This is a genomic window from Ruegeria sp. BF7 (genome assembly GCF_056538605.1).
Genome location: NZ_JBQFTM010000013.1, coordinates 1 through 53,036, shown reverse-complemented (window position 1 = coordinate 53,036; position 53,036 = coordinate 1). Strand labels below are relative to the sequence as shown.

Annotated in this window: 66 protein-coding genes and 1 tRNA gene; 35 read left to right on the top strand and 32 right to left on the bottom strand. The window is 58.4% G+C overall.

The window, feature by feature from the left end; all coding sequences use genetic code 11:
- Positions 1-198: 198 nt before the first annotated feature.
- The 5 genes from ACR0IK_RS19615 to ACR0IK_RS19595 all read right to left on the bottom strand — a co-directional run bounded on the left by ACR0IK_RS19615 (position 199) and on the right by ACR0IK_RS19595 (position 2,769).
- A complete protein-coding gene (locus tag ACR0IK_RS19615) occupies positions 199-759 on the bottom strand; it encodes a F0F1 ATP synthase subunit B (RefSeq protein WP_480642863.1) in 561 nt (186 codons plus the stop codon).
- Between the two features lie 5 nt (positions 760-764).
- Positions 765-1,316: a F0F1 ATP synthase subunit B' gene (locus tag ACR0IK_RS19610; protein ID WP_480642862.1), complete on the bottom strand. Its 552-nt coding sequence runs from the start codon at positions 1,314-1,316 to the stop codon at positions 765-767.
- 86 nt (positions 1,317-1,402) lie between these two features.
- Positions 1,403-1,627 carry a F0F1 ATP synthase subunit C gene (locus ACR0IK_RS19605; protein WP_005981269.1) on the bottom strand — a complete coding sequence of 75 codons (225 nt, stop codon included), beginning with the start codon at positions 1,625-1,627 and terminating at the stop codon, positions 1,403-1,405.
- Positions 1,628-1,675: 48 nt separating this feature from the next.
- Complete coding sequence (locus tag ACR0IK_RS19600; RefSeq protein WP_480642861.1) at positions 1,676-2,434, bottom strand: F0F1 ATP synthase subunit A; 759 nt, start codon at positions 2,432-2,434, stop codon at positions 1,676-1,678.
- Between the two features lie 2 nt (positions 2,435-2,436).
- Positions 2,437-2,769: an AtpZ/AtpI family protein gene (locus tag ACR0IK_RS19595; protein WP_480594529.1), complete on the bottom strand. Its 333-nt coding sequence runs from the start codon at positions 2,767-2,769 to the stop codon at positions 2,437-2,439.
- Positions 2,770-3,000: 231 nt separating this feature from the next.
- On the opposite strand from ACR0IK_RS19595, the gene ACR0IK_RS19590 reads away from it, so the two are divergent.
- On the top strand, positions 3,001-3,336 hold the full coding sequence (locus ACR0IK_RS19590; protein WP_480642859.1) for an ArsR/SmtB family transcription factor: 336 nt from the start codon (positions 3,001-3,003) through the stop codon (positions 3,334-3,336).
- Between the two features lie 6 nt (positions 3,337-3,342).
- Here the strand turns inward: ACR0IK_RS19590 and ACR0IK_RS19585 are convergent, their stop codons facing one another.
- The 4 genes from ACR0IK_RS19585 to ACR0IK_RS19570 form a co-directional block, all read right to left on the bottom strand.
- Positions 3,343-3,756: a universal stress protein gene (locus ACR0IK_RS19585; protein ID WP_480594527.1), complete on the bottom strand. Its 414-nt coding sequence runs from the start codon at positions 3,754-3,756 to the stop codon at positions 3,343-3,345.
- Positions 3,757-3,846: 90 nt separating this feature from the next.
- On the bottom strand, positions 3,847-4,131 hold the full coding sequence (locus ACR0IK_RS19580; protein ID WP_480642857.1) for a hypothetical protein: 285 nt from the start codon (positions 4,129-4,131) through the stop codon (positions 3,847-3,849).
- 58 nt (positions 4,132-4,189) lie between these two features.
- Positions 4,190-5,071 (bottom strand): DMT family transporter, encoded by an 882-nt coding sequence (locus ACR0IK_RS19575; protein ID WP_480642914.1) that lies wholly within the window; start codon positions 5,069-5,071, stop codon positions 4,190-4,192.
- Positions 5,072-5,097: 26 nt separating this feature from the next.
- A complete protein-coding gene (locus ACR0IK_RS19570) occupies positions 5,098-5,976 on the bottom strand; it encodes a LysR family transcriptional regulator (protein WP_480642856.1) in 879 nt (292 codons plus the stop codon).
- Between the two features lie 120 nt (positions 5,977-6,096).
- On the opposite strand from ACR0IK_RS19570, the gene ACR0IK_RS19565 reads away from it, so the two are divergent.
- The gene (locus ACR0IK_RS19565; protein WP_480642855.1) at positions 6,097-6,678 is read left to right on the top strand and encodes an FMN-dependent NADH-azoreductase; all 582 of its coding nucleotides are present in this window, start codon (positions 6,097-6,099) and stop codon (positions 6,676-6,678) included.
- 71 nt (positions 6,679-6,749) lie between these two features.
- A complete protein-coding gene (locus tag ACR0IK_RS19560) occupies positions 6,750-7,490 on the top strand; it encodes an aspartate/glutamate racemase family protein (protein ID WP_480642854.1) in 741 nt (246 codons plus the stop codon).
- Here the strand turns inward: ACR0IK_RS19560 and ACR0IK_RS19555 are convergent, their stop codons facing one another.
- Positions 7,491-8,021, bottom strand: a complete 531-nt coding sequence (locus tag ACR0IK_RS19555; protein WP_480642852.1) for a prolyl-tRNA synthetase associated domain-containing protein — start codon at positions 8,019-8,021, stop codon at positions 7,491-7,493.
- An 88-nt stretch (positions 8,022-8,109) separates the two neighbouring features.
- Between ACR0IK_RS19555 and ACR0IK_RS19550 the strand changes: the two genes are divergently transcribed.
- The 10 genes from ACR0IK_RS19550 to trmD all read left to right on the top strand — a co-directional run bounded on the left by ACR0IK_RS19550 (position 8,110) and on the right by trmD (position 14,516).
- A complete protein-coding gene (locus ACR0IK_RS19550) occupies positions 8,110-8,628 on the top strand; it encodes a hypothetical protein (RefSeq protein WP_480642851.1) in 519 nt (172 codons plus the stop codon).
- A 161-nt stretch (positions 8,629-8,789) separates the two neighbouring features.
- Positions 8,790-10,298, top strand: coding sequence for a signal recognition particle protein (gene ffh, locus ACR0IK_RS19545; protein ID WP_480642850.1), 1,509 nt, complete (start codon positions 8,790-8,792; stop codon positions 10,296-10,298).
- A gap of 2 nt (positions 10,299-10,300) precedes the next feature.
- Complete coding sequence (locus ACR0IK_RS19540; protein ID WP_480642849.1) at positions 10,301-10,855, top strand: GNAT family N-acetyltransferase; 555 nt, start codon at positions 10,301-10,303, stop codon at positions 10,853-10,855.
- 34 nt (positions 10,856-10,889) lie between these two features.
- A complete protein-coding gene (locus ACR0IK_RS19535; protein ID WP_480594517.1) occupies positions 10,890-11,186 on the top strand; it encodes a chorismate mutase in 297 nt (98 codons plus the stop codon).
- Positions 11,187-11,228: 42 nt separating this feature from the next.
- Positions 11,229-11,609, top strand: coding sequence for a 30S ribosomal protein S16 (rpsP, locus tag ACR0IK_RS19530; RefSeq protein ID WP_480594516.1), 381 nt, complete (start codon positions 11,229-11,231; stop codon positions 11,607-11,609).
- Between the two features lie 12 nt (positions 11,610-11,621).
- Positions 11,622-12,257: a 5,6-dimethylbenzimidazole synthase gene (bluB, locus tag ACR0IK_RS19525; protein ID WP_480642847.1), complete on the top strand. Its 636-nt coding sequence runs from the start codon at positions 11,622-11,624 to the stop codon at positions 12,255-12,257.
- 4 nt (positions 12,258-12,261) lie between these two features.
- A complete protein-coding gene (locus ACR0IK_RS19520) occupies positions 12,262-12,411 on the top strand; it encodes a hypothetical protein (RefSeq protein ID WP_480642845.1) in 150 nt (49 codons plus the stop codon).
- Positions 12,404-12,907, top strand: a complete 504-nt coding sequence (rimM, locus tag ACR0IK_RS19515; RefSeq protein WP_480642844.1) for a ribosome maturation factor RimM — start codon at positions 12,404-12,406, stop codon at positions 12,905-12,907. Before ACR0IK_RS19520 ends, rimM begins: the two co-directional genes overlap by 8 nt.
- Positions 12,907-13,722: a hypothetical protein gene (locus ACR0IK_RS19510; protein ID WP_480642842.1), complete on the top strand. Its 816-nt coding sequence runs from the start codon at positions 12,907-12,909 to the stop codon at positions 13,720-13,722. Before rimM ends, ACR0IK_RS19510 begins: the two co-directional genes overlap by 1 nt.
- Complete coding sequence (gene trmD, locus ACR0IK_RS19505) at positions 13,719-14,516, top strand: tRNA (guanosine(37)-N1)-methyltransferase TrmD (protein ID WP_480642841.1); 798 nt, start codon at positions 13,719-13,721, stop codon at positions 14,514-14,516. Before ACR0IK_RS19510 ends, trmD begins: the two co-directional genes overlap by 4 nt.
- Here trmD and ACR0IK_RS19500 read toward each other — a convergent pair.
- Complete coding sequence (locus tag ACR0IK_RS19500) at positions 14,513-15,313, bottom strand: glycoside hydrolase family 25 protein (protein WP_480642840.1); 801 nt, start codon at positions 15,311-15,313, stop codon at positions 14,513-14,515. The genes trmD and ACR0IK_RS19500 overlap by 4 nt on opposite strands.
- Positions 15,314-15,693: 380 nt before the next feature.
- Between ACR0IK_RS19500 and rplS the strand changes: the two genes are divergently transcribed.
- A complete protein-coding gene (gene rplS, locus ACR0IK_RS19495) occupies positions 15,694-16,077 on the top strand; it encodes a 50S ribosomal protein L19 (RefSeq protein ID WP_170328369.1) in 384 nt (127 codons plus the stop codon).
- An 11-nt stretch (positions 16,078-16,088) separates the two neighbouring features.
- Complete coding sequence (gene rpmE / locus ACR0IK_RS19490) at positions 16,089-16,310, top strand: 50S ribosomal protein L31 (RefSeq protein ID WP_170428949.1); 222 nt, start codon at positions 16,089-16,091, stop codon at positions 16,308-16,310.
- A gap of 91 nt (positions 16,311-16,401) precedes the next feature.
- Here rpmE and ACR0IK_RS19485 read toward each other — a convergent pair whose 3' ends face one another.
- Positions 16,402-16,962 carry a hypothetical protein gene (locus ACR0IK_RS19485; protein ID WP_480642837.1) on the bottom strand — a complete coding sequence of 187 codons (561 nt, stop codon included), beginning with the start codon at positions 16,960-16,962 and terminating at the stop codon, positions 16,402-16,404.
- Between the two features lie 301 nt (positions 16,963-17,263).
- Between ACR0IK_RS19485 and ACR0IK_RS19480 the strand changes: the two genes are divergently transcribed.
- The gene (locus tag ACR0IK_RS19480) at positions 17,264-17,491 is read left to right on the top strand and encodes a hypothetical protein (protein ID WP_480594509.1); all 228 of its coding nucleotides are present in this window, start codon (positions 17,264-17,266) and stop codon (positions 17,489-17,491) included.
- A gap of 10 nt (positions 17,492-17,501) precedes the next feature.
- Here ACR0IK_RS19480 and ACR0IK_RS19475 read toward each other — a convergent pair whose 3' ends face one another.
- Positions 17,502-19,097: an MFS transporter gene (locus ACR0IK_RS19475; protein WP_480642836.1), complete on the bottom strand. Its 1,596-nt coding sequence runs from the start codon at positions 19,095-19,097 to the stop codon at positions 17,502-17,504.
- A gap of 80 nt (positions 19,098-19,177) precedes the next feature.
- A complete protein-coding gene (locus ACR0IK_RS19470) occupies positions 19,178-20,065 on the bottom strand; it encodes an AEC family transporter (protein WP_480642835.1) in 888 nt (295 codons plus the stop codon).
- Positions 20,066-20,272: 207 nt separating this feature from the next.
- Between ACR0IK_RS19470 and ACR0IK_RS19465 the strand changes: the two genes are divergently transcribed.
- Entirely contained in the window at positions 20,273-21,082 is an 810-nt protein-coding gene (locus ACR0IK_RS19465; RefSeq protein ID WP_480594506.1) for a division plane positioning ATPase MipZ, read from the top strand.
- A 166-nt stretch (positions 21,083-21,248) separates the two neighbouring features.
- Positions 21,249-22,067 (top strand): DUF2189 domain-containing protein, encoded by an 819-nt coding sequence (locus ACR0IK_RS19460; protein WP_480642834.1) that lies wholly within the window; start codon positions 21,249-21,251, stop codon positions 22,065-22,067.
- A gap of 75 nt (positions 22,068-22,142) precedes the next feature.
- On the opposite strand, the gene ACR0IK_RS19455 is transcribed toward ACR0IK_RS19460, so the two are convergent.
- The 3 genes from ACR0IK_RS19455 to ACR0IK_RS19445 all read right to left on the bottom strand — a co-directional run bounded on the left by ACR0IK_RS19455 (position 22,143) and on the right by ACR0IK_RS19445 (position 24,366).
- Positions 22,143-22,553, bottom strand: coding sequence for a hypothetical protein (locus tag ACR0IK_RS19455; RefSeq protein ID WP_480642833.1), 411 nt, complete (start codon positions 22,551-22,553; stop codon positions 22,143-22,145).
- Positions 22,554-22,610: 57 nt separating this feature from the next.
- Positions 22,611-23,849: an adenylate/guanylate cyclase domain-containing protein gene (locus ACR0IK_RS19450; RefSeq protein WP_480642832.1), complete on the bottom strand. Its 1,239-nt coding sequence runs from the start codon at positions 23,847-23,849 to the stop codon at positions 22,611-22,613.
- A gap of 64 nt (positions 23,850-23,913) precedes the next feature.
- Entirely contained in the window at positions 23,914-24,366 is a 453-nt protein-coding gene (locus tag ACR0IK_RS19445; RefSeq protein WP_480642830.1) for a MarR family winged helix-turn-helix transcriptional regulator, read from the bottom strand.
- Positions 24,367-24,423: 57 nt separating this feature from the next.
- Here ACR0IK_RS19445 and hmgA point away from each other — a divergent pair, with 57 nt between their 5' ends.
- The 6 genes from hmgA to ACR0IK_RS19415 all read left to right on the top strand — a co-directional run bounded on the left by hmgA (position 24,424) and on the right by ACR0IK_RS19415 (position 30,314).
- Positions 24,424-25,779, top strand: a complete 1,356-nt coding sequence (gene hmgA, locus ACR0IK_RS19440; RefSeq protein WP_480642828.1) for a homogentisate 1,2-dioxygenase — start codon at positions 24,424-24,426, stop codon at positions 25,777-25,779.
- 243 nt (positions 25,780-26,022) lie between these two features.
- Positions 26,023-27,279, top strand: a complete 1,257-nt coding sequence (fahA, locus tag ACR0IK_RS19435; RefSeq protein ID WP_480642827.1) for a fumarylacetoacetase — start codon at positions 26,023-26,025, stop codon at positions 27,277-27,279.
- A 155-nt stretch (positions 27,280-27,434) separates the two neighbouring features.
- On the top strand, positions 27,435-29,045 hold the full coding sequence (locus tag ACR0IK_RS19430; protein WP_480642826.1) for an FAD-dependent oxidoreductase: 1,611 nt from the start codon (positions 27,435-27,437) through the stop codon (positions 29,043-29,045).
- A 5-nt stretch (positions 29,046-29,050) separates the two neighbouring features.
- On the top strand, positions 29,051-29,248 hold the full coding sequence (locus tag ACR0IK_RS19425) for a DUF2783 domain-containing protein (protein ID WP_480642824.1): 198 nt from the start codon (positions 29,051-29,053) through the stop codon (positions 29,246-29,248).
- Between the two features lie 4 nt (positions 29,249-29,252).
- Positions 29,253-29,885 (top strand): maleylacetoacetate isomerase, encoded by a 633-nt coding sequence (gene maiA / locus ACR0IK_RS19420; protein WP_480642822.1) that lies wholly within the window; start codon positions 29,253-29,255, stop codon positions 29,883-29,885.
- Positions 29,886-29,972: 87 nt separating this feature from the next.
- A complete protein-coding gene (locus ACR0IK_RS19415; RefSeq protein ID WP_480594497.1) occupies positions 29,973-30,314 on the top strand; it encodes a DOPA 4,5-dioxygenase family protein in 342 nt (113 codons plus the stop codon).
- Here ACR0IK_RS19415 and ACR0IK_RS19410 read toward each other — a convergent pair.
- Entirely contained in the window at positions 30,311-31,939 is a 1,629-nt protein-coding gene (locus tag ACR0IK_RS19410) for an acyl-CoA synthetase (protein WP_480642819.1), read from the bottom strand. The two genes, ACR0IK_RS19415 and ACR0IK_RS19410, sit on opposite strands and share 4 nt — an antisense overlap.
- Positions 31,940-32,162: 223 nt before the next feature.
- Between ACR0IK_RS19410 and ACR0IK_RS19405 the strand changes: the two genes are divergently transcribed.
- Together ACR0IK_RS19405 and ACR0IK_RS19400 are read left to right on the top strand one after the other, a co-directional pair.
- Positions 32,163-33,554 carry an aminotransferase family protein gene (locus ACR0IK_RS19405; RefSeq protein WP_480642818.1) on the top strand — a complete coding sequence of 464 codons (1,392 nt, stop codon included), beginning with the start codon at positions 32,163-32,165 and terminating at the stop codon, positions 33,552-33,554.
- A 222-nt stretch (positions 33,555-33,776) separates the two neighbouring features.
- Positions 33,777-34,595 (top strand): hypothetical protein, encoded by an 819-nt coding sequence (locus ACR0IK_RS19400; protein ID WP_480642817.1) that lies wholly within the window; start codon positions 33,777-33,779, stop codon positions 34,593-34,595.
- Positions 34,596-34,602: 7 nt separating this feature from the next.
- Here ACR0IK_RS19400 and rplT read toward each other — a convergent pair whose 3' ends face one another.
- The 4 genes from rplT to ACR0IK_RS19380 form a co-directional block, all read right to left on the bottom strand.
- Positions 34,603-34,968 (bottom strand): 50S ribosomal protein L20, encoded by a 366-nt coding sequence (rplT, locus tag ACR0IK_RS19395; RefSeq protein WP_008756009.1) that lies wholly within the window; start codon positions 34,966-34,968, stop codon positions 34,603-34,605.
- Between the two features lie 14 nt (positions 34,969-34,982).
- Positions 34,983-35,183: a 50S ribosomal protein L35 gene (gene rpmI, locus ACR0IK_RS19390; protein WP_010443552.1), complete on the bottom strand. Its 201-nt coding sequence runs from the start codon at positions 35,181-35,183 to the stop codon at positions 34,983-34,985.
- 182 nt (positions 35,184-35,365) lie between these two features.
- Positions 35,366-36,916, bottom strand: a complete 1,551-nt coding sequence (locus ACR0IK_RS19385) for an alanine/glycine:cation symporter family protein (RefSeq protein WP_480594492.1) — start codon at positions 36,914-36,916, stop codon at positions 35,366-35,368.
- A 14-nt stretch (positions 36,917-36,930) separates the two neighbouring features.
- Complete coding sequence (locus tag ACR0IK_RS19380) at positions 36,931-37,368, bottom strand: universal stress protein (RefSeq protein ID WP_480594491.1); 438 nt, start codon at positions 37,366-37,368, stop codon at positions 36,931-36,933.
- A 199-nt stretch (positions 37,369-37,567) separates the two neighbouring features.
- Between ACR0IK_RS19380 and ACR0IK_RS19375 the strand changes: the two genes are divergently transcribed.
- On the top strand, positions 37,568-38,011 hold the full coding sequence (locus ACR0IK_RS19375) for an Lrp/AsnC ligand binding domain-containing protein (protein ID WP_480642816.1): 444 nt from the start codon (positions 37,568-37,570) through the stop codon (positions 38,009-38,011).
- Between the two features lie 48 nt (positions 38,012-38,059).
- Here the strand turns inward: ACR0IK_RS19375 and pyk are convergent, their stop codons facing one another.
- Entirely contained in the window at positions 38,060-39,505 is a 1,446-nt protein-coding gene (pyk, locus tag ACR0IK_RS19370) for a pyruvate kinase (protein WP_480642815.1), read from the bottom strand.
- A 130-nt stretch (positions 39,506-39,635) separates the two neighbouring features.
- Here pyk and ACR0IK_RS19365 point away from each other — a divergent pair, with 130 nt between their 5' ends.
- The 3 genes from ACR0IK_RS19365 (at position 39,636) to ACR0IK_RS19355 (ending at position 41,058) form a co-directional block, all read left to right on the top strand.
- Complete coding sequence (locus ACR0IK_RS19365; RefSeq protein ID WP_480594488.1) at positions 39,636-40,373, top strand: N-formylglutamate amidohydrolase; 738 nt, start codon at positions 39,636-39,638, stop codon at positions 40,371-40,373.
- A 59-nt stretch (positions 40,374-40,432) separates the two neighbouring features.
- Positions 40,433-40,672 carry a DUF6868 family protein gene (locus tag ACR0IK_RS19360; protein WP_480642814.1) on the top strand — a complete coding sequence of 80 codons (240 nt, stop codon included), beginning with the start codon at positions 40,433-40,435 and terminating at the stop codon, positions 40,670-40,672.
- Positions 40,673-40,743: 71 nt separating this feature from the next.
- Complete coding sequence (locus ACR0IK_RS19355; RefSeq protein ID WP_480642812.1) at positions 40,744-41,058, top strand: DUF1244 domain-containing protein; 315 nt, start codon at positions 40,744-40,746, stop codon at positions 41,056-41,058.
- 43 nt (positions 41,059-41,101) lie between these two features.
- On the opposite strand, the gene ACR0IK_RS19350 is transcribed toward ACR0IK_RS19355, so the two are convergent.
- The 3 genes from ACR0IK_RS19350 to dgcN form a co-directional block, all read right to left on the bottom strand.
- Positions 41,102-41,962, bottom strand: a complete 861-nt coding sequence (locus tag ACR0IK_RS19350; protein WP_480594485.1) for a D-amino-acid transaminase — start codon at positions 41,960-41,962, stop codon at positions 41,102-41,104.
- A gap of 11 nt (positions 41,963-41,973) precedes the next feature.
- Positions 41,974-42,939, bottom strand: coding sequence for an N-acetyl-D-Glu racemase DgcA (gene dgcA / locus ACR0IK_RS19345; RefSeq protein WP_480594484.1), 966 nt, complete (start codon positions 42,937-42,939; stop codon positions 41,974-41,976).
- Between the two features lie 70 nt (positions 42,940-43,009).
- On the bottom strand, positions 43,010-44,011 hold the full coding sequence (dgcN, locus tag ACR0IK_RS19340; protein ID WP_480594483.1) for an N-acetyltransferase DgcN: 1,002 nt from the start codon (positions 44,009-44,011) through the stop codon (positions 43,010-43,012).
- Between the two features lie 294 nt (positions 44,012-44,305).
- Between dgcN and ACR0IK_RS19335 the strand changes: the two genes are divergently transcribed.
- Positions 44,306-45,268, top strand: a complete 963-nt coding sequence (locus tag ACR0IK_RS19335; protein ID WP_480594482.1) for an L-malyl-CoA/beta-methylmalyl-CoA lyase — start codon at positions 44,306-44,308, stop codon at positions 45,266-45,268.
- A gap of 41 nt (positions 45,269-45,309) precedes the next feature.
- Here ACR0IK_RS19335 and ACR0IK_RS19330 read toward each other — a convergent pair whose 3' ends face one another.
- Both ACR0IK_RS19330 and ACR0IK_RS19325 read right to left on the bottom strand, forming a co-directional pair.
- The gene (locus ACR0IK_RS19330) at positions 45,310-45,897 is read right to left on the bottom strand and encodes a PA14 domain-containing protein (protein ID WP_480642809.1); all 588 of its coding nucleotides are present in this window, start codon (positions 45,895-45,897) and stop codon (positions 45,310-45,312) included.
- A gap of 119 nt (positions 45,898-46,016) precedes the next feature.
- Positions 46,017-46,469, bottom strand: a complete 453-nt coding sequence (locus tag ACR0IK_RS19325; RefSeq protein ID WP_480597155.1) for an Lrp/AsnC family transcriptional regulator — start codon at positions 46,467-46,469, stop codon at positions 46,017-46,019.
- Between the two features lie 73 nt (positions 46,470-46,542).
- Between ACR0IK_RS19325 and ACR0IK_RS19320 the strand changes: the two genes are divergently transcribed.
- Positions 46,543-47,139, top strand: a complete 597-nt coding sequence (locus tag ACR0IK_RS19320) for a LysE family translocator (protein ID WP_480597158.1) — start codon at positions 46,543-46,545, stop codon at positions 47,137-47,139.
- 1 nt (position 47,140) lies between these two features.
- Here the strand turns inward: ACR0IK_RS19320 and ACR0IK_RS19315 are convergent, their stop codons facing one another.
- Complete coding sequence (locus ACR0IK_RS19315) at positions 47,141-47,974, bottom strand: AraC family transcriptional regulator (RefSeq protein WP_480642807.1); 834 nt, start codon at positions 47,972-47,974, stop codon at positions 47,141-47,143.
- A 121-nt stretch (positions 47,975-48,095) separates the two neighbouring features.
- Here ACR0IK_RS19315 and ACR0IK_RS19310 point away from each other — a divergent pair, with 121 nt between their 5' ends.
- Positions 48,096-49,058 (top strand): acetyl-CoA carboxylase carboxyltransferase subunit alpha, encoded by a 963-nt coding sequence (locus ACR0IK_RS19310; RefSeq protein ID WP_480597164.1) that lies wholly within the window; start codon positions 48,096-48,098, stop codon positions 49,056-49,058.
- On the opposite strand, the gene ACR0IK_RS19305 is transcribed toward ACR0IK_RS19310, so the two are convergent.
- The 3 genes from ACR0IK_RS19305 to ACR0IK_RS19295 all read right to left on the bottom strand — a co-directional run bounded on the left by ACR0IK_RS19305 (position 49,055) and on the right by ACR0IK_RS19295 (position 51,668).
- Positions 49,055-50,182 (bottom strand): lytic murein transglycosylase, encoded by a 1,128-nt coding sequence (locus ACR0IK_RS19305; protein WP_480642806.1) that lies wholly within the window; start codon positions 50,180-50,182, stop codon positions 49,055-49,057. The genes ACR0IK_RS19310 and ACR0IK_RS19305 overlap by 4 nt on opposite strands.
- A gap of 111 nt (positions 50,183-50,293) precedes the next feature.
- Positions 50,294-50,941 carry a GntR family transcriptional regulator gene (locus ACR0IK_RS19300; protein ID WP_480597171.1) on the bottom strand — a complete coding sequence of 216 codons (648 nt, stop codon included), beginning with the start codon at positions 50,939-50,941 and terminating at the stop codon, positions 50,294-50,296.
- Positions 50,942-50,972: 31 nt separating this feature from the next.
- Positions 50,973-51,668 (bottom strand): M48 family metallopeptidase, encoded by a 696-nt coding sequence (locus ACR0IK_RS19295; protein WP_480597174.1) that lies wholly within the window; start codon positions 51,666-51,668, stop codon positions 50,973-50,975.
- 100 nt (positions 51,669-51,768) lie between these two features.
- Between ACR0IK_RS19295 and ACR0IK_RS19290 the strand changes: the two genes are divergently transcribed.
- Both ACR0IK_RS19290 and ACR0IK_RS19285 read left to right on the top strand, forming a co-directional pair.
- A complete protein-coding gene (locus tag ACR0IK_RS19290; RefSeq protein WP_480597177.1) occupies positions 51,769-52,095 on the top strand; it encodes a TIGR02300 family protein in 327 nt (108 codons plus the stop codon).
- A 142-nt stretch (positions 52,096-52,237) separates the two neighbouring features.
- Positions 52,238-52,313 (top strand) — tRNA-Ala (locus ACR0IK_RS19285).
- The last annotated feature ends 723 nt before the right edge of the window (positions 52,314-53,036 follow it).

The following is a 53,036-nucleotide window of genomic DNA, read 5'->3' as shown; positions in this document are numbered from 1 at the left end:
TTTTTGGTTGAGATCGGGATAACCGTGCTGGCTGTAGTCGTGTTTTTCTCTGGCAGCGACAGGTCGGCGCGCGCAGACTAAGGCCAGCTTTGCTATGGCGGCGCAACCCGAGTGTCGCTCCGGACCAGAAGGCTGTTCCAAAAATGGCAAACCCGGCAGAAAACTACCGGGTCGCTCAAAGTTCATACTGGGCAAAGCTTAGTGCAGCTTTTCACCTACATCGGCAATCGCCGCGTCGATCAGCTTGTTCGCCTGTGTCGCCGTCATCTGCTTGGCCAGAACCGCGTTTGCTGCAGAAACAGCGACGGTGATGGCCTGATCGCGGACTTCCTTCACAGCCGACGCTTCCGCCGATGCGATCTGGTCCTGCGCAGCTGCCAGACGACGTGCTATGGATCTTTCCAGATCGGCCTTGGCCTGTTCCGCAGCCAGAGCGGCGTCGTCTTTCGCAGCCGCCACGATGGCATCCGCCTGCGTCTGCACTTCGCGCTGCTTGCGCTCGTACGAGGCCAGCAGGCTGCGCGCTTCTTCGTGCAAGGCGCGAGCTTCCTCCAGTTCGGACTTGATGCCCGCGGCACGGTTGTCCAGCGCACCACCGATCAGGCCCGGTACCTTGAAGTAGAACAGGACCGCGATGAAAACGATGAAGCCCAGAAGGACCACAAAGTCAGTGTTGCCAAGCGAGAAGAACGGGCCGCTTGCGGCAAATGCCGGGCTGGCTGCGCCGACGGTCAGGATAAGGGCAAGAGTGTTCCGCATGTCACTTATCCTTTCGTCTGCGCGTCTACGGCACTGTTGATGGCTTTGGCATCCGCCTCGCCGCCCAGTGCGGTGACCAGTTCAGCCGCCGTGTCCTTGGCAACCACTTGAATGCTTTCCAGCGCACCGGCACGGATTTCGGCAATTGCCTTTTCCGATTCAGCCGCCTTTGCAGCGATTTCCGCGTCCGCCTTGGCAATCGCGTCATCCAGACCAGCCTGGATTTCAGCGCGGGCTTCCGCTGCGATACGCTGTGCCTCAGAACGGGCATCGGCCAGCGCCTTGTTATAGGCCTCTTCGGCCTCGACCGCCTTGGCCTTCAGATCTTCGGCCGCAGCCAGGTCATTTGTAATGGTCCCCTGACGTTCAGCCAGGATTGCCGCGATGCGGGGCAAGGCCACGCGAGACAGGACCAGAAAGATGACGACCAGCGTGATGACCAGCCAGAAAATCTGGTTGGGGAACCAATCGAAGCAGAGCTGCGGCATCCCGATGGCAGAGCCATGCGTGTCGACGCACGCGCCTACTACTTCTTCGCTAATGGGTTCAGTCGCCATGATGTCCTCCGTCGGAACGTTGTCTTTACAACAGGTGGGCCGCTATGGCTTGGACCCACCTGCGCGTAAGGATCAGGTTCCGCAGATTAGACGGCGAACATCAGCAGCAGCGAGACCAGGAATGCGAAGATCCCCAGGGCTTCTGCGAATGCGATACCGATGAACAGGGTCGCGGTCTGCGAAGCAGCCGCCGAAGGGTTGCGCAGAGCGCCGGCCAGGAAGTTGCCTGCAACGTTGCCCACCCCGATTGCGGCTGCGCCGGAACCGATTGCTGCCAGGCCTGCGCCGATGTGTGCGAGATCGCCTTCCATGATGTATCTCCTTACGAATTGGAAGTTTCGATGTTGGGGTATCGGACCTTAGTGCGAAGGATGCAGCGCATCTTTCAGATAAACACAGGTCAGAATGGTGAATACGTAGGCCTGGATAAAGGCCACCAGGACCTCGAGGCCATACATTGCGGTGATTGCCAGAACGGACACGGGCGAGATCACGGCGACCGCGGCGAAGCCTGCGAAAACCTTGATAACCGCGTGGCCAGCCATGACGTTACCAGCAAGACGAATGGAGTGGCTGACCGGACGTACGAAGTACGAGATCAGCTCAATGATCGCCAGGATCGGGCGCAGCGCCAGCGGCGCGCTGGAGACCCAGAACAGGCCCAGGAATGCAGCACCGTTCTTGACGAAACCCAGAATGGTCACGGTCAGGAACACAGCCAGCGCCAGCGGAATGGTGACCGCGAAGTGCGACGTGGTGGTGAATGAGGTCGGGATCAGGCCCAGGAAGTTCGCGCTGACGATGAACATGAACAGGGTCATGACATAGGGGAAGAACTTGACGCCTTCCTTGCCGCAGATGTCTTCCAGCATCTTGTAGATGAAGCCGTATGTCAGTTCCGCGATCGACTGCATCCGGCTAGGCACAATCGCGCGCTTGGACGTGGGCAGAACCAGCAGAGCAGCGACAGCCAATACTGCTAAGAACAGCCACAGGGTCACGTTGGTGACCGTGAACATGCCGACCGCTCCGTCGCCAAACAGCGGCTTAACGATGAACTGGTCCATCGGGTGGAATACCAGGCTGCTGCCTTCTGCTGCGGTGGTCTCGCTTGCCACGTTCAGTCCCTCTCGTCCTTCTCGGCCGCGTTTGCAGCCGTTTGTTTCTCTTGGACCTCTTTCGCGCTGCGGAGCATAACCTTCACGCCCGCGACAAGGCCCAGCAATGTGAACAGCACCAGAAAGATCGGGATTGTCCCGAGCAGGCTGTCCAGCCCGTATCCGATGCCAAATCCGATCCCCAGACCGGATACCATTTCGATGACCATCCGCCAGGCAAGCTCGCCGCCCGAGACGTCAGCGTCCGCGCGAGGTTTGGGCTCTTTCGCCTTTTTCGCCGCCTCGATCTTGGCCTCCAGCTGCGCCATACGCTGCTTTTGGTCGTCATCGGTCACGGGCGTTTTCCTCGCTCAGTCTTGGGCACGGTGCTAAGGGGCGAAGGGCGCAGAGTCAACGACGTTGAGCGCCCCAATTGCCGCAGCTTAGCATATTGTTTTAAATTGATTTTTCATCTGGCGCTGCGCAAGTCAAAACCGCCTGACCCTTTCTGTCCCGTTCAAATGCATTGAATCCGCATATTCAACCAAATGGTTGACCAAACCCGGGCACTGTGGTTCAGCGGAGGCATGTCCAAAGATCTCGACACCGTATTCGCGGCCCTTGCCGACCCCACGCGCCGCGCCATTCTGGCGATGCTGCTTGAGGATGACATGGCCGTCACCGATGTGGCCGAACCGTTCGAGATGTCGCTTGCGGCGATCTCAAAACATCTGGTCATCCTGACCAAGGCAGGGCTGATCAGTCAGGAAAAGCGCGGACGGGTGAAATGGTGCAAGCTGGAACCCGACGCCCTGCGTGTGGCGTCTGTCTGGATGCAAGGGTTCGGGCAGTTCGAACCGGTCAATCTGGATGCATTCGAGCGGTTTCTGGAAACCGAGCTGCCCGCAGTCGAAGAGCCCTAGCCGAACCTAACGCACCACAAAGACTGAAACCTTGGCGTGATTGGCCAGATATCCGGCATGACTTGAAAAGATATAGTCCGTGATCCGCGGCGCGTGGGTGCCCGCGACAATCAGGTCGGCACCGATTTCCTCGGCAGCCCGAGCCAAATCACCATCGACCTCAGCCGCGACATCGACGGAATGGATATTTCGACATGCGACTTCCGTTCCACTGTTCTTGGCAAGCTGGTCAGCGAAAGCGCGCAGGTCTTCGTTGATCTTTGCGTCCGTCTGAACCGGATCACCAGGCTGAGTTCCCGTTACGCTGACAACTGTAATCTTGGCGCCCTGCCATTTGGCAACCTCAGCTGCAACATCGGCAGCTTTGCGGACCTCTGGCGGAAGATGCAGGTCAACAGGGAACATGATGTGAGTGTACATGGCGAATTCCTCCTCAGCCCAAAGCATAAGGATATTCGCATGTATCGGCCTTGATCTGCCTCAACGGCAGGGCGGAGCACCTGATTCGGCCTACCCTTCCTGAATGTATTCCACGCCGGTAATAACTCCGAACGGGTCCGCCCGACAGAGCCACGGTGCCTGGGCGCCGACCACGGACACCGTCGTTACGGAGCCTGTAGGATCGTTCTGGGTTGAAATCGCAGAAACGCCTTCGGGTCTCACCCCGGTTTCAGCCGAGACAAGCGCCTCGCAACTGCCGCGCAGATCGGCCTCTGAATCCGTGTTGCCGGGTTCGGGCGGAGTACAGGCAGCCAATCCTGCCACCGCGATCAAGAAGAATGCTGATTTCGTCATCTTGTGCCTGCGTACCACCTTTGTCCGACGCCGGCATTATTTTGCGGGAAAGCAAGCTTCATTCGGACACCGGGTTCGTTATGCGGCGCTGTTCTTCGGTTTTCAGCAGCAGCACAAGCGCGACGATGGTCAGGATTGCCCCAACAACAACCAGCAGCGGAGGCGGCTGCTGACCCAGAGCGATTTCCCACAGGATCACCCAGCTGGGCGTCAGATAGGTATAAGCCATCACTTTGGCCGAGGGCAGCCGCAATGTAGCGAACTGGACCAGGACAAAGCTGGCCGCGGTGGCAAATATCGAGACATAAAGCAGACCAAGCCAGACGATCAGCGGCAGGTTGGTCCAATCGGTCGCCCGAATGTCAGACCAGCCATAGAGCGTCAGCAAAACGCAGCCCGCCACGAGAGTGCCAAAGGTGAACACCACCGCCGGTTCGCCCTGGTTCAACTTGCGCACCATCGGCGTGTAAACCGCATGCGCCGCGCAGCCCCAGAAATAGATAATCTCGCCGCCTCCGATCTGGAATGCGGTGAAAGCCTGCCAATCCGCCCGGAAAATAACCCAAAGCGCACCCATCGCGCCCACCGTAAGGGCCAAGGCCATCCGGGGCGTCGTGACCTGCCGCAAAAACACCCACCCTGCCATGGCCGACATCACCGGGGTCAGCGTGAACACGGCTGCGGCACTGACCGGGGGCGCTGTCTTTAGACCGTAGAACATCAGGACAAAGTAAGTGGCAAACAACCCGCCCAGCACCAGATAGCGCCACGGAGACTGTGTTGCACTACGCGGCAAGCCGGTGGTCATCATTGCCGCAACACCAATCACGACGGAGGCGATCAGAAACCGCGCCGCCGTGATCGCCTCGGGTGCGATCTGATTGGCGATCAGCGCGCCCAGTGAAAAGCTACCCGCCACCAAGGTTGAAAACACAAGCATGGCCAGATGGGCCTGCGCCTGAGGGCTCACGCCAGCCAGCCTTTGGATTGCTCTTTCAAATATGTCAGAAAACTCTGAACCTTGGTTGTGCGGTGCAGGTCCACATGAGTGACCAGCCACAGGTTCCCGAACCATTCCGAAAGCGGGTCGACCACTTCGATCAGATTGGGGTCACGGGCCGCTTCCCAGCGAGCCATGAAGCCGATCCCGGCACCGGACAAAACCGCCTCGCGGATGCAGAAGTTGTTGGTACAGCGAAAGGTGATGTTCTCTGCAGGTACTGTCGCGCGCAACCACCGGGAAAACGGCGCGCGGCTGTTTTCGTCGTCGGTACTGACGAATTGATAGTTGCTGAAATCCTCGACGCTCGAGGGCGTCCCATGGCGATCCACATAATCCTTGCTGGCGAACAGGCCGATCTCTTGCGTGATGAACGGTTGCACCACATTGTCCGGTTGATCCGGGGCCGAACCCGCGCGAATAGCCACATGAGCTTCACCGTATTCCAGACGGAACAGGCGATCTCCGGTCAGGTAGCGCACGATCAGACCCGGATGCAGGCGTTGGAACTCGCTGAGCACCGGCACTACGAGGGGTGCCAATGACGACAGAGATGTCACGACCAATTCACCCGAGACGTCATCGCCACGCCCCTTCATCCGCCCGACCAATTGGTTGAATTGGTCTTCGGTCGCCTGTGCCACGCGCAACAGGTCTTCTCCGGCCTCGGTCGGGGTGTAGCCACGCGCGTGACGCTGGAACAGCTTGGTGCCCAACCGCGCCTCAATCGCATCAATATGTCGGATCACCGTCGCATGGTGCACGCCCAGCACCTCGGCCGCGCCGCTGACGGTACCCATGCGGGCTACCTGATAGGCGGTTCTTACTTCGTCCCAATTGTCCACGGCATCACCACCACTGTGCAATTTCCAACATCAACTGTTGATGTATCCGAGTTTTGTTCATGTACGCAATATCCATATTGGGGTCAGACGCGAAATCCCTATCCACAAGGACCAAGTGAAATGCCCAATACCATCCTGCATATCGACGCCTCGGCCCGCCGCGCGGGGTCTGCAACCCGAGATCTGTCCGACCGCATCGTCAAACATCTGGGCGCCGCCCGCATCATCCGCCGTGATCTGGCAAGCCCCCTGCCCTTGCTGACCGAAGACTGGATCATCGCCAACTTCACACCGGCAGATCAACGGGATGAGACCCAGCGCGACCAACTGGTGCTGTCGGACACGCTGGTGAACGAATTGCGAGAGGCCGATACAATTGTCGTCGGCCTGCCGATCTACAATTTCTCTGTACCGGCTGCGTTCAAAGCCTGGATCGATCTGGTTGCGCGCGTTGGGTTGACCTTTTCCTACACGGAAAACGGCCCTAAAGGCCTGCTGGAAGGCAAACGCGCGGTTTTGGCCATTGCCTCGGGTGGTACCGCCGTCGGGTCCGAGATAGATTTTGCCACCAACTACGCCAAACACGTGCTGGGCTTTATCGGCATTCATGATGTTGATGTTGTTGCCGCCGACCAGATGGCCCTCGACGCCGAGACCACACTGGCCAACGCCCATAAAGCCGTGACCGAGTTGGCGGCATAAACCCTCTGGCTTTTACACTCTCAAACGTCCAGTCTGCGCCCGAAGGGGATTTGTCAGGCTGGGCGCTTAACATGAAGAAAATCGGTATTCTGGGCGGTGTGGGCTGGGCTTCGACCGTAGACTATTACCGGGCAATTGCCGAAGGTGCAGGCAAGCATTTCGCCGAACGGGGTCACGGCTCCCCACTTCCCATTCCACCCATGACAATTGAATCTGTCACACAGGCCAAAACCCGGGCTCTGCGCGGGGTGGCCGGAGACGAAAACAGTTGGGCTGGTTTCGACGCAGTCTTCCGCGAGGCCCTTTTGACGCTGGAACGTGCAGGCTGCGACTTTGGAATCATTGCGTCAAACACACCCCACACACGTTTTCACGCGATCCGGCAAGGCGTTTCGATGCCAATTCTCAGCATATTCGATGCAACGGCCGAGGCCACTGCCTCATCCGGTGCCTCCAAGGCGTTGGTTCTGGGAACGGCTGTGACCATGCAGGCGACTGACTACGCTGACCGCCTCGCCAAAGAGGGTATCACCGCCAATGAACGCCTGCCCGAACCTGAAATTGCCGAGATGCAAGCCATGATCGACAGTGAATTTTATGGCGGTGCCTCTGAGACCGCCCGCGCTCGGTTGCTGGCTTTCTGCAACGACCACGCTGCGCCGGGAACCGCTATCCTACTGGCTTGCACCGAGCTTCCTTTGGCCTTCCCCGACCGTCTGGACGACCCGGTGTTTATGGCAGACGGGCATCTGTTCATCAATCCTTCTGCCGCGCACGTTACCGCCGCACTTAAAGAAGCGCTGCAGGACTGATCAGGACAGCCAAGTCACCTCACAGCCAACCCGGTCAAAAAACGCGATCAGATCGGCCCGTGCCATCGCAACGGTGCGGTCATTGACCAGCGGATGCATGTAGATGACATCCACCTGCCGCGCCGCGCTGTCCATGAAGAACCGCACATCGTTCTTCACCCCGTTGATCATCGCCAGCGGACTGACCGCACCGGGCCGGATACCGAGGTTCTGCAGCAATCGGTCCGCCGAACCGAAGGACAGGTTGCCCACGCCCAGTTCCGCCCCCAGCGACTTGAGGTCAATCTCGCGGCTTTGCTCCAGCGTCACGAGATAGTTCCGCTTTTTCTTGTCCCGCAGGTACAGGTTCTTCAACCGCAGAGCGTTTTCGCCCGGCGCCATGAACTGATCTTCTACTGCCTTGGAGTCTTCGACTGTGCGCAACGGGACATGAGTATGCAGCAGATAAGCCAATCCCCATTCATCTAATCGCGCCAACAGCGCGTCAGAGCTGAGCGGCAAAGTATCCTGAAAAGCAGATGATGCGTCCATGGGAACCTCCTGTTTAGCGCGCTCATCGCGCAACACGAGGATGAATTCAAGCCACGACAGCGCCAGAATTCAGTGTTAGCGTGCCGTCATGAAAGTGACGCGCAACACCCCAAACCAATTGATCTTGTCTAATACTCCCTGGCTGATCGGCATCATGTTGGTCACCTTTATCCTATGCTTTGTCGGCGCAGGCTTCTTCATGGCCAACGAAGGGGGTGAGGGCGTGTTTTTCGGCATTGTCTTTGCTCTGTTTGGTGGTGGGTTGGGCTTTGGTGCGTTCTGCGTCTTTGTGCGCCGCGTTCAGGTCATAATGAACCGCAACAGCAATAGCGTTTTGATCCGTCGCCAATCAATCTTTGGATATGACACTGTAGAACATGAGCTGTCGAACCTGTCCCATGCCGAGGTGGAAACCACCACCTCGACTCGCGACAGGACCACGTCCAAGATGCATCGTCCCGTTTTGATCCTGGAAAAGGGCATGAGCGCCGGACGCCACCCGATTGTCGAAGCCTATGTCAGCGGGCGCGGCACGCAGCGGATGGTCGATGCGGTCAATGCATGGCTTCCGGCGCGCGAGGTTGACTCCGACAGCCAATCCGCCTAAATCCCCTCTAAACATCCGGAAGCGTATGATCTTCCGGTCCCTTGAGTCGTTCAGGGATCGCCCCCCACCAGCGAGTTTCGCCCGTGGGGGCGTTTGTGCATTTAACCGGCGCATCCTATCTAGGGCACGCCATAAGAAAACCGGCATAGGAGGCCGAAGGCATGTTTGAAAATCTATCCGAACGCCTTTCCGGCGTCTTTGACTGGCTGACTAAGCAGGGCGCCCTGTCCGAGGAAGACGTCAAAACCGCCCTGCGCGAAGTTCGCGTTGCACTACTTGAGGCCGACGTTTCGCTGCCGGTTGCCCGTGAATTCGTCAAGAAGGTTCAGGAACAGGCGACCGGTCAGGCCGTTACCAAGTCGATCACTCCCGGTCAGCAGGTCGTCAAGATCGTGCACGACGCGCTGGTTGATACCCTGCGTGGCGAAGAAGACCCCGGCAAGCTGAAGATCGACAATCCACCTGCCCCGATCCTGATGGTCGGTCTGCAGGGCTCGGGTAAGACGACCACAACCGGTAAGCTGGCAAAGCGCCTGAAAGAGAAAGAAGGTAAGAAGGTCCTGATGGCCTCGCTCGACGTCTATCGCCCAGCGGCGATGGATCAGTTGGCGGTACTGGGCACGCAGGTCGGCGTTGATACTCTGCCGATCGTTCCCGGCCAGAAGCCGGTCGACATCGCTAAGCGTGCCAAACAACAGGCGACGCTGGGCGGCTACGACGTCTACATGCTCGACACCGCGGGCCGTCTGCATATTGACGAAGTTCTGATGGACGAAGTCGAGCAGGTCCGTAACGCGGTTGATCCGCGCGAGACGCTGCTGGTCGTCGACGGCCTGACTGGTCAGGTCGCCGTGGAGGTTGCCGAAGAGTTCGACGCCAAAGTTGGCATCTCGGGTGTGGTTTTGACCCGGATGGACGGTGACGGGCGCGGCGGTGCGGCCCTGTCGATGCGCGCAGTCACCGGCAAACCGATCCGCTTTGTCGGTCTGGGCGAGAAGATGGACGCGCTTGAAACCTTCGAGCCGGACCGGATCGCCGGTCGTATTCTGGGCATGGGTGACATCGTTGCCCTGGTCGAAAAAGCCCAGGAAACGATGGAGATGGAACAGACCGAGCGCATGATGAAGCGCATGGTCAAAGGTCAGTTCAACATGAACGACCTCAAGATGCAGCTGGAACAGATGATCCAGATGGGCGGCATGCAGGGCATGATGGGCATGATGCCGGGCATGAACAAGATGGCCAAGCAGATGGATCAGGCGGGTCTGGACGACAAGATCTTGCGCCAGCAGATCGCCATGATCCAGTCCATGACCAAACGCGAACGCGCCAACCCGCAACTGCTGCAGGCGAGCCGTAAGAAACGCATCGCAGCCGGTTCTGGAATGGAGGTCAGCGACCTCAACAAGCTGCTCAAGATGCACCGGCAGATGTCGGACATGATGAAGAAGATGGGTAAGATGGGTAAAGGCAAAATGCTGAAACAGGCCATGAAGGGCATGTTCGGCAAAGGCGGCCCCAGCCCTGAAGAAATGGCTGCGGGCATGGACCCCAAGGCGCTGGAACAGGCAGCCAAGGCCATGGGTGGCAAGATGCCCGGTGGCCTGCCCGGTATGGGTGGCGGTATGGGACTACCCCCGGGGCTCAGCGGCTTTGGTAAGAAGAAGTAATCATGTCACCCCTTGAACCTCATATCCCCCGGCTTGAGACCGAGCGTCTGATCATGCGTGCACCGTCTGTGGCTGATCTTGACGCTGAGGCAGAGTTTTTCGCCTCGGACGCCGCTAAATATGTTGGCGGCCCGCTGCGTCGGGATGAAACATGGCGATCCATCGCAATGCTGCTTGGCCATTGGGCCATTCGGGGTTTTGGCTTTTGGGGTGTCGAGGAAAAAGATACCGGCATTTATGTCGGCCGTGTCGGACTGTGGTTCCCCGACGGCTGGCCCGAGCCCGAGGTTGGCTGGACGCTGATGAATTTTGCCACTGGCAAAGGTTACGCGACCGAGGCCGCGTTAGCTGCACGCGCGCGCGCCTATGACGTGCTGGGTTGGGAAACCGCAATCTCGCTGATCGACCCGAAAAACCACGCAAGCAAAGCCGTTGCCGAGCGGTTGGGCGCCAAGCTCGATTATCACTATGAACACCCCAAATTCGGCACCACTGAAATCTGGCGTCACCCCGCCCCCGCCGATCTGGTGAATGGCGGCATGGAGGCTTACGCATGACCCATACCGCTTTGACCGCTGAGAGGACCGGCCAATGACCAACCCCGTGACGCGGGCCGCCGCGCTGTTGAAGGAGCACCGCGAAAGCATCGATCGACTGGACGCGATCCTTGTCTACACGTTGGGCGAGCGGTTCAAGCACACGCAGGCCGTTGGCAAGCTCAAGGCCGAACACGACCTTCCCCCGTCCGATCCCTCGCGCGAGGCTGCGCAGATCGCCCGGTTAGAAGACCTGGCGAAACAGGCCAATCTGGACCCTGACTTTGCCAAGGCTTTCCTGAATTTCATCATTCAGGAAGTCATCCGACACCATAAGAAACACCAGAACTAACCGGGCAATTCCCGGTAAACGCCATCCAAAGGAGATACCACCATGGCAATGAAAATTCGTCTCGCCCGCGGCGGCTCGAAAAAACGTCCCTTCTACCGCATCGTGGCTGCTGACAGCCGCATGCCCCGCGACGGCCGTTTCATCGAGAAACTGGGCACCTACAACCCGCTGCTGCCGAAAGACAGCGAAGAGCGCGTGAAAATGGACATGGAACGCGTTCAATACTGGCTGGACCAGGGCGCCCAGCCCACCGACCGTATCGCACGTATGCTGGAAGCTGCCGGCAGCCGTGAAAAAGCCGAGCGCAACAACCCCAACAAGGGCACCCCGGGCAAGAAAGCTCAGGAACGCGCGGAAGAAAAAGCTGCAAAGGCCGCTGAAGCTGCCGCTGCACCGGCTGAAGAAGCAACCGCAGAAGAATAAGCGGGCGAGCGCGTGCAGGATCAAACTTTCAGCGACGATTTTCGCACGCAGTTCGATCTGCTGATGCGGCTCCGGCGTGATGTGCGCCGGTTCCGCACCGATCCCGTGGACGAGGCAGTGCTGACGCGCTGCCTCGACGCATTTCGCCTGGCCCCTTCGGTGGGGCTAAGTGAGCCCTGGCGTGTTATCCGCGTCGAAAGCGCGGTCGCGCGGGCAGCGGCGCTGAAGAATTTCCAAGCTGCAAATGCCGAATCCCTGGCCGGGTATTCCGGCGAGAAAGCACAAATCTACAGCAGTCTGAAGCTGTCGGGGATGCAGGAAGCCCCTGTGCAATTGGCCGTGTTTTGCGACGATACCACCGGCAAGGGGCAAGGTCTTGGTGCAGGTACGATGCCAGAGGCGCGGCGCTATTCCGTCGTTTCCGCTATCACGCTGTTCTGGTTGGCCCTGCGCACCCAAGGGCTGGGCCTGGGCTGGGTATCCATTCTGGACCCCGTTAAGATGACCCGTGACCTGAACGTTCCGGATGGCTGGCGCCTGATCGGCTATTTCTGCGTCGGCTGGCCGGAAGAGATGTCAGACACGCCGGAGCTGGAAACTGTAGGCTGGGAATCCCGTTACGACACCCTACCCATCGAGGTGCGATAGGCAGATGTTCGGATTGATACGGCTTCCCATCCTGTTGTTGATCGCATTTATTGTGGGCGTGTTCTTTGAACGCAGTAACCAACGCGAGGCCTGCGCCACGCGGGGGAACTGGCTGGATGGGCTTTGTGTGACAGTGGACAAGCCAAATGAGTGATCTGATCTGCGTGGGCAGCATTGCGGGCTCTTATGGTGTGCGCGGCGAAGTGCGCCTGAAAAGCTATTGCGCAATCCCGGAAGATATCGAGGCTTACTCGCCCCTGACGGATGAAACCGGCGTGAAGCGCTTTCCGCTGGTTCTGACCCGCACGATCAAGAACGGATTTGCAGCAAATCTTGGCGGAGTTGAAACCAAGGAAGAGGCCGACGCCCTGAAAGGCCTGCGTCTGTTTGCCCGGCGTGATCAACTGCCTTCTCTTCCGGATGACGAGTTCTACCACACTGATCTGATCGGCCTTGAGGTTTACGATACCGGCGGCACGCTGCTGGGTCGGGTCAAATCGGTGCAGAACCACGGTGCGGCCGACCTGTTGGAACTGCACGGGCCAGGCCTGAAGGCCACCGTTCTGCTGCCTTTCACCCTGGAGGCGGTTCCAACCGTCGATCTGGACAAGGGGCGCATCATCGCCGATCCGCCCGAAGGGCTGATCTAATGCGCCGCGTCCTGCTGCATCTGGGTCTGCACAAAACCGGAACCACGGCAGCACAGTCTTTTCTCTATGGCAATCGCGAATTGATCTGGCCGCATTTTGCACTGGTGCTACCCTATCGCACCCGCAAGTCCGGTCTGTCGCGGGCGGCAACCAATCACTCGATTTACGGCACCGTCGGCACCTTGTCCGAGTACGGAATCCTATTGCGAGAATTTCTGGAGACGTTGGATTTCGGCGACAAACGCGGGCTGATCCTCAGCGAGGAGAACTTCGCCGGTCGACGCCCCAGCCGCAATACCGAAAACGGTTACGCAGCCGCACCAGAGCTTGCAGCTTGTCTGGTGGATGAAATCCGCCATCGCTTTTCCGGGCAAGAGCTCGAGATCACGATCTATCTGTCCTTACGCCAACGAGGCGGCTGGTTGCGCAGCCTTTGGGCACATGATCTGGAACGCATTCGCCAGGTCCACGACTTTGAAACTTTTCGATCGAATCTGGATCATCTGCCGCCCTTGCAGGACACGGTAGATCAGATCCGGGCCCGGCTACCGTCGGTTACTGTTGTTGACGAATGGCTTGAAGAACTGCAGCTGCGGCGTTATGGCCCCGGCACTCCGTTTGCCGAGTATCTGAACCTGCCCAGCGACAAGGCCAAGCTGCTGGTGCCGCCCACAAAGGTCAACAGTCGCCTGCCGGAAGATGCTCTGGCAGAACTGCTGGATCTGAACCGCTCGCGTCTGGACGAGGCTGCTCTGATCGAACAGAAGAAAGCGACAATTGAACGCGCCAAAGGCGCGCTGATCGACACGACATGACAGACAAGCCCAGTAAATCCCACGGCCGCAAAGCGATCCGCCCGACACTGAAACCGCGCGAGCTGCTGACCCCTACGCCGGACCTGCATGGCGTGTGGAAGGCCAAAATCATCACGTTGTTCCCCTCGGCCTTTCCCGGGGTGCTGGGGGAAAGCCTCACTGGCAAGGCCCTGCAGGAAGGTCTTTGGCAATTGGAAACCGTCGACCTCCGCCAATTCGGTGTCGGCAAGCACCGCAATGTGGATGACACGCCCGCAGGCGGTGGCGCGGGCATGGTGCTGCGTGCCGATGTGCTGGGGGAAGCGATCGAACACACGATGGCGGATATTCGCGGCAACTGGCCGTTGATCTATCTGAGCCCCCGCGGTCGCCGGATGGACCAGCGCATGATGCAGAACCTGGCGCGCTGTGACGGCATGACATTGCTGTGCGGTCGTTTCGAAGGTGTCGACGAACGCGTGCTGGAACATTACGGCGTGCAAGAAGTCTCCTTGGGTGATTTCGTCATGACCGGCGGCGAGATCGCGGCGCAGGCGCTGATCGACGCGACGGTGCGTCTGATCCCCGGCGTGCTGGGCAATCAGGCCTCAGCCGAGGAAGAGAGCTTTTCCTCGGGCCTCCTGGAACATCCGCAATACACCCGCCCCGCCGAGTGGAAGGGTCGGCCGATCCCCGATATCCTGATGTCCGGCCACCATGGGCGCATTGCCGAGTGGCGGCACGAGATGTCCGAAAAGATCACCCAGGAACGACGCCCTGATCTGTGGGAAGCTTATCGAAAGTCCCGCGACTAACCACCCGCCTTCCAACGCGCCCATGTCTCGGGGTGGCCGTTGAACGTGTTGATATCCACCTTGCCCTGAACACCTGGCACCAAACCTGTTCCGGTATACTGCCAGAACCGCCAAGAGGCTCTGGGGTAGACTTTGTGTGGATGCCCGGCAACGGACCGCAGCCAGAATTCGGTTCCGGGCAAGCGGCCAATATCGGTGTCGTCGTAAAAATCCACCGTTGTGTAGACGATAGGCCGCCGCCCGTAGTGGCGTTCGAGAATATCGAGGAAACGTTCGGCTTCGGCGCGAACCGTGGCGCCATCGGGGCGCAGCCTGCAGGTTCTGGAATGTGGAGTCCACTCCATGTCCAGCACATGCGGCAGGTCAGCGCCCCTGGGCACGTTCCGGATGAACCACCGAGCCTGCTCGTGCGCCGGACGGCAGAAATAGTAGTAGTGGTAGGCGCCCCACGGCACCCCCGCCGACTGTGCGCCCCGCCGGTGGTCGTCAAACATGGGGTCGGCCACGTCGCCGCCCTCAGTCGCTTTGATGAACACGAAACTGACGCCCGATGCCCTGGCCCGGTGCCAGTCGATCGCACCCTGCCAGCGCGACACATCCAGCCCATGCACCGGGTAATGGCCGGGATGTCGCCCATCCCAATCGTGCGGGTCGGCATCGCCGAAGGCCGGGTATATGACCGAAGGCGATGTGGTATCCAGAAAAGCCTTGGCCTCGACCTGTTGGGGCGGAGGAGTGCTGCGACCGCAGGACAGAGTCGCCATGGCCATGACGGCCAGCATCAACGCTATGCGCATGATGTGTTCCTGTTTTTAAAAACTGCTCATATAATTCCCTCCAGAATGCCTGATTGGTCTCGCAAGGCAACGGTGTATTTTTCGGATGGCGAAAACCCACCGTCTAGCTTTGAAAATATGGCGATTTTGGCTTGATCCCTGTTTGCAAACCTCGTAAAGCAGCGCAATCCGGTGCCGCAACTGCGCGACTCCGGTGTTTTGGTTTGCACCATGGCGCAACGCTTAGCTTTCTTCAGCCAAGGCGTGTCAGGGCGGACCAGACCAAAGGAACATTCGATCTGACCTCTGGCGGGCTGTGCGCAGGACCCGATGAAGACCAAGAGCTCTCAGGCCGTGCCCAAACTTCGTGGACCAACCACGAGCAGATAGGAGAACCTGCGATGGACCTGATCGCACAGCTTGAGGCGGAACAGATTGCCGCCCTAGGGAAAGACATCCCCGATTTCAAAGCCGGTGACACCATTCGTGTCGGCTTTAAAGTGACCGAAGGGTCGCGCACCCGTGTGCAGAACTACGAAGGTGTCTGCATCGCGCGCAAAGGTGGCAGCGGCATCGCCGGTTCGTTCACCGTTCGCAAGATTTCGTTTGGCGAAGGCGTGGAGCGTGTGTTCCCGCTGCATTCGACCAACATTGACAGCATCACCGTTGTCCGCCGTGGCCGCGTCCGTCGCGCCAAACTGTACTATCTGCGCTCGCGCCGTGGTAAGTCCGCGCGTATCGCAGAAGTCACTAACTACAAGCCCAAGGCTGGCGCCGAGGCGTAAGGAGCGGAAAGATGAAAAAAGACATCCATCCCGATTATCACGTCATCAACGTCAAAATGACCGATGGCACCGTGGTTCAGATGAAATCCACCTGGGGCGCCGAAGGCGACCAGCTGGCTCTGGAAATCGACCCCTCCTCGCACCCCGCGTGGACTGGTGGCTCGTCGCGCCTGATGGACGCCGGTGGCCGCGTGTCGAAGTTCAAGAAGAAATACGAAGGTCTGGGCTTCTAAGCCTGACTCGTTTGAAATGCGAAAGGCCGTCCTTTGGGGCGGCCTTTTTTGCTAGCTGATATTGCTTAATCCCGAAGTGGCTAGAAGATTCTCAGGGCAACACAACCTGCTTCAATTTAATTCGAGTACGCTTTCCGTTCTGCTGAATTTGGCGCGAAGTCTCTCGCCCATCGTCATCAAACTTAATCCGGGTATTAGAAAACCTGTCGTATTTTGATCCGTTCAAGAAATCTGTTTTCTGAGTAAACCCACCTTTCGTTGCCTTACCAATTGCGCGGTACGTCCCCGGAATCCCATTCCGATCAAATACTACGTATTTACACTCGCCGACGACCAACCAGCAGTTATGTGGCTCGTATTTTATCGTCGCCCCATCGGACCTTTCCATCCGAACGGTTTGCCCTTTGGAGTTGCGGAAAATCGTACGGTCGTACGCCTTGCTGCTCCCACTCCCAGAATGGATCTCAAATACATACAGACCGCTGCGCTTTCCGATAAAGCGAGATTCTAAGTTGCCTCCGGGAGATCGCTCGAACACACGGGCTGTTCCAATTTTGAGGCCATCATAGCTGTGGTTCGAGTGATGCTGTGCCACGGCGGGCATCACGCCCATACTCAAAAAGGAAAATAGCAAAAACAAAGCGTGTCGCATTTTAACTCTCAAAACAATCCTATCTCGCGATGCTAAATTGCATGTCATTCACGTCAACCCTTGGCTGCAAGTCTCTCGCGATTGAAAGGAATAATCTCCCCTAGCCGTCTCTTCTTTCAAAATGATTAGTCTTTTGAGACTGCGGACAATTTCGAACAAATACAAATCTGTCATCCATCCACTTCGGTCGCACATGGACAAGCCTCGTTGGCACCGCCCCAAAACCGGTGCCATTTTGCCCAGGTTCAATAAATGCTACAATTGGCACAACGGATATACAGACACCACGGAGACCCAGAATATGCCCCAGTACAATGATATGATCGAGCTGTCGGTCGAGGATATGGACCTGATCGAAACGGCGTTGCGCGGCTCGGTCGCCTCGTTGTCGCAAGCTGCGTTGGATGGGGCAGAAAACGGCCAGACGGATCGCGAAGACACCCTGCGGCGCATTCACGATCTTCTGGGCAAGCTGCACGACCAGAAGGTGTTTTACCGCCCAAAAGGCGGTGTATATTTGGGGGGGTAGGCAGACACGCCTAGCGCGGTTTGCGCGTCAGTTCTGCCGCGCTGTGCACCGGCGGCACTGGCCCACGCAGCAGCATGAGCGCCAAGGCCATTCCGACAAGCGCTGCAATCGCGGCAACCAGCATTGCGCTGTTGAATGCGTTGTCCTGCAAGTCCCTCAGAGCCTTGGCTAGGGCCGTTCCGGTCGTTGGATCCATCCCCGCAATCTGCTGCTGAATCTGGCTGGGCGTGCCGTGGGTCAGCGCGCGGGCCAGATCCTCGCGCTGGGTTGATCCGGCGGGCAGCGCGTCGATCACCTCTGACAGGCCACGGCGTTTGGTTACCGATTCTGCAAGGCCTCCGACCACCGCGCCCAGGGTGGCTCCAAAATAGAGACAAGCATTAATCACTCCCGATCCCTGCCCCACATGCTCTTCCGGCAGCAGGCGCAGACCGAGGCGGGGCAGCAGCGAAAAGCAGATACCCATGCCGATACCTACAATCAAAAGTTTCCACCAGATCTCGGCATATTGCGTGGCGTTCGTGGTCGTCATCAGCAGCAGGAACCCAATCCCCATTGCCCCAAGGCCAATCGCAACCGGCCATTGAAAGCTGTAGGGCGCGAGAAATCGCGGCGCAGTGACCGAGATGACAAACATGCTGAGGCTTAGCGGCATGATCGCCAGCCCGGCGCCGATTGACGAATACCCGAAGGCATCCGGTGACTGCACGAAAGTGTTGAAATAGACAAAGAAGCAGAACAGCGTGAAGCCGGTAAAGAACATCCCCGCCGCAGCCATGAAGTAACGCGGATGGCGGAAGTATCGCAGTTCGATCAGCGGGTCTTCGGCGCGGCGTGAGACGATCACCAGCACAACGGTCGCCACCGCCGCAATGGCCAGCGGAACCAGTGTGAGCGGCGTCGCCCATCCGCCGCTTTCCCCGTTGCTGAGCGCAAAAGACAGCGGCCCGAGGAACAAGAGGATGGCAACTGCACCCGGATAGTCGAATTTTGCCCCTGCAAGGCGCGTGTCGGGTACGTATTTTCTTTTACTGACGTGCAGCCCAATAGCAAAGGCCACGGCCAGCAGCAGCAGATCGGTCGCAAAAACCGCCCGCCAACTTACATAGTGGCCAAAGGCCCCACCGACGATTGGACCGACGCCGATCGCCAAACCAACGATTGCACCCCAAGCCCCGGTGACGCTGGCGCGCTGCTCTTCCGGTGTGGCGGCGGTCAGCAGTGACAACGATGTCCCGAACAGCGCCGCCGCCCCCGCGCCCTGCGCACCGCGCCCAAACAGCAGCATCGCCCCATCCTGCGCAAACAGAACCGAGGCGGAACCGATGGCAAAAACGATCATGCCAAAGAAAAACACGCCCATCTTGCCGGTGATGTCACCCAACCGGCTGACGATGGTGACAAGCGTGGCACTGGCCACCGTATAGATCGCCATTACCCATTGCAGTCCAGACGGGGTCAGATCGAACTCGGCCTTGAGGTTGGGCAATATGGTGGCGACAGCGGTGGTGTTAAACCCCACGACCATCATACAGATTGCCGTCATCGCCAACACCACACGGGCGCGGGCCTGTGGGGTCACGTCTTCAGGGGACTTGTCACGCATCAAATTGCCCTCAAACTATGGTTGTTTAACGCAATTATTCAGCAGTTTAGCGATTTTTACCTCTGCGCATAGGGTGCACGTCAGGTCCAAAATGACAACGCAACCGGCAGCACGACAATCGTGCTCAGAGTCGACACCAGAATAAAACCGGCCACATCCGGCCCGTATTCAGGCACGTGCTGGTCGATGAACAGATAGGTCGCCACCGAAGACGGCATCAGGCAACACAGGATCACTGCGCCGCGTTCGGCCCCGGTAAAGCCGAACGCCCAGACCAGACCGCTGGCGATCACAACCGCCATCGCAAGATGCATTACAGTCAGTATCAAAGCCCGGCCAAGGCTTTTGATCTGCAAAGTCGCCAGTGTGTGGCCCAGTGTCAGCAGCATCAACGGGATCGACAGCCCTCCGAGGATATCAAAGGACTTGGCCACCGGCTGAGGCAGGGTGTACCCTGTCACCATCAGGATCAGAGAGACCACCACCGCATAGATGATCGGCGACGTCGCGATTTTCTTTGGCGAAAACTCTCCGGCCGGTATCCACATGCCGATAGTGAAGATGCTGATCAGCACGACAACCACGAAGCCCATCGTATAGGCCATCCCCGCATCACCCAATGCCAACAGGGTAATCGGCAAGCCGATATTGCCGACGTTGCCATGCATCAGTGGTGTCAGAAACGCCCGTACCGGCAGATGCATCGCCTTCAAAGCGGCAAATCCCAACACTCCAAACCCGGCAATCGCCAGCGCGGCAGCAGCCATCACATCCAGAAACGTATCCACGGCTATATTGGTGGTGGACAGGTGCGAGATGATCAGCGTCGGATACCCCACGCGCGAGACAAGCCCGCCAATCACTTTGTTGTCGAAGGGCGCCTTGATCAGGGCCAGACTATAGCCGATCCCGGCACAAATCAGCACGGGCAGGACCACATTCAGAACGTTCAGAAACAGATGGTCCAAGCTCGGTCCCTATCCTAATTCACCGCTCTAAACTGTGAATCAGGGCAGCTTGTTTGACAAGCGCGCAGTCTAACCCGCGCCCACGCCTTGGTTTTCCAAATTAGAGCCTGTTATCACCGATTGGGGTTCTTCCCTTCCCGCTTTCCACAACATATAGTAGCTGGCAACAACGTGTGGGCAAGCACGGCGGGACGTGGGAATACAAGCATGGCACATATTATCGTAGTGGGGAACGAGAAGGGCGGCGCAGGCAAATCGACCGTGTCGATGCATGTGGCAACCGCATTGGCGCGTCTGGGTCACAAGGTCAGCACACTGGACCTGGACCTGCGGCAACGCAGCCTTGGGCGCTATTTCGAGAACCGCGGCAATTTCATGAACGGCTCGGAAACACAGCTGCCCAGCCCGCGCCACCATGACCTGCCCGAGATCGATGCCAGCAAGCTGAAACCCGGCGAGAATATCTATGACCACCGCCTGTCCGCCGCAGTGGCCCAGTTGGAAAGCGACAGCGATTTCATCCTGATCGACTGCCCCGGCTCGCATACCCGCCTCAGCCAGGTGGCGCATTCGCTGGCCGACACACTGATCACGCCTTTGAACGACAGTTTCATTGATTTCGACCTGCTGGCGCGTATCGATTCTAAGGGTGAGAAAATCCTCGGGCCGTCGGTCTATTCCGAGATGGTCTGGAACGCCCGGCAGTTGCGAGCACAGGCCGGGCTTAAACCCATCGACTGGGTCGTCGTGCGCAACCGTGTCGGCACGCAGCGCATGGTCAACAAGGAAAAGATGCAGCGCGCGATTGAAATGCTGTCTCAGCGCATCGGCTTCCGCGTCGCGTCGGGCTTTTCCGAGCGGGTGATCTTCCGCGAACTGTTCCCCCGCGGCCTGACCCTGCTGGATCTCAAGGATATCGGGGTCAAACAGCTGAACATCTCGAACATCGCCGCGCGGCAAGAGCTGCGTGACATGATGAAAGAACTAAACCTTCCAGGCGTAGAGATTGATTTCTAGAAAGCCCCGGTAAGTCTGCCACACGCAATTCAGCTACCATTCTCCCCCACCTTGCCCTTGCGCCTCACGTGATGCAGACTTGTTCGCGGAGGAAATGCGCCTGTTTCACAGCTGGGTCCGTCGGCAAACGGACCGGCGAAGCCCTGTGCTTTAGGAGGAGTGTGTCATGGCATCCAAAACCGAAGATTCCACACCACCGGACAATCTGACGCCGCAACAGCATTCCGTGCCCGAAGTCAACACGGTGACTTCGAGTGACATCACCGCGTCGCTGAAGGCCGGGTTTTCAGATTTTCTCGCGCGTCCCTTCATGAGCGGCTTTTTCGGCCTGTTCTATGCGGTGTTCGGCATCCTGTTTGTTTGGAGTCTGGTCTGGCTTGGCAAAATTTGGATGATCATTCCCGCGATTGTGGGTTTTCCGCTGGTCGCGCCTTTCGCCGCTGCCGGGCTTTATGAGATGTCCCGACGTTTGCAGAAGGGAGAGAGTTTCGGCTGGTCTGAAATCCTTGGTGTCATGGCCAATCAGCGCAAGCGCGAAATGGGCTGGATGGCCTTTGTCACCCTGTTCATTTTCTGGGTTTGGATTTACCAGATTCGGCTTTGGCTGGCGATCACCCTGCAGAACGCATCCTTCTCGGACTTTGACGGTTTTCTAAACACCGTTATCTTTACGCCGCAGGGCTGGACTTTCCTTGCTATTGGCACCTGCGTGGGCGCGTTTCTGTCGGCAGTCCTGTTCACGGTAACCGTCATTTCCATGCCCATGTTGCTCGACCGGGAAACCAATTTCGTTTCCGCCATGTTGACGTCCATCCGGGCCGTCTCGGAAAACCCGGTGGTCATGCTGACCTGGGCGGCGATAATCTCGGTCACCATGCTGCTGTCGATGGTTCCGGCGTTTCTGGGCCTGATCTTCACCCTGCCGATCCTTGGCCATGCCACGTGGCATCTGTATCAGCGGGTCGTACCTCCAGCCGAAGGGTGATTTTTCGCGCAGCTTCGCCGCCCAACCCGCCCGCTGGACCCAAGAGTTGCAGTGCCGCACCGCATGACATGGCGATCACTGAAGGTGCTCAACGACCCGGTAAAACTCTGCCCATGCTACAATGTGTTCAGGGGCAATTGTGTCTTCACCGCCATTGGCCAGTTGCTCAGGCGTTACCCATACAAGGCTTAGAGTCCGCGCGGCAGGGCATAGTTGCTCTGTCTGTTTGCTGGTTAATTCGGCACCAAGCACTTCAACCAAGCCCGCTTCGCGCTCTACCGCCTGCAGCATGCTATCAACGATACCCTGCAAATCGGCGCGTTCTGCATCTTCAGGAAACGCCGCTATAAGCGCCTCAATAGCGGCCAAATCCTCACTTTGCGGACCTCCGCAAGCCCACTTGATCGCAATCGGATACAAAACATGATCGAAGCCAAAGAAGATATTGATCGCAGGATTGGTCTGCGCGGATACGGCAGATGCCATTACACTTAACGAGAGAACAAATGGCCTTATTGCTCTTAATATCGCACAAACACCCAACTACGACGCCGCCTCATTATACACCGTGAACAACTCCTTCGGTTCGGAGACCCCGCGCAGCATGTATCGCCCGACAGACACAAGGTCCTGACCACAAGGCTGGGCCGCGCGTGCCACGTCATCCGAGATCAGAATACGCTGCCCCAGCGACCGGTGCATTCCGGCGATCCGGGCGGTCTGGTTTACGGCCGGGCCAATCACGGTGAAGTCCAACCGGGTCTCGGACCCGATATTGCCATACAGAATCTCACCCGCGTGCAGGGCAAGGGTAAAACTGGCCACCGGCAGGCCGTCGGCCTTGCGACGGGTGTTCAAGACTTCCATCCGTTGCTGCAGCATCGGTACGGCCTTCAGCGCCGCACGCGCGTCTTCATCGATTTCACCGACGTCGAACATCGCCATCAGGCCGTCGCCCATGAATTTCAGGATATTGCCGCGGTTATCGTGCACTACGCCTACGGCCACGGCCAGGTAATCGTTCAGCATGTCGATGATCTCGTTGCCCGGCAGTTCCTCGGAGAGGCTGGTGAAGCCTTCAAGGTCAAAGTTCCAGATCACTGCATCGATCTGCTGCAACGAGCCACGCCGGATTTCGCCCGACAACACGCGGCGCCCCGCATCGCGTCCCAGATAGACCCGCATCAGGTCCTTTGAAATCCGGGCGCTCGATGCGGATTTCAGCGCCAGCCCCAGATGCGGCAACGCCGTGTTGATCAGATCCAGGTCACAGTCCTGGAATCCTTCCGGAGCGTTCGAGGTCCAGGACATCAGAACTCCGTCCACGGCTTCTTTGGTGTCTCCTGTCACGCTCTGGGTCGGCACGTCAAAGCTGACTCCGGTGGCATAATAATCGGTGGCTCCGATCTGGCGCAGATCATTCAGCAGGGGAAACCGGCTTTCCTCATTCTGATCGACCAGACGCTCGCGGATTTCATCCACCTCATTGCTCAGAATGGCGTAGAGAGGGCTTTGCCTCCACTGTTCGCTGGGCTCTTCGGTGTATTCAAAGGTCTCGGACTCACCGCCCTGCCCCTCATACCAGCTGAACCCGGTGCCGCCATAGACAGGGTGCAGCGCCGACTGTGCCGCATGAAAGCGCATCAGGGGTACGCCCAGTTCCAACAACTTGTTGCAGTAGCCGTCCAACAGCTCTTCTTTCGCGGCCCCTTCGAGACCGCGGGTCACAATCCATTGAATAAGGTCAGTTGATTTCGCCGCATCGGCGTTCAGGGTCGTCATATTTTTTTATTCCAGTGTCCGCTCTGGATGTCATCTGGGGGCCTGAGGTTGGAATTACCAGAGTTCAACCCATATGCGCCAACTGGCGTAGCATTTTGCGTAACAGGGCCACCTCGTCCGCATTGAACTCTGCAGCCAGCTTTGCGTCATACTGCCCGGCGATACCACAAAGCTCGCGATAGACAGATTGGCCCAAAGCCGTAAGCGTCAAGTGTTCCACCCTGCGATCCGTTTCACTGCGGCAGCGCACCAGATACCGGGTTTCCTCAAGCCTGTGCACGGCCCGGCTGATCTTGGTTTTGTGAAGCCGGGCGCGTTCGCCGATCTCTTTCGCGGTCATTTCTCCGTAATTGCCCAGATGGAACAAGACCCGCCATTCATTGCGCAGCATCCCGAATCGGTCCTTGTAGACCCTCTGAAATTCCAGCGAACTTTCTTCGGCTGCCCGGTTTAGCAGGTAGGGCAGGAAATCCTGCAAATAAAAGTCATCATTTTTAGGGGAATCGTTCTGAGTCATGCTTGTTAGTTACAAAATCAACTACTATCCCTCAAGCAATAAGCGGAGGAACTCAGGATGAACCATCCGACTGATCCACATGAAATGACACAGGCCAGTACGCCGGTCGGCACCCATTCCGGCTATATGCCCGGCTTTGGCAATGACTTTGAAACCGAGGCTCTGCCCGGAGCCTTGCCGCAGGGGATGAACAGCCCACAGCGCTGTAACTATGGTCTCTATGGTGAGCAGCTCAGCGGTACGGCTTTCACCGCCAACCCGCCTGAACGGACGTGGTGTTATCGCATCCGACCGTCGGTCAAGCACTCGCATCGTTACGAAAAACTCGATCTGCCCTATTGGAACTCCGCGCCTTTTGTCGATCCGGACGTGATCAGCCTGGGCCAGTATCGTTGGGATGCGGTGCCCCATTCAGGTCAGGGGCTGACCTGGCTGACCGGCATGCGCACGATGACCACGGCCGGGGATGTGCACACCCAGGTGGGCATGGCCAGCCACATCTATCTGGTCACCGAATCCATGGTGGACGCCTATTTCTACTCGGCCGATTCCGAATTGCTGGTGGTACCGCAGGAAGGTCGCCTGCGCTTTGCAACCGAGCTCGGGATTATCGACCTTGAACCTAAGGAAATCGCAATTATCCCGCGTGGGTTGGTTTACAGGGTTGAGGTGCTGGAGGGCCCCGCGCGCGGCTTTGTCTGCGAAAACTACGGTCAGAAATTCGAGCTGCCGGGCCGCGGCCCGATCGGCGCCAATTGCATGGCCAACCCGCGCGATTTCAAGGCGCCGGTGGCCGCGTTTGAGGATCGCGAGGTGCCCTCGACCGTCACTGTCAAATGGTGCGGGCAGTTTCACACCACCAAGATCAATCAAAGCCCGCTGGATGTGGTGGCGTGGCACGGTAATTACGCGCCCTACAAATACGACCTGCGCACCTATTGCCCGGTCGGTGCGATCCTGTTCGACCATCCCGATCCGTCGATCTTTACCGTGTTGACCGCGCCTTCGGGGCAGCCGGGCACCGCGAATATCGACTTTGTCCTATTCCGCGAACGCTGGATGGTGGCCGAAGATACGTTCCGCCCGCCGTGGTACCACAAGAACATCATGTCCGAGCTGATGGGAAACATCTACGGCCAGTATGACGCGAAACCGCAGGGCTTTGTCCCCGGCGGCATGAGCCTGCACAACATGATGCTGCCGCACGGTCCGGACCGCGAGGCGTTCGAAAAGGCGTCGAACGCGAACCTCGGGCCCGACAAGCTGGACAACACCATGTCCTTCATGTTCGAAACCCGGTTCCCGCAGCATCTGACACCTTTTGCCGCCAACGAGGCCCCCTTGCAGGACGATTACATTGACTGCTGGACCTCACTTGAGAAAAAGTTTGACGGAACCCCGGGCAAAAAGTGATGGATTCTGGCTACCTAGTCATTGCCGTGTTCTTAGGCATCATCGGCATGTCTATATGGGCGCGGCGCAGACGCTGGAATGGCAAGCGCGACCATTACAAGCACAATCCAATGCCCGGCCATCGCCAGGAGGGTTCTTCCGGTGGGGTCGAACCCGGCGACTGAAAGACGGAAACAGGACCATGCGACACACCCTTTCGCGGTGCCACTTTCGCAACGACGACAAAGGCGACAAGGAACACAAATGACACTTTCGAAATCCTGGGTGGCCTCGGCCAATTCCGCCGAACACCCGTTTCCGCTGAACAACCTGCCTTATGGTGTCTTTTCGGTCGGCGGGGCTGCCCCACATTGCGGCGTGGCGATTGGAGACATGATTCTGGACGTCACCGCGGCTGAGGCCGAAGGGGTGATCAATCTGGACGACGAGCCGCTGTTCGACCTGCCCTTCTGGAACCCGTTGATGGAGCAAGGCCCCGCCGTCTGGGCCGCATTACGCGCGCGACTGACCTATCTGCTGGCCGAAGGGTCGGAGGAACAGGACAAGATGGAACCTTTGCTGGTTCCGAAGGACGACGCCGAACTGCACATGCCCTTCGCCGTCAGCGAATACACCGACTTCTACGCCGGTCGCCATCACGCGCAAAACGTCGGCACCATGTTTCGCGGGCCCGAGAACGCCCTGCCGCCAAACTGGCTGCATATTCCCATCGGGTATAACGGCCGGGCATCCTCGGTTGTCGTCTCGGGCACCGATATCCGCCGCCCCTGGGGTCAGTTGAAATCACCGGACCAAGAGAAACCCGTTTTGCTGCCCAGCCGCCGCTTTGACATCGAGCTTGAGATGGGCGCCATCGTCGGCATCCCCTCAGAGGGGCCGATCACAGTGCAGGAAGCGGATGACCACATCTTCGGATACGTGCTGCTGAACGATTGGTCCGCGCGCGACATTCAGGCGTGGGAATACCAGCCTCTCGGCCCGTTTCAGGCCAAGGCTACCGCGACATCCATCAGCCCGTGGATCGTGACCAAGGCCGCTTTGGAGCCGTTCCGTTGTGACACTCCCGCGCGCGAACACGAATTGTTGGACCACCTGAAGGACTGCGGTCCGATGCTGTATGATATCGACCTTTCCGTGACAATGGCGCCCGCGGGCAAACCGGCCACCACGATTGCCCGGACGAATTACAAGGAGATGTACTATTCCGCCGCGCAGCAGCTGGCGCATCATACCACCTCGGGCTGCCCGATGAATACCGGCGATCTTCTGGGTTCCGGCACAATCTCAGGGCCGACGAAATCCGAACGCGGCTCGCTGCTGGAACTCAGCTGGGGCGGGAAGGAACCGCTGACGCTGGACAGCGGCGAGACGCGCAGTTTCATCCAAGATGGCGACACCCTGTCCCTGACGGGCGCAGCCAAAGGAAAGGGCTACACAATCGGATTCGGCGACTGCACCGGCACGGTATTGCCCGCTCACTCATCCCCGTACGCACGGTAAGAACTATACCCCGACTGACGACATTCCGTCGCATTTGATCCAGATCGTTTTACGGCGGAATTTATGATGAAACCATTGGCTCAAGCCTTCGGCACCTCAGCGCCGGGGAATGAAATCTTGCGCGTAACCCGCGCCAGACCATCGGGGGAGAGCCCATGAACAAGATTTTCGAAGTCCCGCTTTATGCCTATGAACGCAGCCCGGATCAGGATGCACCCACACCTACCCGGCACAAGGTAATCGTGATCGGCGCGGGACCGATCGGGCTGGCCACAGCCATTGATCTGGCCCAGCAAGGGGTCGAGGTCGTGGTGCTGGACGACAATGATAAGGTCAGTTTCGGCAGCCGCGCCATCTGCTTTTCGCAGCGCACGATTGATATTGCCGACCGTCTGGGCGCGGGGCGTCCGATGATGGAAAAAGGGGTGCTGTGGAACGCGGGAAAGGTCTATTTCGATGAACGTCAGGTTTACGAGTTCAACCTGCAGCCCGACACAGGATACGCGAACCCGGCCTTCATCAACCTGCAGCAGTACTATTTCGAAAACGCCCTTGTTGACCGGGTGCGCGAATTGCAGGCCGAAGGTGCCCCCATCGAAATCCGCGGCCGCAACAAGGTCGAGGCCATCGGAACTCATGAAACCCACGTCACGCTTGAGGTCGAAACTCCTGAAGGTCCCTACAACATCGAGGCCGAGTGGCTGATCGCCTGTGACGGGGCGCATTCACCAACGCGGCGGATGCTGGGGCTGGATTTCGAAGGTCGTGTTTTCGAAGACAACTTCCTGATCGCCGATGTGGTGATGGAAGCAGATTTCCCGACCGAGCGCTGGTTCTGGTTCGATCCCCCCTTCAATCGCGGACAATCTGCGCTGTTGCACAAGCAGCCCGACAATGTCTGGCGCATCGACCTGCAACTGGGCTGGGATATCGACAAGGAGCGTGAACAAAAGCCCGAGAACGTCATTCCCCGGCTCAAGGCGATGCTGGGCGAGGATATTAAGTTCGATCTGGAATGGGTATCGATCTATACCTTCCAATGCCGTCGCATGGACCGGTTCCGTCATGGCCGCGTGTTGTTCGCCGGAGACAGTGCGCATCAGGTCAGCCCGTTTGGGGCCCGCGGCGCAAACTCCGGAATGCAGGATGCGGACAACCTGTGCTGGAAACTGAAGCTGGTCATCGACGGCAAAGCGCCCGAGATTCTGCTGGACAGCTACAACCGCGAGCGGGTTCAGGCCGCCGATGAGAATATCCGCATGTCCACGCGCTCGACCGATTTCATCACGCCGAAATCCGACATGTCTCGGCAGTTTCGGGATGCGGTTCTGGACCTCAGCGAACACTTTGAATTTGCTCGGCCGCTGGTGAATTCCGGCCGGTTGAGCACACCCTGCACCTATGAGGGGTCCTCGCTCAGCTCGGCAGATGCCCTGAACGGGCCGGACATCACCCGCCCGGGCGCAGCCTGCCCTGATGCGCCGTTGGGCGATGACTTCCTGTTGCCGAAACTGGCGGGCAAGTTCACTCTGCTGACCATCGACGCCGACGCCCCTGACCGGATCGAGGAAGACGGTATCGAAGCCACCCGGCTGGCTTTGTCCGTCAAGGATGACCTGACGCTGGAACTCAAGCGCCGGTATCTGGGCGACGCGGACAGCGCGGTCTACCTGATCCGTCCGGATCAACACGTGGCCGCACGGCGCGGCACGTTCGAAGAAAACGCATTCCGGCAGGCGATCCGCCGGGCCACCGGTAAGGAGTAAGCAAGATGGCCGATCTGATCCTCACCCCGAACCTCGACAATGGCGACGATTTCTATGCCGAGTTGCTGACCGCCCATGACGGGCTGGATAAATCGGAAAGCGAAGCACTGAACGCACGGCTCATTCTTGTGCTGGCCAACCATATCGGAAACGCGGATGTGCTGGCGCAAGCCCTGAAAGCTGCCGCATTGAAAAACGACTGACAGAATGGCCGAGGTGATCCTGTTTGACTATGGGCAGTCATCGGCCAGCTATCGGGTGCGCATCGCGCTGAATCTGGCCGGGATCGCCTATCGCGCTGTCTCGGTCGATCTCAGGGACGGGGCACAGAAATCGCAACCCCATCTGGCGCGCAATCCGCAGGGGCTGGTTCCGGTGCTTGAGATTGACGGGCTTCGGCTAACGCAATCTCTGGCAATCATCGACTATCTGGATCAGACTAGGGGTTTGGGATTGCTACCGGCTGAACCCGCGCACCGCGCAAAAGTAGCGGCTTTGGCGCAGTCCATTGCAGTGGATATCCACCCGGTCTGCAACCTGTCAGTTGCTCAGTACGCCACCACGCTCAGCGGCGGGGCCGAAGGGATGCTGGGCGATTGGATGCGCCACTTTATCCGCCCGGGCCTGTTGGCTTTCGAGGCACTTTTGGCCGAATTTGAACAGGCCCCCTACTGCGCAGGGTCTCAGCCCGGTATGGCCGATTTGTGCCTGATCCCGCAGTTGTACAACGCGCGCCGCTGGAGGGTGGACCTGTCCGACCTACCGCGCGCTCTGGCGGTCGAGGCCGCCTGTGCCAACCACCCCGCCTTCACGGCCGCTTCCCCTGAAGCTGTCGCCTGACCTGACGCACAGGTTCTGTGTGCTGACATCGGTGGGAAGGACAACCTGCATCGTGTATCCAGATACAAGCGAACGTAGGAGGCCCCAATGCCGGAGATCACTGGCTATCACGCCCATGTCTATTTTGACGCTGATACGCAGGACATTGCGCAACAGATCTGCCAACAGGCCGCGCGCCTGTTCCCGGTTGAGATGGGCCGAGTGCATACCAAGAATGTCGGCCCGCATCCGCGTTGGAGCTGCCAACTGGGATTTGCGCCGGACGCGTTCGACCAGGTTGTTCCATGGCTGATGCTGAACCGGCAGGGCCTGACCATCTTCACCCATCCGGAAACCGGTGACCATCTGACAGATCACCGGGACCGCGCGGCGTGGATGGGTGAAATACTGGAGCTTGACCTGTCAATCTTTGACAAGATGGGCGCTTAGGTCAGCGCCCGCGCCTGATCCCGCAGTTTGAACTTCTGTATCTTGCCGGTCGAGGTCTTCGGCAATGCCCCGAACACCACCGTCTTCGGCGCTTTGAAATGGGCCATGTTGTCACGGCAGAAGGCAATGATATCCGCCTCGCTCGCCTGCGCATCCGGCTTGAGTTCGACAAAAGCACAGGGCGTTTCACCCCATTTCTCATCCGGGCGGGCGACCACGGCGGCCTCCATCACGGCGGGGTGTTTGTAGAGGATATCTTCGACCTCAACCGATGAGATATTCTCCCCGCCCGATATGATGATGTCCTTGGACCGATCCTTCAACGCGATGTAACCGTCCGGGTGCATGACCCCCAGATCACCCGAGGCAAACCAGCCGCCACGAAACGCCTTGTCCGAAGCCTCGGCGTTTTTCAGGTAGCCTTTCATGACGACGTTGCCCCGCATGAAAATCTCACCCATCGTCTCCCCATCTGCAGGCACAGGCTCCAAGGTCTCCGGGTCAGCTACCATCAGCCCTGACAGGGCCGTATAGGGAACCCCCTGGCGGACCTTGAGCGCGGCGCGCTCTTCGGCACCTTTGCTGTTCCACTCGTCCTTCCAAGCGCACACCACAGATGGCCCATAGGTTTCGGTCAGGCCGTAGACATGGGTCACCTCGACACCCATGCTTTCCATCTTTTCGATCACGGCGGCCGGTGGCGGGGCACCTGCGGTCATCACCTTGATCTCATGATCGAAATCTTTCAGGTGATCCGGCGCGTTGGCCAGCATGTTCAACACAATTGGCGCGCCGCAGAAATGAGTAACCTTTTCATCGCGGAAGGCGGCATAGATCGGCTCGTCCCGCACCGCCCGCAAACAGACCGAGACCCCAGCATTGGCTGCCATTGCCCAAGGGAAACACCAGCCGTTGCAATGGAACATCGGCAGCGTCCACAGGTAGACCGAATGCTTCGGCATGTCCCAGTCCAACAGGTCCGACTGTGCGTTCAGCGTCGCGCCCCGGTGGTGATACACGACCCCTTTCGGATTGCCTGTGGTACCAGAGGTATAGTTCAGCGTGATCGCATCCCATTCGTCATCGGGTAAGGACCACACGAATTCCGGATCACCCTCGGCCAGCAGCGCGTCATAGGTCAGGCTGCCCAGCTTTTCGCCGCCATCAAAACTGGGGTCTTCGATGTCGATGACCAGCAAGTCATGATCCACCTGTTTCAGTGCCTCTTTCACCACGCCCGAAAACTCGGGATCGACCAGTAGAACCTTGGTTTCGGCGTGGTTCAGGATGAAGGCGATGATCGGCGCGTCCAGCCGCGTGTTGATCGTGTTCAACACCCCACCTGCCATGGGCACTCCGAAATGGGCCTCATACATCTCGGGAATGTTGGCGGCGATGATCGAGACCGTGTCGCCCTTGCCGATCCCCCGCGCCGCCAATGCGCCCGCCAGACGGCGGCACCGGGCATAGGTTTCAGCCCAGATAAAACGGCGCTCGCCATAGACCACCGAGGGGTAATCCGGGTAGATCTTCGCGGTGCGTTCGATGAAACTCAGCGGCGACAAGGGCGTGTAGTTCGCGCGGTTCTTGTCCAAATGACGCTCGTAGATATTGTCACCTGCCATGTGCTGACCCTCCCAGTTCAATTCCTGCGCGACTTGATCACAAAGTAAGGAACCTGGCAAACCCGTAGAAATACGCCGAAGCCATGGACTGGCAATACGGGATGGTGCAATCTGGCCCTATCTACAGATGGCCATTCGCGGTGATCTGGGCCATCAAGAATTCCAAGCCGGGGCGGCATCGTTCCCGCAACCTGCACACCCAATACTTCTGAAAGGACATGTCATGGACGGCACGTTCAACGAAAACGATCTTTCCCGCGTGGTCGAGGCCGACCGCGCCCATATCTGGCACCACCTGATCCAGCATAAGCCCTTTGAAACCAATGATCCCCGCATCATTGTCGAAGGCAAGGGAATGCGCGTCTGGGATCAGAACGGCAAAGAGCATCTGGATGCCGTTTCGGGCGGTGTATGGACCGTCAACGTGGGCTATGGCCGCGAATCGATCTGCAAGGCGGTGTACGACCAGCTGATGAAGCTGTGCTACTTTGCCAACTCCGCCGGCTCGATCCCCGGGGCAATCTTCGCCGAAAAGCTGATCGAGAAGATGCCGGGCATGAGCCGTGTCTACTACACCAACTCGGGCTCTGAGGCGAACGAGAAGGCGTTCAAGATGATCCGCCAGATCGCGCACAAGAAATATGGCGGCAAGAAAACCAAGATCCTGTACCGCGAGCGCGACTATCACGGCTCGACCCTGGCGACCATGTCCGCAGGTGGTCAGGACGAGCGCAACGCGCAATACGGCCCCTTCGCGCCCGATTTCGTGCGTGTCCCGCACTGCATGGAGTACCGCAAGCACGAGCTGGACGGCGCACCGGTTGAAAACTTCGGCGAATGGGCAGCGGATCAGATTGAAGAGGTCATCCTGCGTGAAGGTCCAGACACCGTTGGCGCGCTGTGCCTCGAGCCGGTGACCGCAGGTGGTGGCGTGATCGAAGCGCCCGAGGGCTACTGGCAGCGCGTGCAGGAGATCTGCAAGAAATACGACGTGCTGCTGCATATTGACGAGGTCGTCTGTGGCGTTGGCCGCACTGGCACTTGGTTCGGCTACCAGCAATACGGCGTCAAACCGGACTTTGTGACGATGGCCAAAGGCGTTGCCTCGGGCTATGCGGCGATTGCCTGCATGGTTACCACCGAGGAAGTCTTTGAGATGTTCAAGGACGACGCGGCCGACCCGCTGAACTATTTCCGCGACATCTCAACCTTTGGCGGCTGCACCGCCGGTCCTGCGGCAGCGATCGAGAACATGCGTATCATCGAAGACGAGAACCTGCTGGGCAATTGCTCGGCCATGGGGGATCGCATGATGGGCAACCTGCAGGCGCTGATGGAAAAGCACAAAGTCATCGGCGACGTACGCGGCAAGGGCCTGTTCCTGGGCGCCGAACTGGTCGCTGACCGCGGCAGCAAAGAGCCGGTGGACGAGAAACTGGCGCAAGCGGTTGTGGCCGATTGTATGGCGCAAGGCGTGATCATCGGCGTCACCAACCGCTCGGTCCCCGGCCGCAATAACACGCTGTGCTTCTCGCCCGCGCTGATCGCAACGGCGGACGACATCGATCAGATCACCGACGCGGTCGACGGCGCGCTGGGTCGCGTGTTCGGGTAAGGCGTGATCTTTTGAGGTTGCAAACCGGCGCTAAATGCGCCGGTTTTTTTGTTTTCAATCAACCTTGTCGTTGCGTGGTGCTGTAAGGTCACCTGCTCACCACACGAGGCCGACTTGTTGCAGCCTTTGCGATAGCGGCGTCACCGCCTTGGTGCTACAGTCAGCAAAAAGCCGGTCCCAACGGTATGTGCAAAGGTGACAACCCTCGAACTAAGGCCTGATATGAGCAGCGTATTGTGCGTCGGCGACTCCCATACTCGGTTGATCGGAGCAAAACCGGCAGAAACAAGATTCAGGTACGGGCGCATTTCGCCAACCGATATCCGCGGCTTCGATACCGCCCACCTGCTGAGTATCAAAGGTGCAACTGCTGCAGGGTTTAACGCCAAGAATGACCCTCGGTCTTCTTTTTCGCAGGCAGCGCGGGCGATCGAGCAGCTCAACCCCGATGTCGTTTGCTTCGGGTTTGGACAGGTGGATGCCGAGCTCAGTTGCTATTTTTTGGCCCTCCGCGACGACATCGCGCTGGACGAGGCCGTTGAATCCAGACTGGTAAAACTCGGGCACTACCTGGATGCATGTCAAGAAGCCTCTGCCGGCCGCCCGATTGTCATAAAAGGCCTGAACACGGTAGCACTGAATGACGACAGTGCATTGCAAACCATGCTCAGCCGTCAGATACAAAAGTGGCATCAGGTGACCCGCAGGCAAGCCTTTCAGGCCATTAGGGATCTTGGAATATACCTTGAAGTACACGCGCAAATCAACGCTCAGATCGCAGAGGCTTTGGCAATTCTGGCAACCGAATCTGGGCTTGCATACTTTGATCTTCGCAGCATGACGGCTATTGCCGTCGGCCAAGGCCAGTCTAAGCCAGAGTATTGCGCCCAGGGTGTCGATGTTCACCTGCGTTCGACACCCGAAATTGAAGTCGCATTTTCAGATGCTCTGTCAATTGTTGCTGAAACGGCGTGCTCTGACAGGCCGAAAACAGAAAAAGGCCGCTCCGAAAGGAACGGCCTTCATTCACTGTCTCTTTAAAAGAGGATCAGGCAGCCAGAGCGGCCTGAGCTTTGGCGACGATCGCGCCGAACGCTTCCGGTTCGTGCACGGCCAGATCGGCCAGAACTTTGCGGTCCACTTCGATACCGGCCAGGTTCAGGCCGTTGATGAAGCGGGAATATGTCAGTGCTTCGTCATGCGAACGGACAGCAGCGTTGATACGCTGGATCCACAGCGCGCGGAAGTTGCGCTTGCGGTTCTTACGGTCGCGGGTTGCGTACTGATTGGCCTTGTCGACGGCCTGACGGGCAACCTTGAAGGTGCTTTTGCGGCGGCCATAGTAACCTTTGGCGGCCTTGATGACCTTCTTGTGACGGGCGTGAGTTACAGTTCCACCTTTAACGCGGGACATCTCTTAATCTCCTCTTAGCGGTCGTAGGGCATGTAGCCCTTGACGATCTTGGCGTCGGGGGCGGACAGGGTGGTGTTACCACGGGCGTCGCGGATGAACTTCTTGGTCCGCTTGATCATGCCGTGCCGTTTGCCGGCCTGGCCAGCAAGGACCTTACCGGTCGCAGTCACCTTAAAGCGCTTCTTGGCGCTCGACTTGGTCTTCATCTTAGGCATTTCCGTCTCCTTTCAGGGTTCGGTACTAAACGCGACTCGGCATGCCATCTCGGCCGGTCACGCGATCAGAAGCGCCGTTTACGCAAGTTCAGTCATAGTGGCAAGGGGGTTTGGACCAGAAACTGCGATTTTCGCAGGGTGGTCAGGCACCGGGGCGACAGGCGCCGCCCCGGTGGATTGGGTTAATGTTCGAATTTGCGGATTTCACCGGTTTTCAAGCGGCTCGCATAGCTCGCCAGCTCTTCCCGCACCACTTTCATCAGGAAGTAGAGCGCAAAGACGTTCACAACCGCCATCGCAAAGATCGCCGCATCCGAGAAGTCAATGACCGGGCCAAGGTTGGCCGCCGCGCCGATGACGACGAAGATGCAGAAGATGATCTTGAACACCAGTTCCTTGGTGTGGCCCTCGCCGAACAGATAGGTCCAGGCCTTAAGACCATAATAGGACCAGCTGATCATGGTCGAGAAGGCAAATAGTACCACTGCGATGGCCAGCACATATGGGAACCAGCCAAAGGCGCTTGCAAAGGCGGCTGAGGTCAGGCTGACGCCCGAATTGCCGTCAACAGTGGCAATCGCATTACCCGCTTCGTTCAGCAAGTATTTGCCGGTATCCGGATCGATGATCAGCTGCTGGGTGATGATGATCACCAACGCGGTCATCGTACAGATCACGACAGTATCGATGAACGGCTCCAGCAGGGATACAAAACCTTCCGTGATCGGCTCGCTCGTCCGCACGGCCGAGTGCGCAATCGCCGCCGAGCCCACGCCCGCTTCGTTCGAGAACGCCGCACGGCGGAAGCCCTGGATCAGGGCGCCAACCATGCCGCCCGCCACACCGAGGCCGGTGAAGGCACCCGCGAAGATCTGGCCAAAGGCCCAACCGATCTGGTCTGCGTGCATGATGATGATGACCAGAGCTGCCAACACATACATGATCCCCATGAACGGCACGACCTTTTCGGTCACGCGTGCAATGGATTTCAGGCCGCCCACGATTACCGCGAAAACGATGCCGGCAAAGACCAGACCGGTGATCCAGCCAGGATAGTCGCCCACGATACCTGCGATCTGCTGGTGTGCCTGGTTGGCCTGGAACATATTGCCCCCGCCCAGCGCGCCAAGAATACAGAAGATCGAGAACAAAATGGCCAGGATCTTACCGCCCGGCAGACCCAGTTCGCTGAATCCTTTGGACATGTAATACATCGGGCCACCAGATACGGTGCCGTCTTCGTATTCGTTGCGGTATTTCACACCCAGAGTACATTCGGTGAATTTCGAGGCCATGCCCAGCAGGCCCGCCGTGATCATCCAGAACGTCGCGCCCGGCCCGCCGATACCCACGGCAACCGCCACACCAGCGATGTTACCAAGGCCGACTGTACCCGATAGCGCGGTAGCCAGCGCCTGAAAGTGGCTGACCTCACCCGCGTCGTTGGGATCGGAATAGTCACCTTTGACCAAGCTGATGGCGTGCCCGAAGAAGCGGAACTGCACAAAGGCAAAATACAGCGAGAAAACCGTCGCCGCGATCACCAGCCATCCGACGATCCAAGGGAAGCCCGTGCCCGGAAACGGGGCGAAGATAAAGCTGACGAATGGTCCGGTGAAATCGGCAAACGCCTGATTGATCTTGTCATCCAAGCCCGGTGCGTCTTGCGCCCAAGCGGGGCTGGCGATCAAAGCTGCTGATGCACCAAGACTCAGTTTTTGAAGCATATTCATACTCTCCACTCCCCTCAGTTCACAACCGTGACCGGCACATCGGCATGCATGACCAGATTCTGGGTCGAGCTGCCGAACAGGCGTTTTTTGAACCCGTCCGCCGAGGCGCGCCCGACGATGATCTGGGTGCCGCCGTTTTCAACCGTGATCACGTTCAGCGTTTCGGCCACGTCGCCATGGCGAACAATGCCATGCGCTGTGAAGCCCTCTGCATTCAGCGCGTCTACCGCAGGGGTGACGATCCGTGTCGTGGCCAGTTCGACCTCTTCCTCGCGCCGTTTGTGCCGCAGCGCGTTTTCTTCAGGTGTCTGGAAAGTGAATGGGGACCATTCGATCACGTAGACCACCAGCAACTCACATGAGCCGATGCGCCCTGCCAAATCCTTGGCAAAGGCGATCGCGCGCTCCCCGGTCTCTGTCCCGTCCAGTCCTATGACAATTTTTGTTGTCATGTCGGTTCTCCAATTTTTTTTCGTTGGGTCGAGGCCCGTGCCCTCGACAAGGCAGCCGAACTTGGAACACATTTACGCAGCTGCCTTCAGACAAGTATTAGGAAAAATCACTAGGAATTGGTGATTATTTTAGTCTATATTCAGTGAAAAATGTCGTCTTACGCTAAGATTTCAGGGATTTTTACTGATCGATAGAGATTTGGACAAAATCGACCAACGTATTCTGCAAGAGTTGGAGATCAACGGAAGGTTGTCGATTGTCGATCTTGCGGCACGCGTCAATCTGACCAATACTCCCTGTTCCGAGCGGGTCAAGCGCTTAGAAAAAAACGGGTACATCAAGGGCTATTGCGCCATCGTCGATAAAGAACGAATGGGGCTGGCCTTGCTGACGGTGGTGCAGGTTTCACTCGCCGCTACAGCTGAGCAATCTCTCAGCAGATTCAATGACGCTGTCCGCAACATTCCAGAGATTGAAAGCTGCCTGATGGTTGCGGGTTCGTTTGATTATCTGCTGACCGTCCGCACTCGAGATATCTCACACTTCCGCGATATCCTCGGCGAGAAAATAAACAAGCTGCCTGGAATTCACCAGACCAGCTCATTTACAGTAATGGAGATCGTGAAAATCCCTGTCTCCTGACTGGTTGTATTTCGGCCACGCGAGGGATTGAACGTTGAGACAAGTACCTCAACCGGGATCTGTATTGTAAATCAGACGTTCGTCACAGGGCGCGATACGCAGGATATTGGTGGTTCCGGGCACGTTGAACGGCACACCGGCCGTTACCACAATCTGATCGGACTCGGTCGCAAACCCGCCGGCACGAGCAGCGCGGGCAGCATTGACAACGGCCCCCTTGAAACGCTCAAGCTCGGGCGTCATCACGCAATGGCAACCCCAACTCAGGCACAGGCGCCGCGCGGTTCCGGTGGCGGGGGTCATGGCGATGATCGGCACACCGGGACGCTCCCGCGCGGTCAAAAGTGCCGTTGTGCCGCTTTGGGTAAAGCAGCAGATGGCCTTGATATCGGTCTTTTCGGCAATCTCGCGCGCGGCGGCCACGATCCCGTCGGCAATTGTCGTGCCTTTGGCTGTGCGCGACGCCGAGATGATCTGCGTATAGGTCGGGTCGGCCTCGACCTCGATGGCGACCTTGTTCATGGTTTGCACAGCTTCGATCGGGTATGAGCCCGCCGCGGATTCAGCACTTAGCATGATGGCGTCGGTGCCCTCGTAGATGGCAGTCGCCACATCTGAAACCTCGGCCCGCGTGGGCATCGGGCTTTCGATCATACTCTCCAGCATCTGGGTCGCTACGATCACCGGCTTGGCCGCACTCCGGCATTTCCGCACCAATCGTTTCTGAATTGGTGGAACTGCGGAAACCGGCAGTTCGACCCCAAGATCACCGCGTGCCACCATGATCCCGTCCGAGGCATCAAGAATATCGTCAAACGCCTCAACAGCCGCTGGCTTTTCGATCTTGGACAGGATCGAGGCACGGCCATCGGCCAGCGCGCGGGCTTCGAACACGTCCTTGGCGCGCTGCACAAAGCTGAGAGCCAGCCAGTCCACACCCAGTTGGCAGACAAACTCCAGATCGTCACGATCTTTGGCCGACAGCGCGGCCAGCGGCAGCACCACATCAGGAACGTTTACACCTTTGCGGTTCGAGATCGTGCCGCCGACTTCGACCGTGCAATTTGCAAAATCCTGGCCGCACTCCTGTACGGTCAGGCGAATTTTGCCATCGTTGACCAAAAGGCGCGCGCCTGGCTCCAACGCGGCAAAAATCTCGGGATGCGGCAGACACACGCGGGTGATATCACCGGGTTCGGGATTCAGATCCAGACGGAAGGCAGCGCCTTCATCCAATTCTTCTGCGTCATTGGCAAAAACTCCGACACGCAGTTTGGGACCCTGGAGGTCAGCCAGAATTGCGATCGGACTGTCGAGATCCTTTTCAACCTGCCGAATGATCCTGTGGCGTTCACGAATTTCATCATGACTGCCATGACTCATGTTCAGGCGAAACACATCTGCGCCAGCCTCATGCAGGGCGCGGATCATATTATAGTCGTTTGACGCCGGTCCCAGCGTCGCCACAATTTTCACATTTCTCAGGCGTCGCATTGGTTTTGTCTCCTAACGTCTTCTCTTGGATTTCGCATCATGTTACCGCAAACATCACATGTCAGCTTATTGCGCAATTCCCTTTTCAAAGCAACTGCCCTAAACCTGCGACAAACTAGATGACAGGCTTATGACGTATTCCCCGTTTTTTATCCACGGTGCCGATCGCCCCTCGCGCTGGCTGATCACATGCGACCACGCAACCAACACGGTTCCCCCCGAAATCAATGGAGGCGAGCTTGGCCTGCCGCGTGAGGATATGGAACGGCATATTGCCTATGATGTCGGCGCCTATGAAGTATCCAAGCACTTGGGCGAGATCCTGAACGCTCCGGTGATCGCCGCCAATTTCTCGCGTCTTGTGATCGATCCGAACCGGGGCGAAGATGACCCAACCCTGCTGATGAAGCTCTATGACGGTTCGATTATCCCCGGTAACCGCCACGCCGACGCGACCGAACGCGAACGGCGCCTGAACATGTGCTACCGCCCCTATCACGAGGCACTGGAGCGTATGTCGGGCCTGCCGCACGCGGTGATCGTGTCAATGCATTCCTTCACCCGCCAGTTGCGCGGTCGCGCGCCGCGTCCGTGGCATGTGGGGGTTCTGCACACGCCGGACGAACGGTTCTCACGACCCCTGATCAACCGGCTCGAGGCCGAGGACGACCTGTGCGTCGGCGTCAACGAACCCTATACTGGCGTCTTGCCCGGTGATGCGATCGACCGGCACTGCACTGCCCATGGCCGTCCGAACGCCCTGATCGAGCTGCGCAACGACCTGATCGCCGATCATGCCGGACAACGCATCTGGGCCGAGCGCATGGCCGTGGTGCTACAGGATGCTCTGGCAAACAGCGGCCTTTGATCACACCTCATTGTGAGACCAGCCGCTGATCCCCATATATTATGGGAAAGGGGGCGACCATGACTCAGGAGTTTCTGACCTCTGTCTTTGGCTGGATGGCGGCACTCAACATTGCGGTCCTGCTGTTCACGACACTTATAATCGTGTTGTTGCAGGATTGGATCGCAGGTGTGCATGGCCGGATGTTCCAGATGGAGCGCCCGGACGTGAAGCGGGCGTATTTCCGGTATCTGGCGAATTACAAAATCCTGACCCTGATCTTCTGCATCATTCCCTGGCTGGCTTTGAAACTGGCCTGAGACACCGTGTTGAAACATCGCCATCGGACCGCTAGGTCAGAGATAACGGTACAGTCATCCGGAGCCATACCATGGACAAACAAACCGAAACCGAACTTCAGGCCGCCGCGTTCCGCCGGTTGCAAAAGCACCTGATGGAAGATCGCACCGACGTTCAGAACATCGACATGATGAATCTGGCCGGGTTCTGCCGCAACTGCCTGGCCCGCTGGTATCAGGAAGCCGCCAACGAAAAGGGGATCGAGATGGGCAAGGACAAAGCCCGCGAGGTTTTCTATGGCATGACCATGGATGAGTGGAAGGCCAACTACCAGACCGAGGCCAGCCCTGAGAAGCAGGCAGCTTTCAAGGTAGCCTTTGACGAGAACGTAACGAAAAAGGGCTGACGCCAGATACGAAAAAGGCCCGCCGATTTGGCGGGCCTTTGCTTTAGATTGCGGCCTTGCGGCTTTCGTCCAGATAAATCTCGCGCAGGCGTTTGGAAATCGGGCCCGGTGTGCCTTCGCTCAGCGTCACCCCGTCAATCTCAACCACCGGCATGACAAATGCGCTGGCCGAAGTGGTGAAGGCCTCATCCGCCTCTTTCGCCTCATCAATGGTGAACAGACGCTCTTCGATTTCCATCTGAGCCTCTGCCGCCATGCGCAGCACCGCCTTGCGGGTGATGCCGTGCAGAATGTCGTTGGACAGCGGGCGGGTGACAATCTTGCCGTTCTTGACGAAATAGGCGTTGTTGCTGGTGCCCTCGGTCACATAGCCGTCTTCCACCAGCCACGCATCGTCGCAACCCGCTTTTTTGGCCATCATCTTGCCCATCGACGGGTAGAGCAACTGCACGGTCTTGATGTCGCGGCGACCCCAGCGGATATCCTCGATCGAGATGATCTTGGCGCCTTTCTTGGCCGCGGGGCTGTCGGCCAGACCCGGTTTGTTCTGGGTGAACAGCACGAGGCTGGGTTTGGTATTGGCGGACGGGAACACGAAATCCCGGTCGCCATCCGAACCCCGGCTGACTTGCAAATAAACAAGACCTTCTTCGATGCCGTTCAACTCCACCAATTTGCGGTGAATTTCCAGCAGCTCTTCCTTGGTGCAGGGCTCGGCCATCTCCAGCTCGTCCAGCGACCGCTTGAGGCGCACCGCGTGGCCTTCGAAATCGATCAGCTTGCCATCCAGAACGCTGGTCACTTCGTAAACGGCGTCCGCAAACAGGAAACCACGGTCAAAGATGGACACCTTGGCCTCGGTCTCGGGCAGGTATTCGCCATTTACGTAAACGGTGCGGGTCATGTCTTGTCTCCTCAGCCCCAGAGTTCCGCTTTGGGCGGGTGCACTCCGGCATCATCAAAAATCAGCGGGTTGTCGCGGTCTTCGGCTAACAGAAGCGGGCCGTCAAGGTCCGTTACCATCGCACCCTGCGCCAGCAGGGTCGCGGGTGCCATGGCCAGAGAACTGCCGACCATGCAGCCGACCATCACACGATAGCCCTCTGCCAACGCGGCTTCACGCAATGCCAGCGCCTCAGTCAGGCCGCCGGTTTTATCAAGCTTGATATTCACCACGTCGTACTTGCCCTTCAACGCAGGCAGGCTTGCACGGTCGTGGCAGGATTCGTCTGCGCAGACCGGCACCGGGCGCTCCATTCCGATCAAGGCCTCGTCGTCCGCTGCGGGCAGAGGCTGCTCGACCAGTTCGACACCAAGTCGCACCAGATGCGGAGCCAGATCGGCATAAACTTCGGGCGACCAACCTTCGTTTGCATCCACTATGATCTTTGACTTTGGCGCACCGGCACGCACAGCCTCCAGCCGAGGCATGTCATCCGGGGTGCCCAGTTTTATCTTCAACAACGGACGATGCGCGTTTTCGGCGGCTTGCGCCTGCATCGCTCCGGGTGTCGCCAGAGACAATGTGTATGCAGTTATCTCCGGAACCGGAACCGGCAGACCGGCCAATTCCCAAGCCCGCTTGTCCGCGCGTTTGCAATCCAGATCCCACAACGCACAATCCACGGCATTCCGAGCGGCACCCGCAGGCAACAAATCCATCAGCGACTGACGGGTGAACTCGGCAGGCAGGCCCGCGATTTCAGCCTCAACCGACTCGAGCGTTTCATCATAGCGCGCATAGGGAACACATTCGCCCCAGCCCTGATGGGTTCCGTCTGAAATCCGGACGGTCAGCACCTTTGCCTCGGTCCGCGACCCGCGCGAGATGGTGAACACCTGCGCCAATCGAAACACATCACGAGAGACCTCTACCTGCACGCAAACGCTCCTTCGTCTTTTCAAAAAAGTACGCCGGGGCGAGGAACCTCGCCCCGGCGCATCGTTCAGATCACATTGCGGCCAGCGCGTCCACCAGCTTGCCCGAGCCGAAACGGAACGGATCGGTCGCAGGCAGACCCATATCGTCTTCGATCTTGACCAGATAGGCGGAGGCGTCTTCCTCGGACATGTGCTGCGTGTTGACCGAAACGCCAACGACCTGACAATCCGGGTTTGCAACCTTGGCCAGTGCCAGCGCGGTGTCGCGCAGGGTCTCCAGTGTCGGCAGTTGATAGGTCGGCAGGCCGCGCATGTGCTCGCGGGTCGGTTCGTGACACAGGATCAGCGCGTCAGGCTGACCGCCATGGACCAGCGCCATGGTGACACCCGAATAGGACACATGGAACAGCGACCCCTGCCCTTCGATCAGGTCCCAGTGGTCGTCGTCATTGTCGGGCGTCAGCCACTCAACCGAACCGGCCATGAAATCGGCAATCACCGCGTCCAGCGGCACACCGTCACCGGTAATGAGGATGCCGGTCTGACCGGTGGCGCGGAAGGTGCATTTCATCCCGCGCTCACGCATTTCTGCGTCCATTGCCAGCGCCGTGTACATCTTGCCAACCGAGCAGTCGGTGCCCACAGCCAGACACCGCTTGCCCTTGCGTTTGATACCATTGGCGATCGGATAGTCGACTTCGGGCACGCGCACATCGTGCAGTTTCTGGCCGGTCGCTTCGGCAACGGCAACCAGATCAGGTTCGTTGCGCAGCAGGTTGTGCAGGCCCGAGGCGAGATCGAAGCCTTCCTCCAGCGCCATGACCAGAACCTTTTTCCACTCCTGACTGATAACGCCACCGCGGTTGGCCACACCGATGACAAGGGTCTTGGCCCCGGCTTCTTTCGCCTCGGTCAGGGTCATGTCTGTCAGTCCCAGATCGGCCTTGCAGCCCTCCATCCGGTACTGGCCCACGGCGTTTTCGGGACGCCAGTCCTTAATTCCAACTGCCACTTTGGCCGCCAATTGGTCGGGCGCATCGCCCAAAAACAGCAGGTACGGTGTCTCGATCATTGCGGTCACTCCTTTGATTCCGACGCAGGCTAAGGGACGTGCCTTACGAGTGTTTCGCGTTTTCATTCGGGTTCGGCTGCGTGAGAGGGAGTTTCTTGCACGTTTTAAACTTAACACGCAAAAATCTCTCAAGTTTTCACAGTGATTAATCTTTAATCACCACGCAGACCCCAACACACGGCAGATGCTGCGATTGCATTGCCGCAGCTGCACAAAGAAGCTTGCGAAGCCTCGCGCAATTTAATACCTCATACAGCAAGAAAATCGTAATTTCCTTTCTTGCACGAGGTCCAGATGAGCTTTCGCATTCAACCCGCCGCCCCCGCGCGCCCCAACCGTTGTCAACTGTTCGGGCCGGGATCGAACACAAAGCTTTTCCCGAAAATGGCGGCGTCTGCAGCGGATGTGATCAACCTCGACCTTGAGGACTCGGTCGCCCCTTCTGACAAGGACGTCGCGCGCGCCAATGTGATCGAGGCGCTGAACACGGTCGACTGGGGCAACAAGTACATGTCCGTGCGGATCAACGGGCTGGACACGCCCTATTGGTATCGCGATGTGGTCGATCTGATGGAACAGGCAGGTGACCGTCTGGACCAGATCATGATTCCCAAGGTCGGCTGCGCAGCGGATGTCTATGCTGTAGACGCGCTGGTCACAGCTATCGAGCGCGCCAAGGGCCGCACCAAACCGGTAAGCTTTGAGGTCATCATCGAGTCCGCCGCAGGTATTGCCCATGTCGAAGAGATCGCGGCCTCATCGCCCCGTATGCAGGCGATGAGCCTGGGCGCTGCGGACTTTGCGGCCTCGATGGGAATGCAGACCACCGGCATCGGCGGCACGCAGGAAAACTACTATATGCTGCGTGAGGGCGAAAAACACTGGTCCGATCCGTGGCACTGGGCGCAGGCCGCCATCGTCGCTGCCTGCCGCACCCACGGCGTGCTGCCGGTGGACGGGCCATTTGGTGATTTCTCGGATGATGAGGGTTACATTGCGCAGGCCAAACGCTCGGCCACGCTGGGTATGGTCGGCAAATGGGCGATCCACCCGAAACAGATCGCGCTGGCCAATCAGGTCTTCACCCCGTCAGACGAGGCCGTATCCGAAGCACGCGAGATTCTGGCCGCGATGGAGCAAGCCAAGGCCAATGGCGAAGGTGCCACTGTCTACAAAGGGCGTCTGGTTGATATCGCTTCGATCAAACAAGCTGAAGTTATTGTGGCACAGGCGGAGCTGATCGCCGCAAATGGCTAGGCCAAAAAGAAACCGGGGGCGCAGAATAGCGCCCCTAAGTTTCATTTGTAGCCAAACACGTTGTTTGGAACCCAGCTTAACTTATCGCCCTGTTTTCCCCATTTCATCATAAGGCAGGCCGTTCCGTACTTTTGGTAGTAGATCATTTTCAGTTCGTACCATCCCGCCTCAGGCACCTCGACTTCAACGCGCTCATTGGCGGAACAAGGTTGCGAAAAACTGGCGCCACCAACATTTTGCCCCCCAATCCAAGCTTCGAGACCATCATTGGAATGCGTCTCCAACTCATAGAGACCAGGCGCGTCAAACTTGATGAACCCGCGAATATCCGCAGCAACGTTGTAGTGTTCAGGATGGGTCATTACAGGGTCGCCTTTGCTGGTGTCGCTGTAGTCAAGACCCCGAAGCGGCTGTCCTGGCGCTCCTTTTTCATTCAACAACGCTTTGGCTTCGGTGAGTGAGTCAATCTTGCGAGGTGGACTTCCCAGCCAAGCATAGTCAGTCGCAAGTCCAGTTTTCAGTCCCGAAGGCTGCGGGCTGGCTGGTTTGAGTTTAAGCGGCGCGCCAATCGCGGCACCCGCTATCATCGCTGACACAACGGCAATAACGCCAATCCTTAGTGGTTTCATTTTGACCTCCCTGAGTTTGCGCCGCTTTTGCAGAGTTTCCCCATTATGGGCGCCGTTGGGATGACACTAGGTGGTTAGAAATTGCCCTGCAAGGCGGTTAAATATCACGTTTGCCCCGGTCAGGCGCGCATGTCTTTTGGGGATCCCATCACCACATAGGATGTGATCGACGTGACATGTGGCAGGGTTCCCAATACCTCGGTGTGAAAGGTCTTGTACGTCGCAAGATCGGCGCATTCCACGCGCAGCAGGTATTCGATGGTGCCCGTGATGTTATGGCATTCCACTACCTCCGGCGCGCGTTGGAGGGCACGTTCGAACCCTTCCTGCGCGGCCTTGGTATGCTCTCCCAGACCAACACCAATATAGGCCACAAATCCCAAGCCCAGCGCCGCCGGGTTCAACACCGCGCGATAGCCCGAGATCACGCCCGCGCGCTCAAGCTCCTGCACCCGGCGCAGACAGGCCGAGGGCGACAGGCCAACGCGATCCGCCAGTTCAAGGTTGCTAACGCGACCATCGCGGGACAATTCGCGCAATATTTGTTGGTTTATGTGATCAAATTTCGTCATTGGTTGCAAAACTACAGTAGTCACACACTATAACGCAATTTCATTTGCCCGCTGATCAGTGATTATGTGCGCGATGTCCTATGAAGTTCTTCTGGCCCTGATCGCCTTTGCTTTCGTCTCGTCGATCACGCCGGGACCGAACAACCTGATGCTTATGGCGTCTGGTGCTAATTTCGGCTTTCGCCGCACTATTCCCCACATGTTGGGAATCGGGTTGGGGTTCACCCTTATGGTCCTGCTGGTCGGCGCCGGGCTGGTACAGGTGTTTGACCGGTACCCGGTCAGCTACACGATCTTGAAGCTCGTCTCAGTGGTTTACCTGCTGTACCTAGCCTGGAAAATTGCGCATGCAGCACCGACAAAGGCCGGGGTCACGAAAGGCGATCCTATGACCTTCCTACAGGCCGCCGCCTTTCAATGGGTCAATCCCAAGGCCTGGGCCATGGCTCTGACGGCCACTACCGCCTACACCCCGGATCATACACTGCAGGCTATCGTGATCGTGGCGCTGATCTTTGGAGCGGTAAACCTGCCTTCGGTCAGCACATGGACCGTTCTGGGACAGCAAATGGCGCGGATCCTAACGAACCCGCGCCGCTTGGTAGTATTCAACTGGACCATGGCTGCGCTGCTGGTCGCATCGCTTTACCCGGTCCTGTGGCCGAACTGAATCACTTCAACGGCAGGCAGATTTCCGTCAGCAGTTCTTCGGGCGCTGTATCGCGCGGGTCGTTCAGATAGATTTCATAACAAGGTTGGTCCGCAGGTTCCTCGCCCGATTCTGGCAGCCAGTTGCCGAACAGGCTGTGATAGGCGGCCCCAAGCCCGGAATAAGGACCCTTGAACGTCAGAACAGCCGTCTTGCCGCCAGGGATTTGCACAGCCTCCATGCCTTCGGGCGTATCATCACCGCGGAATTCGGCTCCGGCATAACTGCGCAGATCGTCAACGGGCACAGCGTCAGGGCTATTGAGATAGATGCCGATCACCGGCCCGACCTGCGGCCACAACTGGCGGGATTCGCACAAGGCACCGAAGGCCGCAAAGCTCTTGCCGATCTCGGCATAGGCGCCTTTGTGCGGCAGGCCGACAACGAGGCGGGCGGGTTCGGTTCGGGTAGTGACAGGATACATTGGATATTCTCCGGTTCTGAAATGTGGATGGACGGGCAAGAACTGCCCGGCCTTGCGAAATGCGGCGGGGCTGCTGCCGTAGGCTTCGGAAAAGGCCCGCGCAAAGGAGTTCAGATTGGGATAGCCCACGTCTGCTGCGATCTGCGTCACCGGCCTGTCAGACCGAACCAGCCCAACCGCCGCACGGTGCAGCCGGATACGACGCACCGCCTGCGCGCAGGTCTCACCGGTCAGAGCGCGGAACACTCTGTGCCAGTGAAACCGGGACATCGCCGCTACATCGGCCAGCTCATCCAGCGACAGGTCCCCGGCGGGGTGGTCGTGGATGTAGGCCAGCACGCGCAAAATGCGGTTTTCATAGCTGGTTGGCATTTGTGTCCTTCCTTCTCTTTGCCCATCCGTGGTCGCATATCCTGCTTCCACAAATCTTGCTGAGTTGCATCCCGCGCAACCACAGGTCATATAGCGGGGAAATTCCGCGTTGAGAGGCGTCATGACCCAGTATCTGGATTTCGAAAAACCCCTGGCCGAGATCGAAGGCAAGGCCGAGGAGTTACGCGCGCTGGCCCGCGCCAACGAAGAGATGGACGTGGCCGAAGAGGCCGCTGCGCTGGACGCCAAGGCGGCCAAGCTGCTGGAAGAGCTTTATGATGATCTGACCCCATGGCGGAAATGCCAGGTGGCGCGTCACCCGGAGCGCCCGCACTGCAATGATTATGTCGATGCCCTGTTCACCGAATTCACTCCACTGGCCGGCGACCGGAACTTTGCTGACGATCTGGCGGTAATCGGCGGTCTGGCGCGGTTCAACGATCAGCCGGTGATGGTGATTGGTCACGAAAAGGGTTCGGACACCAAATCGCGGATCGAACGCAACTTTGGAATGGCGCGCCCCGAAGGATACCGCAAGGCTGTGCGCCTGATGGAGATGGCCGGTCGGTTTGGCCTGCCCGTGATCACTCTGATTGATACGGCGGGTGCCTACCCTGGCAAGGGAGCCGAGGAACGTGGACAATCCGAAGCGATTGCTCGCTCGACCGAGATGTGCCTGAAGATCGGTGTACCGCTGGTGTCGGTGATCATCGGCGAAGGCGGCTCTGGCGGGGCTGTGGCTTTTGCCACGGCAAACCGCGTCGCGATGCTGGAACATTCGGTTTATTCGGTGATCTCGCCCGAAGGCTGCGCCTCGATCCTGTGGAAGGATGCCGAGAAGATGCGCGAAGCCGCCGAGGCGCTTCGCCTGACCGCGCAGGACCTGCAAAAGCTGGGCGTCTGCGACCGGATCATCACCGAGCCCAAGGGCGGTGCCCACCGGGACCGCGAGGCGACTGTTGAATCAGTTCGCGCCGCAATTGCCGCCATGCTGCAAGAACTGGACGGCAAGGATGCGGCGGCCCTGATCAAGGATCGCCGTCAGAAGTTCCTGGATATCGGCTCGAAAGGGTTGGCGGCCTAACCGCCCAACCGCCGCAGCAACTCGACAGAGGGTTTGCCGGTAGCGGCCAATCCATTGGCCCGCTGGTACGCGCTGATCGCGGCTTCGGTATTCTTGCCAATCACCCCGTCGGCGCCCTGCGTGTCATACCCAGCCGACGTCAAACGGCGTTGAAGTTCCTTGCGGTTCTCAAGCGTCAGCCCGGTCGCGTCCGGCCCGAACGAGGCCTGAAACGGTGCACCACCCGCAATCCTGTCAGACAGATGGCCAACACCGATCGCATAGCTGTCTGAGTTGTTATAGCGTTTGATCACCTGAAAATTGCGGAACACCGCGATGCGCGGTCCCGGTTTTTGCGGCTGCAGCACCGCAACGGGCGTACCCGAAACCGTACCGGCCTCACCACCCCAAGGCTGTCCGCGAACCCAACCGGCGCGCGCCAGATAGGCGGCGGTAGAGGCCAGTGAGTCCGTCGGATCCTCGGACCAGATATCCCTCCGCCCGTCACCGGTGAAATCCACCGCATAGGCCAGGTAGGACGTTGGGATAAACTGCGTATGCCCCATCGCCCCGGCCCAACTGCCGGTCATGTTGGTAGGGTTTGTGTCACCTTCCTGAATGATCTTCAGGGCCGCCACCAATTGCTTTTCAAAGAACGCACCACGCCGCCCGTCATAGGCCAGCGTGGACACTGCCGAAATCACCGGCACATCCCCGCGCCGCGCGCCATATCGGCTCTCCAACCCCCAAACAGCAACGACAACCTCTTTGTCGACGCCGTATTTTGCTTCGATCTGCGACAGGGTTCCGGCGTGCCGCACCAGCATCAGCTTTCCGGTGGCGATCCGCTCGTCCGAGGCTGCAATCGCCAGGTAGTCCTCGAGTGACCGCTTGAATTCAACCTGATTGCGGTCGCGTTCGATCACCTCGGGCAAATAACCTGCCCCCCGAAAGGCACTGTTGAGGGTGGATTGCGATATCCCCTGCGCCGCCGCTCGGCCTTTGAAGCTCGCGACCCAAGCATCCCATCCAGAATTTGGCACCGGTCGCATCCGCGACGCGGGTGTGTTGGTCGGGGCACCGGTGGAACAGGCGCTCAGCAGGGCCGACCCGAGACCCAGTGAAAATGTCCGTCGATTGATCATGACTGAAATCTGCTCTTGTTGTGATTTGGGCCAGATTAACCCAGACCCAATCTTCAAGCCACAACGACGAAGCATCTCAGGAGCGATTTCAGGCCTTCGGCAACAAGCCGCTTAGGTGACCAGCAACCGCAGACCCTGTGTCACATCCGTCCGGACCGCCAGTCGCAACCCGGGCTCGTCTCCGGCCTGCAACGCCGCGATGATCAGCTTGTGGTTATGCGGCGGATCGGTCCGCCGCAACCTGCCGTACAGAGTGCGCATGGTGGGACCAAGCTGCAACCACACGGTTTCAGCAATCGCCAGCATCGCCGGGGCCTGTGCCCGCAGATAGAGCGTGCGGTGAAACTCCAGATTGGTGCGGATATACCCAACGGCGTCACGCTTGGTCACCATCTCAGCCACGTTCATGTTGATGCTTTGCAACCGGTCGATTAGCGCCATATGCGCCCGAGGCAGGGCGCGGCTGGCCAGCTCAACCTCAAGCAATGCGCGCAGGGCGGCCAGTTCCTCGATCCGGTCATTGGTCAACTCGGGCGTGGAAACACGGCCCGAGGTTGACAGAAACAACGCCCCTTCAGCCGCCAAGCGCCGCACCGCCTCACGCGCGGGGGTCATCGAGACACCGAATTCCTTGCCGATCCCGCGCAGGGTCAGCGCCTGCCCCGGCGCCATCTCGCCATGCATGATTCGAGAGCGCAACGTGCGATACACCCGGTCATGTGTCGCGCCTTGAGAGTCGGAGGGGCGTGTGGTCAACATTTCCAATTTGTGATCACAAACGGGCGCGAGGTCAACTCACGGCGGCATCAAATCTGTATCGGTGCAACTGGGCCCCGTTGTCGCGCAACCAGCGCCTCTGGTCACTGTAGTCACCGAAAACCCGTTCGACCTGTGCCCAGAACGCCGGAGAGTGATTCATCTCGACCAGATGCGCCACCTCATGCGCTGCGACGTAGTGCAGGATCTCGGGCGGAGCGAGGATCAGCCTCCAGGAGAACATCAGCCCTCCGTCTGAGCTGCACGACCCCCACCGCGAACGGGTGTCGCGGATGGTCAGGGTGGAATAAGAACGGCCCAGCATTGCGGCGTAGTCATCACAGGCCCCTGTCAGGCGATCCCGCGCCAGTTCCTTGAGAAACCGCGCCAAACGCCGGGCCTCGGCCCCTGCGGGCACGGCGATCTCATCACCTTGCAACAGAACACGACGGCCCTTTGCCGGCACGATTCGCCGCTCTACGCCCTCGATAGGGATGGTCTTGCCGAATTGAACAACGGCCGGGTCAGGGCGATCCTGCAAATGCTGACGTATCCACTCTTCCTTGGTGCGGGCGAAGCTCAGCGCTTCGGTCTCGGGCACGCCCTGCGGATAGGTTAGCGTAACCCGCCCATCCAGTTGGGAAATCCGCAGGCTGATCCGTCGTGCCCGCGCCGATTTCCGCAACGTCAGCGGCACCGGAGGTGTCCCGGGCAGTGCGTGATCTCCCATATGCCTGTTTCTCCTGCTCAAAGGCTTTGACAGTGCCCGCTGCATGTGGCACGTGACCTGAATCGTTGATACGACTCACCTGATATCAAGGGGATTTGACATGCCCAAGGAAGAATGGGGCGTAAAGCGCGTTTGCCCAACAACCGGCAAGCGGTTTTACGACCTGAACAAGAACCCGATCATCAGCCCCTACACCGGCGAGATCGTGGAGCTTGAGACCGGCAAAAGCCGGATGATCGCTGCGGATGCGGAAGATGCAGCCTCGGCCAAAGCGCGCAAAGACGCCTCGGAAGAAGATCTTGTTCTGGATGATGACGACAATGTCGATGTTGATCTGGATGATGATCTGCTGGACGATGATGACGACGACAATGATGACGTCTCGCTGGACGATATCACCGACATGTCGTCGGAAGACGAAAACTAAGACCGGTCAGGGGCGGCCTCTCGCCGCCTCATGCCCACCCCCGGACGCGGAACGGAAAGTTTTTGGCAAAATCCATTTTTGGACTTGCACTCCCAGCCACCGTCTCATAAACGTCCGTCCACTGCTTCGGCAGTACCTGGAAGGGGCCTTAGCTCAGTTGGGAGAGCGCTTGCATGGCATGCAAGAGGTCAGGGGTTCGACTCCCCTAGGCTCCACCAAAACCTAACTGGTGATCCGCCACCCAAAGTTCTTCCTTTTGGCAGCAGGAATTTCCCTTGGATCCAAAACCGACAGTCCTTCATCGTAAGCTGAGCAGAGACTCGTGAGCCTTAACAACTGAGTTAAGAACACAGAAGGGACCACCAAGTGGATACACGTTGCAGTTGCAGCACGCTCTAACTAATTTGATCTTTCGCTCAAATAAACCGGCTTTTCAAACCTACTTAAACAGCGCTAACCTTTCCCTCGTTTTTTGCTTGCCCCTTGGCAGTTGCAATCTGCGTTCACTTTTAGAGTTGCGGCAATTGGGCGGCTTCGTAGTTAGTCCGAAAACAATCTAAACTTGAGCCCGGCGCAGAAATTCAGCTACGGTGAGGCATGTTGATCCAACCAACCCTTCTCAATGACAAAGCGCAAAAGGTACAGTCACAAGTCTTCGTCTGTGGTCCGGGACTAACCTCAGGACGGGTCGACATTCGGCACTTAGCCCGGCAAGAGCTCGAAAAAATGCAAAACGTTAAAGTTGTGTATGGCGAAGAAATAGAAAAACAGTACCTATATTCACGAAAAGGAATGGACCTGCAGACACTTGAAGCAAGATTTGCTCATGACGTGGATTTTACCCTACTGATTGTCTGACGTCAGCGCCAATGGGACAGTTTAGGTCGATTTGATAAGAGAGGGTTTCTGGCTCATCGTAACCGCCAAGGAGTGGAGATGAG

Bases quoted from the DNA above. Each gene is read 5' to 3' on its own strand.
- ACR0IK_RS19475 (WP_480642836.1), bottom strand. From the start codon at position 19,097: ATGCGTGACAAGTCCCCTGAAGACGTGACCCCACAGGCCCGCGCCCGT.
- ACR0IK_RS19540 (WP_480642849.1), top strand. From the start codon at position 10,301: ATGTCACCCCTTGAACCTCATATCCCCCGGCTTGAGACCGAGCGTCTG.
- ACR0IK_RS19425 (WP_480642824.1), top strand. From the start codon at position 29,051: ATGGCCGATCTGATCCTCACCCCGAACCTCGACAATGGCGACGATTTC.
- ACR0IK_RS19610 (WP_480642862.1), bottom strand. From the start codon at position 1,316: ATGGCGACTGAACCCATTAGCGAAGAAGTAGTAGGCGCGTGCGTCGAC.
- ACR0IK_RS19480 (WP_480594509.1), top strand. From the start codon at position 17,264: ATGCCCCAGTACAATGATATGATCGAGCTGTCGGTCGAGGATATGGAC.
- ACR0IK_RS19315 (WP_480642807.1), bottom strand. From the start codon at position 47,974: ATGCCAACCAGCTATGAAAACCGCATTTTGCGCGTGCTGGCCTACATC.
- ACR0IK_RS19310 (WP_480597164.1), top strand. From the start codon at position 48,096: ATGACCCAGTATCTGGATTTCGAAAAACCCCTGGCCGAGATCGAAGGC.
- ACR0IK_RS19415 (WP_480594497.1), top strand. From the start codon at position 29,973: ATGCCGGAGATCACTGGCTATCACGCCCATGTCTATTTTGACGCTGAT.
- ACR0IK_RS19290 (WP_480597177.1), top strand. From the start codon at position 51,769: ATGCCCAAGGAAGAATGGGGCGTAAAGCGCGTTTGCCCAACAACCGGC.
- ACR0IK_RS19485 (WP_480642837.1), bottom strand. From the start codon at position 16,962: ATGCGACACGCTTTGTTTTTGCTATTTTCCTTTTTGAGTATGGGCGTG.
- trmD (WP_480642841.1), top strand. From the start codon at position 13,719: ATGACAGACAAGCCCAGTAAATCCCACGGCCGCAAAGCGATCCGCCCG.
- ACR0IK_RS19615 (WP_480642863.1), bottom strand. From the start codon at position 759: ATGCGGAACACTCTTGCCCTTATCCTGACCGTCGGCGCAGCCAGCCCG.
- ACR0IK_RS19385 (WP_480594492.1), bottom strand. From the start codon at position 36,916: ATGAATATGCTTCAAAAACTGAGTCTTGGTGCATCAGCAGCTTTGATC.
- ACR0IK_RS19430 (WP_480642826.1), top strand. From the start codon at position 27,435: ATGAACAAGATTTTCGAAGTCCCGCTTTATGCCTATGAACGCAGCCCG.
- ACR0IK_RS19450 (WP_480642832.1), bottom strand. From the start codon at position 23,849: ATGACGACCCTGAACGCCGATGCGGCGAAATCAACTGACCTTATTCAA.
- rplS (WP_170328369.1), top strand. From the start codon at position 15,694: ATGGACCTGATCGCACAGCTTGAGGCGGAACAGATTGCCGCCCTAGGG.
- rplT (WP_008756009.1), bottom strand. From the start codon at position 34,968: ATGTCCCGCGTTAAAGGTGGAACTGTAACTCACGCCCGTCACAAGAAG.
- ACR0IK_RS19585 (WP_480594527.1), bottom strand. From the start codon at position 3,756: ATGTACACTCACATCATGTTCCCTGTTGACCTGCATCTTCCGCCAGAG.
- maiA (WP_480642822.1), top strand. From the start codon at position 29,253: ATGGCCGAGGTGATCCTGTTTGACTATGGGCAGTCATCGGCCAGCTAT.
- ACR0IK_RS19465 (WP_480594506.1), top strand. From the start codon at position 20,273: ATGGCACATATTATCGTAGTGGGGAACGAGAAGGGCGGCGCAGGCAAA.
- ACR0IK_RS19330 (WP_480642809.1), bottom strand. From the start codon at position 45,897: ATGAAACCACTAAGGATTGGCGTTATTGCCGTTGTGTCAGCGATGATA.
- rpsP (WP_480594516.1), top strand. From the start codon at position 11,229: ATGGCAATGAAAATTCGTCTCGCCCGCGGCGGCTCGAAAAAACGTCCC.
- ACR0IK_RS19575 (WP_480642914.1), bottom strand. From the start codon at position 5,071: ATGCTTGTGTTTTCAACCTTGGTGGCGGGTAGCTTTTCACTGGGCGCG.
- ACR0IK_RS19580 (WP_480642857.1), bottom strand. From the start codon at position 4,131: ATGACGAAATCAGCATTCTTCTTGATCGCGGTGGCAGGATTGGCTGCC.
- fahA (WP_480642827.1), top strand. From the start codon at position 26,023: ATGACACTTTCGAAATCCTGGGTGGCCTCGGCCAATTCCGCCGAACAC.
- ffh (WP_480642850.1), top strand. From the start codon at position 8,790: ATGTTTGAAAATCTATCCGAACGCCTTTCCGGCGTCTTTGACTGGCTG.
- ACR0IK_RS19455 (WP_480642833.1), bottom strand. From the start codon at position 22,553: ATGGCATCTGCCGTATCCGCGCAGACCAATCCTGCGATCAATATCTTC.
- ACR0IK_RS19590 (WP_480642859.1), top strand. From the start codon at position 3,001: ATGTCCAAAGATCTCGACACCGTATTCGCGGCCCTTGCCGACCCCACG.
- ACR0IK_RS19295 (WP_480597174.1), bottom strand. From the start codon at position 51,668: ATGGGAGATCACGCACTGCCCGGGACACCTCCGGTGCCGCTGACGTTG.
- ACR0IK_RS19500 (WP_480642840.1), bottom strand. From the start codon at position 15,313: ATGCGCATAGCGTTGATGCTGGCCGTCATGGCCATGGCGACTCTGTCC.
- ACR0IK_RS19355 (WP_480642812.1), top strand. From the start codon at position 40,744: ATGGACAAACAAACCGAAACCGAACTTCAGGCCGCCGCGTTCCGCCGG.
- ACR0IK_RS19605 (WP_005981269.1), bottom strand. From the start codon at position 1,627: ATGGAAGGCGATCTCGCACACATCGGCGCAGGCCTGGCAGCAATCGGT.
- ACR0IK_RS19335 (WP_480594482.1), top strand. From the start codon at position 44,306: ATGAGCTTTCGCATTCAACCCGCCGCCCCCGCGCGCCCCAACCGTTGT.
- ACR0IK_RS19565 (WP_480642855.1), top strand. From the start codon at position 6,097: ATGCCCAATACCATCCTGCATATCGACGCCTCGGCCCGCCGCGCGGGG.
- dgcN (WP_480594483.1), bottom strand. From the start codon at position 44,011: ATGATCGAGACACCGTACCTGCTGTTTTTGGGCGATGCGCCCGACCAA.
- rpmE (WP_170428949.1), top strand. From the start codon at position 16,089: ATGAAAAAAGACATCCATCCCGATTATCACGTCATCAACGTCAAAATG.
- ACR0IK_RS19400 (WP_480642817.1), top strand. From the start codon at position 33,777: ATGAGCAGCGTATTGTGCGTCGGCGACTCCCATACTCGGTTGATCGGA.
- ACR0IK_RS19535 (WP_480594517.1), top strand. From the start codon at position 10,890: ATGACCAACCCCGTGACGCGGGCCGCCGCGCTGTTGAAGGAGCACCGC.
- ACR0IK_RS19520 (WP_480642845.1), top strand. From the start codon at position 12,262: ATGTTCGGATTGATACGGCTTCCCATCCTGTTGTTGATCGCATTTATT.
- ACR0IK_RS19305 (WP_480642806.1), bottom strand. From the start codon at position 50,182: ATGATCAATCGACGGACATTTTCACTGGGTCTCGGGTCGGCCCTGCTG.
- ACR0IK_RS19445 (WP_480642830.1), bottom strand. From the start codon at position 24,366: ATGACTCAGAACGATTCCCCTAAAAATGATGACTTTTATTTGCAGGAT.
- ACR0IK_RS19510 (WP_480642842.1), top strand. From the start codon at position 12,907: ATGCGCCGCGTCCTGCTGCATCTGGGTCTGCACAAAACCGGAACCACG.
- ACR0IK_RS19325 (WP_480597155.1), bottom strand. From the start codon at position 46,469: ATGACGAAATTTGATCACATAAACCAACAAATATTGCGCGAATTGTCC.
- ACR0IK_RS19365 (WP_480594488.1), top strand. From the start codon at position 39,636: ATGACGTATTCCCCGTTTTTTATCCACGGTGCCGATCGCCCCTCGCGC.
- ACR0IK_RS19555 (WP_480642852.1), bottom strand. From the start codon at position 8,021: ATGGACGCATCATCTGCTTTTCAGGATACTTTGCCGCTCAGCTCTGAC.
- ACR0IK_RS19550 (WP_480642851.1), top strand. From the start codon at position 8,110: ATGAAAGTGACGCGCAACACCCCAAACCAATTGATCTTGTCTAATACT.
- hmgA (WP_480642828.1), top strand. From the start codon at position 24,424: ATGAACCATCCGACTGATCCACATGAAATGACACAGGCCAGTACGCCG.
- ACR0IK_RS19560 (WP_480642854.1), top strand. From the start codon at position 6,750: ATGAAGAAAATCGGTATTCTGGGCGGTGTGGGCTGGGCTTCGACCGTA.
- ACR0IK_RS19320 (WP_480597158.1), top strand. From the start codon at position 46,543: ATGTCCTATGAAGTTCTTCTGGCCCTGATCGCCTTTGCTTTCGTCTCG.
- ACR0IK_RS19405 (WP_480642818.1), top strand. From the start codon at position 32,163: ATGGACGGCACGTTCAACGAAAACGATCTTTCCCGCGTGGTCGAGGCC.
- ACR0IK_RS19460 (WP_480642834.1), top strand. From the start codon at position 21,249: ATGGCATCCAAAACCGAAGATTCCACACCACCGGACAATCTGACGCCG.
- rpmI (WP_010443552.1), bottom strand. From the start codon at position 35,183: ATGCCTAAGATGAAGACCAAGTCGAGCGCCAAGAAGCGCTTTAAGGTG.
- ACR0IK_RS19360 (WP_480642814.1), top strand. From the start codon at position 40,433: ATGACTCAGGAGTTTCTGACCTCTGTCTTTGGCTGGATGGCGGCACTC.
- ACR0IK_RS19350 (WP_480594485.1), bottom strand. From the start codon at position 41,962: ATGACCCGCACCGTTTACGTAAATGGCGAATACCTGCCCGAGACCGAG.
- pyk (WP_480642815.1), bottom strand. From the start codon at position 39,505: ATGCGACGCCTGAGAAATGTGAAAATTGTGGCGACGCTGGGACCGGCG.
- ACR0IK_RS19410 (WP_480642819.1), bottom strand. From the start codon at position 31,939: ATGGCAGGTGACAATATCTACGAGCGTCATTTGGACAAGAACCGCGCG.
- ACR0IK_RS19300 (WP_480597171.1), bottom strand. From the start codon at position 50,941: ATGTTGACCACACGCCCCTCCGACTCTCAAGGCGCGACACATGACCGG.
- rimM (WP_480642844.1), top strand. From the start codon at position 12,404: ATGAGTGATCTGATCTGCGTGGGCAGCATTGCGGGCTCTTATGGTGTG.
- ACR0IK_RS19380 (WP_480594491.1), bottom strand. From the start codon at position 37,368: ATGACAACAAAAATTGTCATAGGACTGGACGGGACAGAGACCGGGGAG.